This is a genomic window from Sulfitobacter sp. CB2047, from assembly GCF_000735125.2.
GTDB lineage: Bacteria > Pseudomonadota > Alphaproteobacteria > Rhodobacterales > Rhodobacteraceae > Sulfitobacter > Sulfitobacter pontiacus.
Map to the genome: position 1 here is coordinate 57,672 of NZ_CP072616.1, position 57,671 is coordinate 115,342.

Consider the following 57,671-nt stretch of genomic DNA (forward strand, 5'->3'; position numbering starts at 1 on the left):
GGGCATCATATCTGGCATCGGGCATTTGTGGCCGTGTGACATCCAACGTGATCGTCGACAAACCAAGTCGTTCGCAGTGCGTACGTGATCCCTTGTCGATATCGCTCGCAGTCACGCTAAAGCCAGCACGGGTTAGGTCAACTTCGGTCGCACCTGTACCCGCCCCAATCGACAAGATGCATCCACCGGGGCAGGAAATAACCTCTTTTAACAAGTGGCAAATCACCTTGCGATACCAGCGGGATCGCACGGACAGGGGGGCTGGTATTCGCGTCTTTTTTCCGCGCACCCAGTCCAACATCAGGTCTTGATCATAGTATGGATCAGTCATTGCGGACACCAAACACAGCTTGTGGAACGATTTTCTTTGCCAATGCGGTGACCTGGTGTCGCACACTTCGGGCCTTCGGATTTCCTAAGGCCTCTGCAATCAGCGACCCGAGCGTATCGCAATCATGTGGCATCAATCCACATGACACGGCGGCGGTCACACCCAGGCGTTGGCCCCACCCCAATGCGTAGGGTAGCTTCCGGTAATTGGTCTGAATGCGGTTTTGCTCAAGCGCCTTCCATGCCGAAAACGCACCCTCCTGATCGTCATGTTGAATCCAGATGTGCTGGGTTAATGGCCAATCTGATGCGCCAACAGATGCACTCGGCACCACGTTCACGCCGTTCCTTTGCAGCGCACCTTCCAGACTTTCTTTCGTCGAAAGCAAACGTTGGGCGTAGTTTTCGAGCTTGGACCGATCATTCAGGATCAGTCCAACCAGCAAGCTGTTTTCGATGTGAGAACTTGAAACGAATGCGCTCAGTCCCGCCAAGACGTCCTTCCATAAGGCATCGTCATTGCACACCAAGGCTGCCTTCTGTGGCCCAGGAAAACTCTTGTGCAAGGTCAATACCTGAAGATTGAAGCCCCAATCAAACGGGTTCTGATACAGTCCGGCAATGATCTGCGGGACATATTGTGAACTGTCAAAAATCCGGATTGGCACATCCGTTTGGCCAAGCACAGAAAAGTCTTCATAGCGCAAACCTTCACTGCGATCGACAAAGAGAATGTCAGGACGTTCACGGGCTATCAGGTCGAGCGAAGCTGGCATGTCGAGGCATTTGTTGCCGCGGTCAACGGGAAGCGTGACGACGTTCAGGCCAAGTCGCTTCAAGATACCCGGCGTAGCGAAGTGCCCGCCGGCCTCAACTGGCAATAGGGCGACTTTGCCTCCGATTGGGGCCAATCCCATGAACAAGACAATGTGGGCATGCAAACCTGACAAAAGCCGCAACGATGCATGCGGACAATTGAAAGCATCCGCCAAGGCAGCATGCGCACGATTGAGTTCAGTTGTGAGACCTGACCGGCCACCAAATTGAATGACCGCTGATTTTTGATCTGGTTCTGACCGGATCTTATCGGACGCATACAGACCATGAAACTTGCCCACAACGTCTTTGAAATCCGAAAAGTCAGGAAAATTGTCGACAGGCGTCAAGATAATGCTCTGGCTCAACTTCGCGGCCTCTCGCCGCAGCCTCGTAATCGAAACAGTTGTTTGATTTGGAATCGTGTCTTTCATGCTTCTTCTCCCAGCGCATCCTTTGGATGCTGTTAACTACCTGAAAGAAATAGAGATTCTCTTCTTGCAACGCCCTGCTGGTTTCGCTACATGCAGGGCGCTGGCCGCGTCGCGATCGCTTTTTCTTCAGAACTTAGACACTTCCGAGATTAAGCCGCGCATCGCGCACTGATCAAGCGTAGCCAGCAACTAAAATGGAATTTTTCCCCATTAAATCAACATATTGCAGGAACAACGCTTGTTTGCTTTGTGGCTGTTTATTCTCTTGCTGCAATGCAATATGGATAAACTCTTGTTTAAGTTATAGTAGTTGTTTCAATTGCTATTTTGATTAGTCGATGATGGGATCAGTATTTTGAAGGAAAACGAGGGCTTTGCTCCTTATCTATGTGAGAGCTGGAACAGCATCTCATATTTCTGCATTTCATATGCGGCAGTATTGCGGATTGTTGTTGATACTGTCGCTCAGACCCATCCTGACATTTATTGCGCAGCGCGCATTCCCGCGCACCTTGATAGCAAAGAGATGCCACTCGCTTCGGTCCTTCCGGAAGTTGCACAGAATTGCAAAATAATCTCCACCAATCCCACCTTCATCTGGGGTGATGCCCTGGACATCCATTTTGTGCCCCAAGAGGGGTTCACCCAACTTAAGATTAACAACGAAGAAGAGCGCCGGGTCGCAACCTTCTTTAATGCGGTCACACAGGGGTTGGTGGATTATTTGATAGATGTGGTCTTTGCAGGTGATCGTATCAAATTCTCTGAAAGCCCGTTTGAATTCCTTCATGTCTTGGCCAAAAGAATTAAGCCTGCGTCAGAATTGAACAAAAGTCTCCGCACTGTGTCGGTCACGTTGCGCAAACAGACGCTCAATATCTTGAACGAATATGAACCCAAGGTTGGCGCACAGGGAGATCTCAAAACGTTGAGTTTTGAGAAACTCAACTTTCGCCATGGGGCCAAAAACACGCAAGTGGTGCATCGGACATGCAGAAGATTGTTTACGTTGTTCCTAGCTCATGTTGAGGAGTGGTTTAAGAGGACCTATAAAACGGACGGATTTTTTTATCCGTCATTGCCTGGCGTACGAATTTATCAACCCGCACTGCAGATGGGTTTGACCAGCGCATTGGCGTACCTCAAAGACAGCCAGTCCGACCACACAGGGTTTTTTAGTATTGTGAGAGAAGCGCGCGGTTCGGTTACCAACCGTGATCACGATATGAACCTCTTGGTCCGGGATCTTCTTTGGATCCGACCCCGGGAAGTCGACGAAGCGAGTTTCGTATTGGATGAAACGATCCATCAACTGCCTCATCAAGAAAAGAACGGCGCCGAGGATCATGGTTCGCGCATCGGCTACTATTACAGCGCCATTGACGGCTTGGTTTACGAGGTCAAGCGAGTGGTCGTTCGATCAAACATCATGATGATTGACGCTCTGGCGATCCTTGAGAAGGACAAAGTCAGCAACGCTGATCGACCGCCAAAGTCGATGTGTCTTTATCTTCCTTTGATCGATAACGAAGACCTCGACTTCACGATGGGCACTTTGATGGGCGGCACAGCGACCAACACGCGAACGGGTGGATGGTCCGTTGTCGCTATTCGACCACCATTGGAATCGATGGACTACGGCGTTGAGAGTCTGTTGGAAAAGAAATTCTGCATCTATGCCGACTCCTTGGCGCGTACCAAACGCAATAGCTACGATAAACTGATCAAAGTCTTTGCCAAATTCATTGAACAGACAGGATTAGTCGGGATCTTATATGCGCGTTCGTTTGAGCAAAGCGTACAAGATGAAACCCTTAAGAAATCCTCGCGTGAAGCGGCGAGTTCGTTTCGCAGCCTATTTAAGGTCATGCCGGACTACCGTAAGAATTGCCAAAAACTCTTGGACGAAATCGAAGCCCGGGTTTTCGATGGTGGCGAACCCGACCGGGCAATGTTCCGAAGCGTGACCATGGACCTTATCGAACAGCAGAACAGCTATGCGATTGCGCCACTCACAGTCTATAAAAGTGCGCTAGACGACTATGACGAAGAAGGTACGAAGCGAGCCGTCGAGGTGCTCTCAAGACTGGGCGTGACCATCCCAAGTTATCGCGAGTATGAGGATATCGTCGCGGGCTCTTAGCGAAGTACTAGTGATATCAGCAAGAACCGTCATCAACGACCAACATGGATAACTCCTATTTATCGTTGCCCATGTGTCTGCAACGCAGTCGCCGATACCTTAGCGCGCTTCACCAAAGACCGTCGGCTTACTGATCCGCTGTCGATAGACGATATCTCGGCCTAGGCCAGTGTTAAAGCCATTAGGTTTCACCGTAGCAAGTACGATCGTTTGAATATGAAGCGGGTTTTGTGCGCTGTTCACGCTCCAGATGCAGCAAAAGGCTATTCTTGCACGGCCGTTGTGTAGTCGGCAGGCGAGGTGAACCCTAGAAAGCCGGAGCCAGCCAGACCTTTTGACAAGCTTTGTTCCATCTCGCTGAACGGCACAACAAGCACTTGGCTGCCGTAGCTTTCGACTGCCGCAGCAATGACGTCCCTGACAGCCGGAGCGAACGGCGGGATCATGAACTTCGCACCGTTGAAAACATCTGTGTTGAGTGCGTCGACCCCGCCTTCAACAAATGGGATGGAAGCTGCATAGACTGGCACTTGCTTGTCTGGATCAAAAATAACGATAGGGCGCGATACGCCACGCTGAACTTCCTGCCAGTCAATCGCGGCAATGATGACACGATAGGCCTGATCAACAATCTCCTGATCGCGCCCTGCAAAGAGTACAACGCCGATGTACCCGTTTTCCAAAGACACGGTCACCGGAGATACCGCCGTCGCGCTGAGACCGGTATCATCCCTTACGTCGACCGATACAGAGAACGTACCTGGAACTTCAAACCGGCATGTCGCAATTTCCGCGTTGCCAGTTGATTGGCAGAATCCAACTGAGCTTTGATTGGCAGGATGGCCTCCGATACGCCAAGCATATTCTGTGATGCCGGACGCCACGGTAGAGATTGATCCAGCCGCACTGAACTGAATGCTTTCTCCGGCTGCGACAATGGCGACATTCGGAGAGATGGCCGCGACCGGCGGGACTGCCGGAGAGGTCGCTTTACCAAGAATGAAGCCGCCAATGCCAAGAACTGCACCGACAACGACCCCTGCAATAATCTGACCGAGAATGGGATTGTCATCTGGCATGGTAATCGGTCCTTCTGCGCACAACAGGCTGTAAGCCGAGTTAGCTCTGGTGGTTTGATCGTTTTCCGCAATGTCGACTACGGTGATACACCAAACAGCTCACGACGCTTGGCACGGTAATTTTTGGAACGGAAGTGACCTGCAACCCAGCTGTCATCTTCCTTCAAGAAACGGATGTCGGGATCGCTCTGGCCATTGCGAGCTTTACGGTTTGCCACTTGTCTAAAGTAAAAATGGTTCAAGAGCCGGAAGAACTCAGTGGTGTAGACATCCGCGACTTTAGTGTTGCCTCGGATGAGCAGCATGTTTTCATCGTTGCTCGAGAGTGACGCCGGGGAGAAATTGGCGGAGCCCGTGAAAATCTTCGGATCGTCGCTCAACACGTCAATGCCCATATATTTTGTGTGAACGAAGAACACGTGTCCTGACGAACGGTAGTGATGCTCTCGCCACATCCAATTTTCAAGTTTGAATCCGGGGACCTTTCTCCAGTGGCCGAGTGATCCCGTATATCCCAACCCTTGACCAAACACGACTCGGGTATCGCGATCACGTTCGATCATTTCCTGAGCACCCGTTCCACGGCTGCGTTGTTCCATGAGAATGTAGCGCAGATAGTCTTTGTCGTTGTCAAAGTACTTCGCCAAACGTGTGGTCACACCGAAGGCCGAGGTCAGCATGACAGTCTGATCTGCGCCTTCAATTTGGCTCCCATACCAATCTAATTCACTCGATCCTGAGCGCGGAGAGAAAAGCGGGGTAACAGAATTGACGGGTAGCTCTTCTGGTGGCTCGGGAGTGGTGCTTTCGGTAAAGGCCCTCATCTCCTCACGTGGTGCATCACGAGCTAAGAGTTCGAAATAGTTTGCATAGATCTGTGCAAGGGCAGGGTCTCGTACAATATGACCCGTATTGCTTTGCCCGCAAAAACCTGACGACGAGATATTTGTCGAACCGGTCCAAATTTGAGCTGGGTTGCCGTTTTCCTTAAGCAACATGAATTTGTTATGCGTCAGTGAAATGTGGTTGATACGCTCTTTGAAGTGAAGGTTCGCTCGCCCGCTGTAAGGAGCGATTGCGGCACGATTCATCACCCCGTATTTGGTTTCGACCCGTTGGTTTTCGCTGCGTTTGAACCAATCAGCTTCATACGTGACCTCGACAGTCGCTCCGCGCGCTGCCGCGGCAGCAAGTGCTTCTAAGATAGGCTGATATGTGAGCTCGTAAAAGCCGCAATGGAGCGAAAATCTTGCATCTGTTGCTTGAGCAATGAAACCGAGAGCGCCCTCCAATAACCCGCGTGACAACCATTTTGTGCGCTCTGCGTTGGGGTCATTCAACTCCGCCTTCAACGCGTCTTCAGAAAGCGTTTCATGGTTGTCGAACTTTTCTGCATAGGCTTGGCTGACGATTGCGCCACGGTTGAAGAGCACCGAGTGATCGCTGCCAGCTTCGTCCTCCGTCTTGATAGAGACGGTGAGATCAGAGGCTGCACAGAGTTGGGACAAATCTCCGTTTTGAGGCCTAAACATTGGACGTACCGTATAGTGATACTCGGTGTCAGGTTCGGCCCAATAGTGACCCCATCGAAAGTCCTGGACGGGATGTGCAACGGTACTGAAGCGTTGCGCACGCTCAGGATCAGCTTCCAAGGACTTGAAGCACTTGAAACCGTTTAGCCACCGAATAGGGTCAGTCAGGTCTTTCTGAACACCAATACCAAATCCAAGGAAGTCATTGAGGTTTGTTTCATCGGCATTCATCGCGAGCATGACGGCGCGAGTTCCCGAAATAGCACGAACTGAAAAGTCACCAACTCTTGAAATTCGACGCATTTAAATCCCCAAACCAATACAATTAGGTTGAGCTTAGGCTAGGTTGATTGCTCTCGTCAAAGGCGAAGCATAGAACGCTTCGCTATCGTATTTCTATAATCACTACTCGTACCTTGGTCTTGTCACGCTTACGTTCCGGCCTCTCAACTTATTTAGGCAGCCTTTCGTTCGAAGGCCAAGGGGCTTTTGCCACCTAACGACGAATGCCGCCGTCGTGGATTATAGAACCCATTGATATATTGGAATATCGCCCCCTCGGCTTGGCGTCTGGTTTCCCAGCGGTTCCGCCAGATCAGCTCTGCCTTGATGGATTTGAAGAACGTTTCCACCATGGAATTATCGTAGCAATTTCCTTTTCCACTCATCGATACTTTGAATCCATGCTTCGAAAGACGCTTCTGATAGTCATGTGAACAGTATTGCGACCCGCGATCCGTATGATGAATGCAGCCCTTCGGTGGTTGCCGTAGGGCCACTGCCATATCCAGCGCTCGGATCGCCAAGTCGCGTTTCATCCGGTTGCTGACAGCCCAACCAATGACGCGCCGGGAATACAGATCGAAGATGACGGCCAGATACAACCACCCTTCACTGGTCCAGATATAGGATATGTCGCCCGCCCATTTTTGGTTCGGACCATCCACAGAGAAATCCTGATCCAGTAGATTGGGCGCAATGTTGAGTGTGTGGTTGCTGTCAGTCGTGGCCTTGTATTTTTGGGTTCTGATGATCTTGATGTCGTTCTTACGCATCAAACGACCTATGCGTCGGTGTCCGACCTTCAGTCCCAGCTCCTGCAGCTCTTCGGTCATACGAGGCCGACCATAGCTTTGCAGGCTCAAGCGGAGTTGTTCGCGGACATGTACCAAGATCACCATATCATCGCGCTGCCTGCGGCTCATTGGACGGCTTCGCCATGCACGAAACCCCCGCGATGTGACCTGCATGATGCGGCAGAGAAATTCCACAGACCAAACTTCTTTCCAGGCATCTATGAAAGCAAACCTCATCGGCTTTGGCCCGCAAAGAAGATTGCCGCCTTTTTTAGCACTTCCCTCTCCTCGCGCAGCAGCCGGACTTCCTTGCGAAGGCGTTCATTCTCCTTTTCGACGTCCTCGTGCGGACCCGACATCAGATCGTCATACTGATGCTTCTGAACCCACTTGTTCAAAGTCGAAAGACCCACGCCCAAATCTGATGAAACATGCGGTCGTGTTAAGCCGCTTGTAACCGCAATGCGCACTGCATCACGCCGAAACTCGTCTGTGTATCTCGTTGCCATTCTTAATCTCCTTCATAGCAAACATTGCTCGAAAGAGACCGGAACTAAACCGTGACAAGACCACCTAAGGTCCGCCCGAACGCCGAGCGAGCGATCGTCACCGAATGGCGAAGAACGCGCCAGCGTGCTTCGGGAGCGAAAGCGAGTAGAGCGCGGTCGAAACGGCGCGCCCGGATCAGTTGAGACGAGATTGTCAAAATCGCTTGTTTTTAAGACGCAACAGCGGCAAAAATTGACGCAACAACGAGACCTGCTTCTGATTTGTCCAAGTCACGTTTGAAACGAAGATGAATAGAACGGCGAAATACACGTCGTGAAGAATGGAAACAGAATTTCCGACTATCTGTTTTAGAACATACACAATTTAAGATCGACACCTGCAAAAACAATTGAGAACTGGATTGAAGATATGAAACTGATCAGAAATGCGAAAATCTTAATCGTTGGCGCCATGTTAGCGACAGGTCTTTGCATACCGGCAATGGCCCAAGTTGTTGTTGAAGGAACTTTTACGGCCGAAAAAACCTGCGCCGCCAACAAACGACTGACCAGCGATAATCCCGGTGACGTGATGACTGAGATTGGGCGAGAGTATTCAGTTGTCGGTAAAAATAGGGATGACGCATCTCACTACCTCATCGTGGTTCCAGGCGCGCAGCAAACGGAGCGCCGTTGGGTTGATGTGGCTTGTGGCGTCGCCGAGTTAACGGTGGGAGCCACTGATGGAGATACCTCTGGAGCACAGACTGTTGAGCCTGATTCCATCGAGAATGTCTTAGCGGCGAGCTGGCAACCAACCTTTTGTGCCACTGAGCGCGGCCAATCCAAGGCGGAATGCCAAAGCCAGACGCCGGATCGACCCGACGCCAGACAGTTCTCGATCCATGGTCTCTGGCCCGATGATCTCGACGACACAAATATCTTCCCTTGCTACTGCGATGCAGGACCTGCGGTGTCCTGTCGACGTAGGCTGCCGAATGTGTCTGACATGAGTATATCGATGTCGGTCAAAGAGAGGTTGGATGTGTTGATGCCCGGCACACAATCTGGCCTGGACCTTCACGAATGGTCAAAACACGGCACATGCTACGAAGATTTCAACACAGGCGCGGACCAAGGGTCGGACCCGGATGAGTATTTCTTGGATACGATTGTCGTGATCGAACAACTGAATGCCAGCGGCGTGGGTGCGCTCTTTGAGCGTCGCATCGGTCAAGTGATTACATTCGATGAACTCAAAGCCGCATTCGACAGCGCTTTTGGACCTGGTTCAGGAGAGCGTGTAGTAATGAACTGTCAGCGCATCAATGGAGAAAACGCCATATCGGAACTGTGGATTGGCCTTGGTGGCGAGATTAGAGAAGACAGTGATTTGGCGACACTGATACTGGCAGCCCCGACGACTGAGACCTCCAGTACGAGAACATCCTGTCAGAGTGGCGTGGTCCTGGAAGTGCAATGACAATCTACTTTATCGCTGAGCTTTCAGAAGATAACCTGATTGATCCGTTGAGGATCAAAATCGGGCGTTCAATAGATGTGAAACGGCGTATGTCCAACCTTCAAACTGGCAACCCTGATGAATTGGCCTTGATGGGTGTCATCAACACGCACAACATTGCCGAAGACAAAGTCGTCGAGAAGGGCCTCCATGACAAATATGGCTCAAACAGGCTGACGCGAGAATGGTTTTTATTGTCCTCAGGTGATGTGATTAATGCGCTGAAGGCGCATTCATCCAATGCTTTCATTACCGTTGGCTCTGATCCGTTTGAGATTATCTCATATGACCGCGATGCAATCCCTGAATTTACCAGTCCCTGGGCATGGGGCGATATTGAGATATGGGACTTTTGCCCCTGCTGTGGTTGGGCCGGGGGGTGGTCATACAACGAGAATTACGGTGGTGAGCGGTGTTTGAGCTGTTGTGCAAATGAGGTCGATTTCGATCAAAGCCATCTTTACGAAGTACACTGAGAAACACCGCTTATGAACTTGGAGACAAATTGGTCTTTCTAACTCCGTTGGTTCGATAATGGGTCCCATTATCGTTACCGTGACAGGGGGCGGATTTCGACCCATACAAAAGCTGTGATGGACAGCCTGGACACCTCAACAGGAGTCCAACATTTCCCGCTTCGACTACAAAGCCTTCGTCACGCCGCGCAGCGATGAGCACGACCTCAGCCATCACACTCTGCGGGCCAAAGCATTTTTACGTCCAATCCCAAATACGTAAGTTGGCCTACATTAACTGCGCCGGTTTGGGCTGTAGCCAACATAAGGCTCCCAATGATATGCTCCCTAAGAGTCTATCCAGAACTCCTCCGCGGTGACTCCAATTGCATTTTCTGCAAAACACCATAATGGTGCTCTTGAAAAAACACCATAATGGTGCTATGTGAGGTCTCGTGACTGAAAAACGCAAACCGACATATGATCTGGATGCTATCAAATCGACCTTCAGCGCCGCAAAGGGCCTCAATGCAACAGGCTCAGCTATTCGTTCGGCAGCAGCGCTTGGATTTAGCAGTACTGAGATCGTGGATGTCATCCAGGCGATCGAGCGGAGCGATTTTCAGAAATCAATGACGTCCTACGCTGATCATCGTGTCTGGCAGGATGTTTACTATGTGCCCTCTGACGTGGGCGACCTTTATGTGAAGTTCACTGCAGATGTAGTGAGCGAGTTTTTATTGTTGTCCTTCAAGGAGAAAGACAATGGCTGATACAGTTGAAGTTCATCCGGTCTGCCCCGAAACTGGTGCACCCATGCATCGTGACACGAGGCCGATGACGATTGCCTACAAGGGCGAGTCCACCACGTTCGACATGCCGGGCTGGTATTGCAATGAAAGTGACGAAAGTATTCATGACGGATTAGACATGAAAGTGTCTGATCGTGCCCTGACTGAGCTGAAGGCCAAGGTTGAAGGTCGTCTGGCACCCAAGGTGGTCAGACGCATCCGCAAACGCCTAAAGCTGACACAGAAGGATGCTGGGCGGCTCATTGGCGGTGGCCCAAATGCTTTCCAAAAGTATGAAAGCGGCGACATCCTTGTCAGCCATGCGGTTACAAGTGCCTTGCTGTTGTTGGATCGGGACCCAAGTGGGCTTGAAGTGCTCCAACACAAGGACAAGGCGACCCACGCCGCCTGACTGGACAAGATATGACTTCGGACGTTTTTCGAAAACTGATCCAGGATCAGGAACGGCTGCGCAAATTGACTAACCCTTTGGGGGACCTGGACAAGCTCGCCAATCCTATAGGCATCACCTTGGCAAACCTGACTGCCGAGAGAGAAGCCGTCAAAGCAATTCGGCAGCAAACAGAGCAACAGAAAATGCTCGCCGATATCTATGGGTCATCGTCATTCAGCGGAATTTTCGAAGACGCTGAGAAGCATCGCAAAATGCTTGAGGGACCACTCGTCGAGGCGCGCCGGATCGGTCTCCTTGATCCGCAGTCGGACCTCCGAAAGTCGATTGCGGCCGCGACGCAGGCGCAAAGCCTATATGAGAACGCATTTCGATTGCCGGCTAAGACCGAACTTGCCGAACTGATCGAGCAAGCCACTCAGGCCTCGTCAATCGCCGCAACCTTAGACGAGGACCTCAGGGGCACCAACGCGCTACGAGCCGCAATGGAAAGCATGACGCGTCCGTGGCTCCATCTGGAGCACGCCACATCGTCCACGAATGCGTTCGCCGGACTTGTTTCCATCGGTCAGAATATATCCCGGCTGAGGCCATTTGAGCCTTCTTTAGTCGACCAGTTGAGACCAAATCTTGGTGACTGGCGAGATCCGATCACTTTTGCCGAAAAGCCCTTGATCAACCCGCTCTCCCGCTTGGAATTATATCGGGAGCGCGGCGTCGATCCGACTTTAACCGAGTTCACGGTAACGGCCTTCCATGAAGGCGCGTCGATCGCTGGACTTGAGTCAAGGGAAAACAATGAACACACCGACGCGTCGAATGAGACCGTGGATGATGGCGATGAATTCGTCCGAGCAGAGAAAGCTTTCGCACAACTACGCCGATTTGAGGTCGCTGTTCGCAACTTCATCGTCGAGGTAATGGAGGACGCATTTGGAGCGCATTGGATGAAACGGCAACTGCCAAAGGACATGCGCGACAAATGGGCCGACAAACGTCAGGCAGAGATTGATGCAGGTCGAGAACCCCGATCATTGATCGAGTACGCCGATTTCTCTGATTACAGGATGATCATTGAGCGCAGCGACAATTGGAAGACCGCGTTCAAACACGTTTTCCGGCGCCCTGAGGATATCCGGGAGTCCTTTCAGAGATTGAATCCTGTCCGTATTGCGACCATGCACTCTCGCATTGTAACTCTGGACGACGAGTTGCTGCTCATGGTTGAAACCACCCGCGTGCTAAAAGCGATCCGCTCCAGATCAAGTTGAACGGCTTGCCACTTTGCTTTTCGCCGCTTTGATCAGCGTGAGCATTTGACGCTCCGTGCGAGTCGATTCGATACTCCTCCCATTTTCGGTACCGAACCAGGACCTACGTTCGGAAGGACATCCGGCTCGAATTACTAGCCCATATAGTAACCTAAGTTCTGAACACATTGAACCTTATGCGAATTTTATCAAATGGTAAAATTTCAGCTACCCTACTGTAAAGACATGACCAGCAACTGGTGACTCAAATTTTAGCCTCCCCGTCTAGAACACCGGCATCAATCGCTCATCTCTCTTCTCAATGAATCGCCACAAAGGGCCGCGTACGTTTCCGACCCGGCCCTCCTCTGCGGTATCTTTAGGTGCTACTTGCTGCCTCGATCTACGTCTTGCCCAGCATAAGCGTCCAGCATCATCTTGGTGTATTCTAGAGTGCTGAAGGTGTGCTCCCCCAAACCAGGCCATGCAAATGGTAGCTTTCTCCAAGCCATCGACTGTTCCAATTCAATTCCGAGAAGCTCGGCCACAGCCAATGCCTGAATGGGATCTTTAGTTTCTGGCCACAGATCCTCATCAAACGTAATCCACACGTCGTTGTTGTCTTCGTCGACGTCGATATCTGCAAACAATGCACCCAAGCGCTCGCTGGCGTTTGCCGCATCTTCAACCAATGCGCTGCGGATCAGCAAAGTTATATTCTCTTCGTCAAGTCTCAGCTGAAGTCTTGTATCCTGGATATCAATTGTTGGTTCAGTACTTTGCCCGCTGTCCGAGATGCGTGTTGGCATGGGTTGAGCATCTCCGTCACCTAACCAAAAGGCGCTTTCAAAGATATCAAGCGGAGACGCCTTGCAATCTGGGCAATGCCAGAGGCTATCGGCGATCTGGCGACCAGTGATCGCAGAGTTGCAGTGTAAGCAGAACCAACTGTCCGAGTCCGAACCGAACAAGGGGTGTCGCACCCTGCCCTGTGCATCTGGTTTAGTAGAACGCCGCGGCCAGTCTGTTGCTATACCCGCGCGGACTTGTTCGGAGCGTGTCGCCGCAATCTGCAATGCCTTTTTCAGAAATGCCGGATTATGGATTGGGTTTGAATTGTCGCTTTGCTCTGCAATTTTCACCCGAGGTGGCGCGTTGGGAGCTTCCCCGACGTAGATACTCCAGCCGTCCCCCATCAGATAGACATCGCCTAGGGACTCTACGATTCGAAACGTATGATCATCGATTTTCCCTTCTTCAGCAGGTTCATCGCTGGTCAGGCCCAAAACCATGGCTTAACGCTTGGAGTGCTTCACCTCATAGGTGGGAAGCGTCTGACTGAGAAAAGCTTGAACCGTCTCAATGTGTTTAGAAGTCGGTTGCCAGTCCTTTTTGCTGGCACTTACTAGTGCGTTCCAGTGCGGGAATTTCAGTTCAGCTGCAACTAAGTCGAGTGCGCGATGCTGCGGCAACGTCCTTGCACGTGCGTATCGTTTCGCGAGGGCCTTAAGAGTATGAAGTGAATTGGTAGGTTTCATGATCCATGTCCATTTTGGATCCGAGAAGGTGCCCGCTGCTCATCAGACCCTGCCAATGGCATGATGTCCAAAAAGAAAATAATACGGCGTTGCTTGGCTTCGCATGACGGGCACACCGGCCTACGCTTAAGGCCGACCTTATTGTTGACGGTAATCTAAGCTAGGTCAAGCGGCCATTAACGGACGTCGATTTATACAGTTATGCTGCATCGCAGTTCGCTGGAATTTACCGTTGAATAGCCAATAAAAACCCCGAGCAAGTTGGCAATCACTGCAAAAGGTAATTCAGTGCTGATAGAGGTAACAGTGCTGGTCGAACATACGTCGAAAGGTTATTGGGAATAATCTGGTATGTGAATTAAGTGGAGGGATAGATGTCTTTTGTTACGATCGACGGTGACGACATAGGTCGGCGGTTGGCCGCGTGCTATCTTTCGAACGACATCAAAGCCCTAGAAGCTACAAGGGAACTTGTTGATCTCAAGACTCACCAAATTTCGAATTTGCTAACCGACCTTGGTTACCGCGTATTATTTTGCGCAGCAGATGGTGTGACTGCTCATTCAAACGACAATATTGTCGATGACATGCGCCTGTATCAAAGCATCGAAAATATTGCTGGTCTCGAACTTGCATTTTCAGTTGGAGTTGGCGAAACATTGAGAGAAGCATACGTCGCTCTCCTTTTTGCCAAGAGCACAGGAAAAGCACGGCTTTGCAACTTTAGTTCTATGGAAACCGAATGTTTAGAGTAGTCAACTTTACCTACCTGTTGCGCTACGTCGCCATCTTGACGACTTTCCTGAGCATTCTGGCTTATATAGGCGTAGAGCATCTTATGCAAAATGATGTTCCGATTATTCGCCTACTTAGCGTTGCGCCTTGGGTCGTGATGTTAGTAGTCCTCGCTATTACAACTAACACCACATCAAGAGTCATTTGGAAAATTCTTAGGGCCTTCAACTCGTCTCTTTACCCTGACCTGAATGGTGCTTGGGAGGGTGAAATCACTTTGGAAAGTGGAGTGAAAATTCCCGCGAGAGCGGTAATCCGACAAAATCTCATACAGGCTCAAATTGACCTACATACCGAAACATCAAAATCCACTACGCTAGAAACTACGCCTGTAATTGATGCAGGACAGTATAAATTATATTACACGTATCGCTCGACCCCGTCCAATGTTGACTGGTCTCCATATACTGGCTCGACTATCTTGGATGTGCGCAATGCCGTCAAGAATGCTGACTGTGTGCTCGAGCTTTCGGGTTTCTACTATACCGACAGGAAGACCAATGGCAGGATAAGTTTGCGGCAAACGTCACCAAAGGCTGATGTCGACGTTTCTTATTACTAACTGATGCAATACTTGCATTAACGCTTCTTATCGGAACTCAGATCCGTTGAAACGTCAGTCTCTGAAGACAACCGTCCCTTTTCTTCAAGTGCGTAGTCTCTCAACGATTTCTTCGCGTCCTTAGACCTTGCCACTCTGCGCAACTGAAGACGACCGGCCGTATTTAGTCCCGTCACCCAGCTCCGCCTCGTCCAATAGACCCCGCTAAGCTCGTCAGGCGCCTGTGGCTCAAACAATACGTCCGCAGCACCCATATGCCGCTCCTCGTCTGTAACGGAGGGATCTTTGGTTTCTTGTTCGTAGACATACGCCAAATGGATGCGCGGGGTGTGTTGGCATTTCCAAGGCTTCGCGGTGATTGAGTATGAAGTTGCATCCTTCGAGCTCAAGCCTGTTTCAAGGCGAAGGCTGAATAGAGACGCTGTAATCTCCACTGCAATTGCATCATGACGCTCCAGAGTGTCGAAGAGCTCTAGCTTCGCAAGTCCACCTTTTCCTTCGGCGGAACTGACCATTTTTTCAATCGTGGGCCAATTAGAAGCTGTAGTTCCGACCCATACCCCGTTCAAATCGGGAAACGCGGTCTTGTTAAGAAACGGAAGACAGCGCCAAGTCAGTCGCCACGGAGACCACGTTGCCGTGAAACCGAAAAACACACCAAGAACTGTCAGCGCGATAATAGGAAGGGTGCGAATAACCAGTGTGTCAGAAATTGCCACGCCAAACCAATCCCCAAGATCATCAGCATATACGGCCATACAGACCAGCACCACCAGAGCTGTACTCAACGTTTTCCAAGGTAAGAGCGGGTACATGCTTTGTTCTCTTTCTTTAATTGACGATACAGGCCTTGGAACGTGAGGTTACACCCCCTATATAGGGTGTGGTTGAGACTCCCGCAACGCGACATCGTGTTATTTCACTCGGTATGATGGCAGTCTAATTTGTAATTATCCCCTCGGGAAAACGGAGTTAATGCCATGTCAATTAATGCACACAAATCTCTCAATGGATCTCATGAAAATGCTTACATAAAGCAACTCAAACTGCCGCAGCACCGAGAAGATGAATTGCGAGCTGTCCGTGATGAGCTTCGGGACGCGATCCGAACCGGCCTAAAGGACTGGACCGAACGGTTCCCTGTTAACCAGATCATAACCAAGGATGCAGAAATTGCCTTGATGCAGGAAGAAATTAGTGTCGCAGACGCGTTTGGCCGACCAAAGTTTCGCATGCAGGGAAGTTTTTCGTACTCCACTGTGAATGAACCCGCCAAAGGGAAAACGCCGGCACTTCAGATTGATTTGGATGACGGTATGTTCCTTCCAACTCGATATATTAGTCGAGATGGCGCGCTCGCGCCATCGGTGGCTGCTGAGGGTTATTTTCGTGCTGTAGAACAGCTCGTATCAGAAGTCTGCGATAAACATGGGTGGACGTTGAAAACAAAAACGTCATGTGTGCGTGTTGAAATTGACACCGAGGCACACGTAGATATCGCCCTATATGCTGTTCCGCAAAGTGATTTTGTAACTCTTGTGGAAACTGCACATGCGCAAAAGCGGGTGATGATGGACGGCCTCATGGAGCTTCGTGATGAAGAATTCGCAGATGAGATTTATGGAAGCCTGTCGGCCGACGAGATGCGTCTAGCATGTCGCGATGACGATGGACGGGGAAAGTGGATCCCATCAGATCCGCGTAAGCTTGAAGACTGGTTTAGGGACGCGGTACGGGAACATGGCGATCAAGTACGTTTCGTTTCTCGGTATGTTAAAGCATGGCGAGATGAGCAAGACTTGCCAGGGCTCGCCTCGATCGCGTTAATGTGGGCTGTTGTCCAAGTTTTTGATAATCACCAAGGCTACAAGCCATTTACCGGACGTGATGATCTTGCATTGTTGGCTGTTGCTCGCGCCCTACCCGGCCTACTGAGTGAAGCAATCCCAAACCCCGTTGTGGCTGGTGCCCGGCTTGATCAAAATTGGCAGGAATCCGACCGTCGAGCCTACGTTTCTGCAGCTGCTGACTTAGAAACAAAATTGAATGCGGCTCTGATTATGTCAAGCAATCCACAAGTCACGGTTCAACATATGCTAGACGCACTTGGTGAACGCTTTCCTACTGACACGAGCCTTCTGGTCGACGAAACCGTTGTGGCGAACGAAGCAATAGCTGCTCCTGCAACGCTGACTAGCGGCCTCTTGGAGACCAAGGATGACCGTCCTGCGGTCAAGCTTGATGGAGACGAACGCTACGCTTGATATTCCAGTCATGAACGATGCCATCGAGAAGGTAAGGCAGCTCGCTGAGGGCGCTTGGGGCGGCATGCGTTTATCGGGTGATGATCTCAGATCATTGCCTAAGGGGCCGTGGGCTGCAGGATGGCGATTTCGGCTTTCGGTCTTAAACGAACTCAAGGACTTGGATCTTGTTCTAGATGAGACCTTTCCTTGGTCTGCACCAAGACTTTACCTAAAGCGGCCACCAGCGCTTGGAACCTTTCCGCATCTTGAAGGGGATGGCTTTGTTTGCGTATTCCAGAGCCGAACACCAGTCGATCCTTCTGAGCCTGTTGGGATAGTCAGGGCATACTTAAATCAAGTATTATCTCTCGCGCATCAATGGTCAGATTCGGCATGGGTTAACGAAGAAATTGCTGGCGAATACCTATCTTATCTCGAACACGGAATGGCGTCTAAGCCGATACGATCGTTGGTTTCTCCCTTAGATTACCAGTCGTCAGTTGCATATGCTTGCAGAAGAAAATCTTGCACTTTGATGGCGGCAACAGAGTCAGATTTGTCGGCATGGCTGCACAACCTTTCAGGACAACCGCAGAGGCCCGTTAAGCTTGAGGAAGCGGTAATCTTGCGCTTTGCCGATTTACCTAGCCCGCAGTCCATACCTCGAAACGCCAAACAGCTCATAGACCTCGCAGAAGCACTGGGAGAACGGGAATTATTGGAAGAAAGGTTGATGGAAAAGCCTAAGCCAGTTCTAGTTGGTGTCGTACTTCCGACGGAGCCACACCCAACGATGATTGGCTACGACATCCCTGCTCCAAGATTGGAAACGCAGCGAGGCCAAAAACATGTGACGGCAGGTTTCAGGCCGCAGAAGATGTCCGCGGAGGTTCTTATCGCTCGCCGTGCAGGGGCCGGAATTAAGACCTCGCCTTTAGAAGTCGAACGAATTGATGCATCATGGATTCATGGTCGAGATCAAATTCCAGACGTTGATTTTCTTCGGGGAAAAAAGGTCACTATTGTCGGATGTGGATCGCTTGGATCAGGCGTCGCAGTACTTCTTGCGAAGGCAGGTGTTGGCAATCTGAACCTTGTTGATTCCGAGACGCTGCGAAGTGAGAACGTATCACGGCACGAATTGGGGGTCTCAAATATAGGAAAGCGTAAGGCCTCTGCATTGGCCGAACGCATTCGCACAGGTTTCCCCCATATCAGACATGTTGGTGCCTCTGGCAAGCGATGGCAGACAGTGGTCCAAGACCAGCCTGACCTGATCCTCGAAGCAGATCTACTCGTCGTTGCTATCGGCTCATGGAGCGACGAAGGCGAACTCGAAACTTGGCGTGTTGAACAGGATCAGCCGCTCCCTACTATCTTTGGGTGGTTGGAACCTCATGGTGTTGCAGCACATGCGGTATCACTCGCCGACAATGGTCCCTGCCTTGGTTGCGGGTTGACTGAATTTGGTCAGAGTCGCCTCAAAGTTACTGCATGGCTCGACGGATCAACGGTCCGGACACATCCAGCCTGCGGAGGAGCGTTCCAGCCGTACGGGGCAGCTCAACTTGCACATGGTCAAAGCTTGGTTGCCGACCTCAGCCTCGATTTTCTCATGGGCCGATCGGGGCACAGCCATCGAATATGGAGTGCGCCTGAACGCGTTGTTCAAGCCGTTGGAGGTTCTTGGACAAACGAATGGAAAGTCTTTACTGAGCAAACCTTTAAGCATGGTGGAGAGTTCGAACAGCAGTGGATCCGGAGACCAGAATGTCGCATCTGCGGGGGTAAATCTTGACTGTTTGGATTCACCATAGGCTTAGCATTAGTGTTCGCTTGCATTCGGAAGTTACAAGATATCTCAGCGAACAGCGCCAAATTCATCGAAGAGATACGGAAGCGGGCGGACCATTATTCTCAAACGTCCCAGGGCAAGACTTTGAGGTAGACTCATGTGCCGGCCCGTTTTCAAGAGACCGCAGGACGAGGCATGGATACATTCCGCATCGACCATCTGTCCAGGAAGAGATTGAGAGCCGGCATACAATCGGCCAACATTTTATAGGCACATGGCATACGCACCCATCATTACGCGCTACTGCATCTGAACCAGACGTCCGGTCTATCAGAAACCTCTTTGAGAAGTCAGTTCATGACCTCAATCTGTTTGTAATGATCATTGTTGGAACCGACCCGGTTCCATCGTCGTGGGAAGTATCGGCCTTCGGAAATTTCGGGCGCATCGTTCTTACGCCCACGGAGCATTTGACCCAACTCAACGGTGAAAAATGAAAGACGAAAACCGGAGATTTGCTGAAACGATATGGAGTAAACTCAACCGAAGCCAAGTATACTATATCGGCGGCTACTCGACACCCATATCGGTGATGCGGCATACAGCAAGTAGATTGATTGAGATGCTCGGAAGTGGGCCAACAAACGATAAACAGGCTGCTGGTACCAAGCAACGGATGTTTCAGGAATGATAACAAGTACGGAAGTCGAGCAGATCGGACGGGTTGAAGGCCTACTAGCGGCGGCCAAACGAATTGGTTATTCAAATCATGGAGAAACCGAGTTAATCAAGGCCTTGGCTCAGGGGGCTTCCTTACGAAATGAATTGGTTTCGGATGTGGACTTGGCCGAGATCAAAGCTCTTAACGGATCAAATTTCTTTGAGCTCCAAATGGTCTTGTGCGATGTCATCCCCTATTTGTCTGCACCTACTTCTGACGTTATGAATTTAGTTGCGGCTCTTGTCGAAACGGGCGGTGAAGACCTTGCTGCTAACCAGCCAAATGCGGCTTTCCGTCAGTGGTGCGCTAATGATGTGCGTCGTGCCGATGATGTGATTGCTTCTGCAAGAGAAGGTCATGAACTTGCTCTGAACCATCTAGTATTTGCTTTGCAGGCGAAGAATGACTTCGAAGCTGCAATGCAGTCCGCCAGAGCGGGAGGCGATGAACGGACAGCCGGGGTCCTCGCCCTATCCCGCATTAAACTCGGCGAGCAAGAGTCCACTAGTGCTTTGGACGTTGTATTGAATATTTCACAGTCTTTAGTGCCGAAAGATGCGGCGGGCCTATTGAAAGCAGCACTCGACATTGCCTCCAAGCATCCAGCCATAGAACGATCCAAAATCGCGACCGAGCTTAATAGACTCTCAGAAACAACTGATCCGACTGCTGTCCATCTGATGGCATCCGCACTCTATTGGCATGGCGAAGAAATGAGCGATAACGAAATCGCAAGTTGCTTATTGGGCATTCAAAAGGTGAATCCAGAAAACAGCGGAACCGTTCGACAAATTGATGACGCCTTACGAAAAATGTGGCCAAGTCGCAGCTATGAGGTTGGTCAGACTATTTCTGCTTTGATATGTAAATCTAAGGGAAAAGTCGGAAACCACGCACTCTCAGGCATTTTATCCGAGGGTGATGCTGAAGAAGGGCAGTCGTTGACCCAGCTCGCTACAGAATGGCTGCTCAAAGGAAACTATGAACTGTGCGCTTCTCTTGCTTCCCATTTTTCAGAGATCAACAGAACCACTCCTTGTCTTAACGTAACCCCATCCGACCTTCCAACTACGGCGGCTGAACAGGTTTTCGTTTGTCGAAAAGCTGTGGGCCACTTTTTTCTTTCCCCAATGACCGCGGCTGCTTGGATTGTCGCCGTTATTCGTAGTGGTGGACCGGCTGCCAAGGATGCCGTTGAACTGCTATTTGACCCTTTGCTGATGAACTATGGTGGAGCCTTAAAGAATTGGCTCGAAGAGCTACTGACGGACGATTTGCCGGGAAATACCTTGATCGAAGGTACTCTAAAGCGCGCTCAAAAGGTTTGGGACAGCTTTGAGGCTGTTCGCGAGGTTGTCGAACTTCAACCTTCGTCGGCAAAACGAGCCCTTTTACGTTTCCAAGAGGAGGAAGAGGCGGAACAGGTACATAATTCCGCAAGGGAGAAATCCATTTTTGCTGATCTGTTCACGACGCAAACTTTGCTATACGGGGACCGATCAAGCTTCAGTATTGTGGACGGCGAAGGCAATCGACGCCCACAAACGGTGAATATGGCCGCGATGTCTGTTAGCAGCGAGTTACCAAAGGGGATATTCTTTGACCCTACTGGAACAGAGTGGACTCTGGAGGTCTTCAAGCAAGAGCAAAGGCCAAAAGAATGAAGCTACTCGTGCGTCAACATCTTCAAGGGATGAAGGAGCGGGGCGAACTTGATGTTCTGCTGCCTCAGCTGCTTAGCGAACTCGGGTATGAGGTAATCCATCATCCTCGCATAGGAGGGCGTCAAGCTGGCGTAGACGTTGCAGCTGTTGGTCCGGATCCGGACGCCGACGGCCAGAAATCTCTTCTTCTATTCGTAATTAAATCTGGCGATGTAGGCCGGGCGGATTGGAACGGCTCTCTTCAGGCAATTTTGCCATCCCTCGATGAAGTCATTTATGACTATATTCCCAATCGAGTTTCACAACAATACAGTCAGCTACCAATAGCTGTGTGTGTCTGTATGGGAGGAGAAATCCAAGAAGGGATACGCTCTGCTTGGAGAGGCTTTCAAGAGCTTAGAACCACCGAAAAGCTCCAGTTCCGAGAGTGGAATGGCGACAGACTGGCAAACCTAATTCTTTCTGGCATCTTGAAACAGGAATTACTCGACCCAAGCCACAGATTACATTTCCAAAAGGCGATAGCCCTAGTTAGCGAACCTGAAGAAGCATATCTGAACTTCCGAGCGCTTCTCGACGCCCTCACCCATGATCTCGATTCTGGAAAAGCAGGTACAACGCGTTTGCGGCAGGTGCTGATTTGTCTGTGGATACTTGTGGGAAATGGTCTCGACTCCGAGAACCTCGAGGCTCCCTATCGCGCCTGCGAGCTGGCATTGCTTCATGCTTGGGATGCATTTCGGAATTGCCCGGAAAGCCGAAAAAGGCGCCGCGCAGAGCGAAGCGAAATTTTAGATCAAATCCTCTCGCTCCACCTCACAGTCAGCCAGAAGTTTTTCGTTGAAAAGGTCGGCCCACATGCTTCCAGCATGTACGCTCTGTCTGCTGCCGTTAGGTCGCGATCAGCGCTAGACATCAATCTTTCGGTATTTGATATGCTTGGGCGCATTGTCTTGCTTGGCCATTGGCACCATGCAATTGGGTGCCGTTCTGATGGCGACGAACAGACGGCCCATCTGGCAAAGCGTGATGAGGCGCTCAATCTCGCTATCTCTACGATCAACAATAACCCAACTCTTCTGTCGCCAACTCGCGATGATCATCATATTGAAATCGGTATGCTCATGCTTCTAGCGCAAGCGTGCGGAAGGTTAGAGAGCGTCGACGGCTACTTGCGGGAGGTTGCTACGCGTATGGCTTATCGATACGTGCGCCGGTCTCATTGGGTGACTTGCTTGCAGGACTATCGACGATTAGCCTGTCATCCACTGGATCGCAGCGACGCGTACTTCCAGCGTTCAACTATAGGGAGCGTCCTTGTGCCCTTTGTTCTTGTTGGCCTTGAGCGGCTGGGAGCGGAAGAAGATTTGGCGGAATTCCAAAGTGTTGTCGATGCAGAATTGGATCATACGACGCAGCAAGTTTGGGTTCCGCATGAAAACTCAGAGGACGCTCTCTGGCGGCAAGGACTGAGCATTGGCACCGGAGTCCCGGTGCCGGCACTAGGCAATACAGAGAAAAGCATATCCTTGTCGGTGGAGGTTCAAGAAATCGCTGACGAACACGAAGCGTTATTGAACTTCGATGCAATTAAACTTGGAATGCTACCGCTGTTTCTCTTGGCGTGTAGACATCACCGCATTCCGCTGCCACCGCACCTGTGGTTTGGCTCGGCCGACAGAGAAAGTTGAAATGATGGTCAAGATTAATTGAAAGCGGTGTGAATGCATGCTTTCCGTCCATTTCTTTACTCGCCGCCAGTCAGCTTCCGTCACCGTAGTCTTGAAATCGTGGTATGAGCCACACCCAAGTCCCGCGCTATGGCGCGGCAAGTATCACCATCTGCCATGCGATCACGGGCAAGTTGACGCTGATGGTTTGTGAGCTTCGGCTTGCGTCCAAACTTGGTTCCGTTTGCGATTGCGATCTGGCGGCCTTCATTGGCGCGTCGGGTGATACGTTCTCGCTCGTCCTCAGCCAAAGCTGAAAGAAAGGCCAGAATACCCTTGCCCATCGGGGTCGTTAGGTCGAGCCACGGTTTGTCCAAGACCTTGACGGTAGCTGATCTGTCCGCGACGCGCTGGATGATATTAATCCCATCCATCATCGATCTGGTCGCCCTGTCCCATTCAGCGATGACTAGAACATCCCCTGCCCCCAAAGCATCGATGGCACGTTCCAATTGAGGTCGGCCTTTGACTGTCCGGCCAGATGCTATTTCGCGAAAGATCTTATCCGCTTTGACCGTGTTCAAGGCGCCGATCTGGCGATCAAGGGATTGTCCCTGACTGGACACTCTGGCGTAACCGAAAAGCATAAAGATACCTTAGCTCATGCGGACCCATTGCGCACCTGATTTATGCACCAACCCTCAAGCCTAGTTTTCATGGCCGACCCAAGTTGGTGCAAATATCATGATTTTCGCGACAGCTCACTCGTTCGATCTGCGCCTATAGCAAGCGAGCCCCAAGTTCTGGGAATTGGAGGTTTGGACCGACTACTTTGCCCTTGTTATCCTATCGCTGCTGTTTCTTGATCCTTAAGCGTATCTGCCAGAAACTTTGCGAATGGCACGATATCTTCTCGGACGCTCGCGGCTTCCAGCGCAGTCATGTAGGCGGCGCGGTTTTCGACTTTTATCACCGTCCATGGTTGTCCTGCTGCAGCCAACATCACATTCATCAAGAACCGAGCCGTACGGCCGTTCCCATCTAAGAACGGATGTATGAATACAAAGATAAAATGACAGAGCACTACACGAACCGCAGGATTGGTTTCCGCCTGCAGAAGTTCGAAGAACACTGGCATACATTCGCGGACGGCCTCGACGCACATTGGCACATGCTGAGAACCCCGAATATAGACTGGCGCGTTTCGATAGCCCGCAAGCTGCGCCGCCTTCAATATGCCCGCCCCCACAGATGGCGTGAACAGCGCCCGGTACCATGCTGTCAGCTCACGCTCTGCGACGTCCCCAACATCTTCACCTTCAAGAACGGCGCGCACGCTTTCACGTACGCTTTGGAACGCCTCCCAATAGCCGCGTGCCGCAAGTGCATCTTTCATCGCAAGATCTTCTTTGTCACCGTCCGGGTTCCAACCTCCTGAGCGCACTTTCTCGATCAGTTCGGGTGAGACCCGATAGCCCTCGATGGACAGCGAATGATAGGCATCGGTCACATAGATTTCATCCATCGCGGTCAGATAGGCTTCGGCATCATTTGTGATCGGCTGAGCGGCAGGAAAATGCGCGATCACTGCTTCGCGCATGGCTTCCCACTTTAACCGGATGCGGTGCACATGCGGTGACGTTTCCCGCCCGGCATTGAGGACAGTCACGCTTTCCGCAAACGGATCGCTCATCCGCACATCATGTGACGCCGCTTTCATAGTTGAGACGATTTCGTCGGCAATTCTTGTCTTGCCAATACTTCGAAACGCCCCCGCCAATCGCCCTGCTGCACTGGTGTGCCCACCGTCCAAAAGTCGAGCCAAGAGGGCAGAAGCATCTGGTATAATCGCTAGGATCGTCCGCGCATCTGTCGCGTTCTGTTTGAAGAAATTTTCAGGTACGAGGATCAATGCCTCTTCTATTGAGAACAGGCGTAACCCATCTTTAACGACAAGCGCGTCTCCCCGCGCAAACGTCGCACGGGTCTCGAAGATGGAGGTCTTGTGTGGGAAGTCAGTTTTCATATTGCCCGCCTTCGGGGCTCGGACGAGCAGCTGCACCGGGACTGCCGTATCGCCTGCATGCAACTTCAGGGACTGCTCGGGTGACAACGACCAATCCTCACCAAATCGATCCGAGAGGTATTGGGCACAGAACCCCCAGAAGGAGGTGTACCAAGCGGTGCTTTCACCGACGCGTTCGTCAGGCCGGGACATGATGTACCAGCCTTTGATCACTTCTTTTATAAATCCAGCTTTCAGCAATCGTTCCCGATGGGTTCTGGTCAAATTGGTAGACCTAATAGCGATGACACCCTTTGACTGAAGGTCGCTGATAACCTCCAAGGACTCCGCCAATTTCTCCGCTGCACTTGCCATCTCACAAACCCTCCACCTGTTCGGTCGTTAGGGTTTGAAGCTGTAGTATGTTTAGGGTTTCATGTCGATCACTTTTTAGGTTTTTGAGTTGTGCAATCTTTAGGATATTAAACCCTATCAAGAAAAAAACGGCACCGTACATGTCATCATTGATGTACAGACCTACGTTTTCTGCGCTGTGCAAACACACGTAATCTCTGTCGATCATTACCGCGCTTACCCTGCTTCACCAAAGATACTATCAGATCGCATGCCTTGTGACCCAGCAGGCATTATTCATCAATGACGCCCACCCCGGCATCGTCCAACTGCTCCCGATCTGGCAGATCGCGCAGGCTTTGCAAATCAAACGCCACGAGGAACTTCTCCGTTGTCACGAAGGTGTAAGGCGCACCTCTGCGGGGACTGCGCGGCCCGGTAGCAATGAGATCCCGCGCATGCAGCCGCCCAATCAAATCACGGCTGATCTCTTTACCAAAAATGTCCTTCAGCCCATCGCGGGTAATCGGCTGATTGTAGGCCACAGCGGCCAAAACAGCGACGTCAAATTCGCGCAAATCCAAATCCTGTCCGCCCACATCCGCCGCGGCGCAGATCACATCGGCATAAGTCGCGCGCGTCCGCAGCATCCAGCCGCCCGACGCCTTCGCCACTTCATAGGGTCGGTCAGCCACATCCACGATGAGATCTTCAATCAACAGATCAACTGAAACCCCCTGCCCCACAACGCGCGCCAAGTCTTCGCGCGGTACCGGCGACGCACTCGCAAACATCACCGCCTCGATCCGGCGCATCCATTCGCGCCACCGCAGTTCAGGCGGCAGGTCATCTAACACGCGGTCGATATCTGCGTCAGGCCGATCCTTTGCCATCTCAGACCCCGTAAAGCCGGAACGTGTCGCGCCCGGTCAATTCCCGCACCACACCCAGATCCACCAACCGATCACACAACCGCCGCGCCGCGCGGTCGCTCATCAGATCAGCCAAAGCCACGGAAGCCGACAGGGCATCTTTCGAAAGGAATAGCGCAACTGCGTCCCCTGCCCCCTTCGCTCGCAGCTTTGGGATGACGGCGCGCAGGTGAGCTGCGCGACGGGTCAGATCCGCCGCGAGCGGAAGTGTTGCACCGATCGAAGAAACCAACGCATTATGACAGGCCAATTGCAGGTCCCTACCCTGTTTGCGCAGATCGCGCGATTTCAACCCGACCGCCAGAAGCGGCAGCACGTGCGTCCATCCCAAAGACTGGGCCAAGACGGCATCGGCAAGGATCAAAGCCGTGACCTCCTGACGCGGATGCGCCGATAAAACCGTTTCCAGAATAGTCCCGGCGCGCATGACCGGCCCACCCGACCCTGTATCCAGCCACATGGCAATCTGTTCAGCGGTTACGGAAGGCAAAGCGCGCTGCAGCGCCTTCACCGAGATGGGTCGCGCGGACGCTCGCTGCCATTGCTGATAGATTGCCCCCGCTGGACCTGGCTGATCGCCCGGCCTCAGTAGATGAACCTCATCGCGCAGATCCCCTGCCCTTTCGGGTCGGCCTAACAGACGCATGCACGCCTCTGACGCAGTCAGGCTCAACCTATCGCACAACAAGGCGCGGGGGACGTCGTCATACCCCACCACAAAATGCAGCGTGGCCAGCGCCGCCCCTGACAAAAACGTCACATCTTCAAGGGTTTCCGCACGCGCTGAGGTGACCCACGACGGTATCCGGGGTAGTGTATCGAGGGCGTTAGCAAGGTCTGGTTGGGCAAACTTCATGTCGCAAGCCTATCGCAGCGCGGCGTTTTAATCCAGATAATAGCGCTCAAACCGCCCCACCTTACAGCTCTTCCTTACGTCCAATAAGTTTGCATTATCGGACGTAAAAAGATATGCTGAGCGATATGTTTAAAAACACCGAAAAATCAAGCTCAGAGCCAGCAAACGCATCCTCGCCCAACGAAGACGACGCCAGGGAGCCGCACGGCGGGCGCGGCCCTGAGTCTCTCACCCTTCCTGACCTTGTGGCTGGTTCCGGCACGCTTGATCGGCTGGTCGAGACTGCGCGCGATTACGCAAAACAAGCAGCCTCGGAGAACACGCTGAAGGCCTATGCGAAAGACTGGGCGCATTTTACGCGCTGGTGCCGGATGAAAGGTGCGGAGCCGATGCCACCGTCCCCAGAGATGATCGGCCTTTATCTGGTAGACCTCGCCGCTCCAACCAATGGCTCCCCTGCCCTTTCAGTTTCGACGATCGACCGCAAACTATCTGGCCTTGCTTGGAACTATGCGCAACGCGGTTTCACCCTCGATCGCAAGAACCGACACATCGCCACGGTACTGGCCGGAATAAAACGGAAGCATGCGCGCCCCCCGGTGCAGAAAGAGGCGATCCTACCGGAAGACATCCTGGCCATGGTGGCCACCCTACCTTTTGATCTGCGGGGGTTGCGCGACCGGGCGATCCTACTTCTGGGGTACGCGGGTGGTCTGCGCCGCTCCGAAATCGTCAGTCTTGACGTTGGTAAGGACGATACACCCGACAGTGGTGGCTGGATCGAGATCCTCGAGGATGGCGCCTTGCTCACGCTGAACGCCAAAACCGGCTGGCGTGAGGTCGAGATCGGCCGCGGATCGTCTAGCCAGACTTGCCCGGTGCACGCACTCGAACAATGGCTACACTTCGCCAAGATCGATTTCGGGCCAGTGTTTGTCCGCACGTCACGTGATGGGAAAAAAGCGCTAGATGCACGGTTGAACGACAAACACGTGGCCCGCCTGATTAAGCAAACCGTACAAGACGCGGGAATTCGAAGTGAGCTGCCAGAAAAAGAACGCCTTGCCCTGTTCTCTGGCCATTCATTGCGAGCAGGCCTTGCCAGCAGCGCTGACGTCGACGAGCGCTACGTTCAGAAACAGCTTGGTCACGCCTCTGCTGAAATGACACGGCGGTATCAGCGTCGTCGCGATCGGTTTCGTGTTAACCTGACAAAAGCCGCAGGGCTTTAGCTCTTAATTTCTGTTGTCTGTAAAAGCCGGGAATCCGCGCTCAGGGCCTCCAAGATGGAATTGAACGCATGCAGCACTTAGGAGACTTTCTCAGGAGACCCCAATTCCCACCTTTCTTTCTCATGTACTAAGACGCGAGCACCCCACCCATTTTTTGCTATGACCACCCAAACCGCACGAATGATTTAGCCCCAACTTCGTATTCTGAGCACTACCACGACTCTAAACAATGTCGAAGCAGCGCGCGGAAAAGTGGAGAAATCAGCCAAACACGCACGAAGTTTACAGCTGTAAACTCATCCACTACGCTGCACCATGTTGCGGGTGGAAGCGCATTAGACACTAAATAGGCAAAAAAGCATTGACTTAAGCTCGTGAATCGCAGCTTTTATCCCCAAGTGGCGCGAAAAAAGCCATATTGAGCAATTTGGGGCAACCACATGATTCCTGTGACACCGATCGTTACCAACCGACCCTCGGAACTGGCAACTGATATTTCAGAGCGCCTCACTACGGCGATCCGCGAACATCTATTGTCGGCCTTCGCACCTGACAACACGAAATCCTTACGCCTGTTCAACGCTCCCGAGGCCGCTGAACTCTTGGGTGTATCGGGTCAATTCATGCGCAAAGTGCACGGTGAAGGCACCCTACCCGAACCTCAAGAGATCCGCGCTGGACGTCGCTACTATACCGCGCGCGACATTTGGAACGCCCGCCAAATCCTCGAACAAACCTCCCGCAAAAAGGGCCGGTATCTTCCCGGCCGGAGGGATGGAGATAAGCTTCAAATCTGGCAGTTGATGAACTTCAAGGGCGGCTCGAGTAAGAGTACCACGACGATCCACTTGGCCCATTTCCTCGCACTGCAAGGCTACAAGGTGTTGGCTGTCGATCTAGACCCCCAAGGCTCACTGACATCCATGTGCGGCATCAGCCCAGAGATCGAATTTGACGGACTAACTGTCTATGATGCCATTAGGTACGACGATCCCGTGCCCTTTGCCGACACAATCGTCGAAACCTATTTTCCGGGGCTGTCTCTCGCCCCTTCCCGCCTCCTCCTGTCAGAGTTTGAGACGGAATCAGCAGTAAACTCGAGCCCTGATCAGCCGTTTTTCACACGAATAAGAAGTGCGCTCTCTCAAGTCGAAGACCAGTATGATGTCGTCTTAATGGACAGCCCGCCTCAGCTTGGTTTCCTGACGATTTCTGGCATGGCGGCAGCGACCTCTTTGATTGTACCCCTCACGCCATCCATGCTCGACGTCTCCTCAACCGCACAGTTCTTAGAACTGGCGGGTGCTTATATGGGCGTCATCGAAGAAGCAGGCGCGGAATTGCAATACGATCACTTTAAGTTCCTGATCACACGCGATGAGCCAACAGACGTCCCATCACAACAGCTCACGTCCTTTATGCGCGCGCTCTTTCAAGATCGCGTCATGGGCGCGACCGCCCTCAAAAGCACTGCGATCAGCGACGCGACCATGCTCAAACAATCGATCTACGAGGTCGTAAAATCAGAGATGACCCGCGCAACCTATGATCGCGCGAAAAACTCAATGGATGCGATCGGCAAAGAGGTTGAAGCAATGATCCACCAATCATGGGGGCGTAGCTAATGGCCCGTAAATCCCTTCAAGGTCTCTCCGGCATCGCCAAGACGATTGCAGATTCCGGTCCACGCACCTCTGAGCGCAAACCAAATACCAGCGCTCCCGCACTTGGTGCTCTACAAGGCTCTCTATCCGCCATCCGCGAGATTGATCCAAAGCTGATTGATGAATGGGGTCCGAAAGACCGTCTTGACGGGTTTACAGCTGTAAACTCGGATGAAGAGGGGGACGGGTTCGAAGCCCTCAAGTCCAGCATCGAAGAGGGAGGCCAACAGGTCCCCATCCTTGTGCGCCGCTCGAGTAGCGACGGGCGATACGAGGTCATTTATGGCCGCCGCCGCCTCAAGGTTTGTCGTGAGTTGGGACTGAAGGTTCGCGCCAATGTCGAAGACCTTGATGACGCTTCAGCCTTACTTGCCAAAGGCCTCGAGAATGCTGCACGCCGCAATCTGTCGTTTTATGAAAAAGCGCGCTTCGCAGCCGTTATTCAGGCTGCAGGGCACAACACAAAGACAGTGCGGCAAGTCTTGAGCTTGTCAGCGCCCGGATTGTCCCACCTCACCAAAGTCACTGAGAATGTTCCAGAGGATGTCGGCGACGCCATCGGCGCTGCCCAAAAGTCAGGCCGTCCGAAGTGGACGGCGCTTGCAGACGCCTTCATCGCGAAGAAGGTTACCGCAAGCGCCGCATTTGCAATTCTCTCGAAACTGGATCCTGATCACTCATCAGATGATCGCTTGGAGCGGCTCTTAGCGGAGATCTCCCGACGGGGTGCACGCCCAAAAGAGGGCGGGGCGGTCACGCCCGCACCAGGCGTTACGATCAAATCTAGCAATTCTTCCGTCACCCTTGCCGTTAAAAAGACTGGCAAGGATGCCGCCTTCGGGGCATGGCTCGACCGCCATCTCGAAGAGATCATCACCAAATCCTATAAGGAGTTTACAGCTGTAAACTCGCAGGATGACACCCGAGGCCAAAGCAGAAAGGAGGACGGCGAATAGAAAACCCCCGAAGCCGGAGCTTCGAGGGCTGCAGCGCGTAAGCGCCGTTAGACTAGACACCTAAACGGTAGCAGTCCCCGAATCATCGAACAAGAAAAAACGCTTCCGAGCGCATGGGAATTTTTTGTCTGCCGACAAAATCATGAAAACAATGACAGGACTGGCTCCAAATGGAGCCCACTCGCCAAGTTATTCGGCGGGGCAGCAAGATATTGCCCCCTCCAAGTGGTCACTCTTGCAGGTAATCGAAGACATCCGAGAACCTTTGGGGCTCAAAGGCACCTCAATTTCCCTCCTGCGTGCGATGATCTCCTTCATCAAGGGCGATCATATTTCTGCCGCACAAGATGACGGGCATATCTGCTTTGCATCCAACGTTGCCTTGGCAAAGCGGACCCATGTTAGTGTTCAAACCGTAGAACGGCACATCACCAAACTCGTCACTCTCGGCCTCCTGTCGCGCCGCTCCAGCGCCAACGGCAAAAGATGGGCTCGACGGGACACAAGTGGCCGTATAGTGCTCGCCACAGGACTTTCTTTGATGCCGCTATCAACGCGATTTTCTGAATTTATTCAAATAAATCAAACGCATAAAGAACGCGTAGCTAATCTATCGATCTTACGAGACAAGTGTGCAATCGCGCTGGCAAGCCTTAAAAGGTATCTCCCGGCCCGCCCAGATCTTGAAGCCTTCTTCAACACTGCTCGAAACCTCCTGCGCAGGCGTGCGACCGAGGAAGCGCTCACGACCTTGTTGAAGGATATTACGTCCGAAATTCAAGAAGTTACTCCCGATCAGACGGATAATTTGAGGGACACACACCCCAAAAATGAGGGGCACAAAGAACCTCATTTGAATCAGTCAGTTAAAGAAGAAGATTCATTTAGGACTGAAGTTGGGCCAGATCAAATGGAGCGCGCATATCCGCGACTTTGCGCAGAACTAAGAACAGCACATAATCAAGCCGACTGTGAACGTAGAATGAGCGATATCGCAAATAATCTCGATTTGGGTGACCTTTGGTTCGATATTAAGAAACTCGGTCCAGCAAAGACGTTTATGGCACTGGGGTACATTTTAGAACGCATAGAAAGCATAGAGAAACCTCGGGGGTATGCTTTCCATCTGCTGCAAGGACTTACCAACGGTTCTATTGCATGGGAGACATTGCTAAAAATCCAAAAGAGGAAGGCAGTGCCTATAGGGGTAATCAGGTACTGATTTTCATGGTGATGCTGCCGGAAAGTGAAAGTTTCCTTCTTGTTTTGGGACTGTCTGAAGGAACCCTTGTGGGGTGTTCCTGACGGGTCTGGACCGGATTCCGGTCTGTCTGTCCTGACAAGGAACCTCCCATGCAAACAGAAGTATTGCGCGTCCTGCGCGCAGAGGCACGGTCGTGGTGGCGACACCGAGAGCTAAGAAGAACTGGAGACCTTGATGCGGCGCATCGGCTGGAACGCCAAACAATCAGCCGCGACATCGGATATCTCCGTGCGGCCCTCAACAACCCCAATGCCTATGTCAGCTGCGGCGGGGGAGGGACCATCCTTCACCTCGGCCTGACAACAGTCTCGCTCTATGCCCCCGTTGAACGCTTCCCGATCGCCAGCTTGGCTGTCCGGCTTGGAACGCCTCTGATCGACTGCCGCCCTGTCCGCAACATGATCGCCTTCGCAAACCTGCCGAAGGTCACAATGAACGGCCATATCGATCCAGAACCTTGGACGGCCTCAAGCCGTATTTCGCTCCTGACATATATCGACGCTGCCGAACGCCTTAGCGCTCGTATTGTCAACGATCCGCGCATCAATTCCGCGACCTAACCCAACCTTCCAAATCAACCCCAACTGAAAGGAGGCCAGCCATGGCCCGTTCCCGCACGTCCAAATTCGACGCATCAGACGCCATCACCAATGAATTGATCCGCATTATCGAACGTGGTGTTCTCCCCTGGCGCAAACCGTGGACCGCTGGTGGCAGCGCACGTCCCTTGCGCCACAACAGTGAGCCCTATCAAGGCGTGAACAACTTTCTGCTCACTATGCGCACGGTGATGGCAGGGTATACCTCTCCGTTCTGGATGACCGTGCCGCAGGCAAACACTCTTGGAGCAAAGATCCGAAAGGGCGAACGCTCATCTGTTGTTGTATACTATGGCCAAAGTCGAACGCAGTCGGATGATGATCAAGACACCAATGATGGAGACACCGAAGAAGCGCGCGTGTTTCGGTTCCAAAAATCATACCGCGTGTTCAATGCAGATCAAATTGAGGGCTTGCCGGATGCTTTCCACTCGGATGCCTGTCCGGTCCCCAATCATACGCCGTCCGCGCCAATCGAGCATATGCAGACGTTCTTTGATGCCATCGATATTACGACGGTCTTTGGTGGAATCGAGGCACGCTATAATCCGCCCGTCGACAAGGTGTTCATGCCAAGCATCGAGCGCTTCAAGGACCCCCTGAACTTTTACGGGGTCTGGGCGCATGAGCTTGCCCATGCCACCAAGGCGCCCCATCGCCTGCACCGAGACTACGGTCTCAGCCGGTTTGGCAACACAGCCTATTCCCGCGAAGAGATCGTGGCTGAACTGACGTCCTGCTTTTTGGGGCAGGAGCTTGGGTTCACCGCGCATACGCTAGAGCTGAACGCGTCGTATTTGTACCACTGGTTGCGTGTCCTGCGCTCGGACAAAACCGCGATCTTCAAACATGCGGCGGACGCGCAGAAGGCCTGTGATTATCTGATCGCGCGGTCGGAGGCGGGCAGGGCAGGGGCCGCCGATCAGGCAGCTTGAGAGGTCTGGTGCTGCCGCTGCCTGCGGGTCTCAAAGAGTGAAAGCAAGCTTTTGGTTTTGTGTTTTCAATTTCCTAGAAAGGACAAGCCCATGACCACCTCCGCACGCCCTCAAACCGAAGGCCCCGACATCACAGCAATCGCGGCGCAGAATGATGCCTTCCGCAAACTCGCCTGCCTTGGCATCGCACCGGATCAACCTATTGCTGGCCGCATGCATGTGACCCGATCACTTGCTGAGGCCGAGGATGGCTTCATGGCTGAGGCGATCAAAGCAACAGGTGAGTTCGACGTCTTTGAACCCGAGAATGATCCAGACGGATGCCACGACTTTGGTGCCGTGGATATTCGGGGGCAAAAGGTCTTCTGGAAGATCGATCTTTATGAGGCGGATAGCGATTTCCGCTACGGCGCTGAGACCCCTGACAATCCCGCAACCACCGTGCGCGTACTCACCATCATGATGTCATCCGACTGGTAGATACCGTAATGGGGCTGGCTCCGATCTCCACGGTTTCGCTTGTCGTGACCGCAGAGGTGAGGTGTCTTTGCCCTGGACACACGGATTTTGCATACGAAGTATTGCGACGAAGCGTGCCCAAATCTGAGAATATTTAGAAGGGACAAGGAAATGGAGTTATTTATTGGTTTGGACGTATCTCTAGCAAATACGGCGGTCTGCGTTCTGAATTCACACGGAATAGAAGTTAATGAGGTGACGGTTGCGAGCGAGCCTGAGGCGCTGGTCGAGTTTATGCGCGGCCTTTCTGGCAGAGTGGCTGCTGTGGGTTTGGAGGCTGGGCCACTTTCGCAATGGCTACATGGGCATTTGACAGAGGCGGGTTTCGAGACCGTGCTGATGGAGACGCGCCAAGTCAAAGGTGCCCTGAAAGCCATGCCGATCAAGACCGATCGCCGGGATGCAGCCGGTATTGCGAGGCTTCTCCAGATGGGGTGGTTTCGACCGGTACATTGTAAGTCTGTATCCGCGCAGGAAATGCGAGCAGTATTGACGGCGCGTAAATCGATCCAGCAGGCCTGCGTCAATCTCGAGTTGTCCATACGCGGGATCCTGCGTAATTTTGGCCTGAAGATTGGCAAGGTTTCCAGAGGGAACTTTGAATTTCGTGTTGGCGAATTGGTTGAAGGTAATTCAATGCTGAAAGCCGCCGCAGATCCGATACTCAGAGTTCGCGCAGTATTGCGAAGCGAGTTGGCAGCCCTCGATAAACTGACCCGCGACCGTGCCAAGGCCGACTCAGTCTGCCAATTGATGATGACTATGCCGGGCGTCGGAGCAGTAGTAGCGCTCACGGTCAAAGCAGCCATCGACGATCCAGAGCGCTTTCGTTCGTCTAAGGACGTGGTACCGTGGGTTGGTTTGACGCCCCGACGCACGCAGTCGGGCGAGCGCGACATTATTGGACAAATCACCCGGGCAGGAGATACCAGCCTTCGCACAGCTCTCGTTCAGGCCGCGACGATCATGTTAAATCGTGGACGACCCAATTGGCTGACTGCGTGGGCAGTTCGCGTGGCGCAGCGTCGGGGCAAAAGGCGCGCGACGGTTGGGTTGGCGCGTCGCATAGGCGTGGTCCTTCACAGGATGTGGTTGGACAGTACGGAGTTTCGTTTCGCTCGCAAACCGAACATGTCCCCTGGTGTCGCATAGGCGTAAATATCCAATTGGTTTTGCAGCCTAAAAACAGGAGTTAGCCGCGCTTGATAGTTCGGCTTACCGAGGTCCCTCGCAGGGACGCTGTTCCCGATGATGCCGACCCCTGCCCAGTACCGAAAACATGTTTCGAGTACGTCTGGTAGATGGGCACGCGGGAATTGCAATTGGACAAGTATAGTGTGGCGGCCCTTGCGCCGACTACGGACAGAAGCATTATCCCTGCGACGGAACCCATTTCGGCAAGCCACAAACCCAAGCTGCAACTGATTTTTGGTCGCCACGGTTGAGCCCTAAGGGCTAGTGACCGTTGGATTTCATATGCCGATATGTACCGATTTCTTCCGTCTAACCATCGAGCGCAGTGGTTGGTGTTGTATTCGTTTGCCTTTTCGAGACTTGACTCGATGCCCCATTACAGAAGGGCAGGGGGCCTAACCTCGCAAATGAAGCACAATCTGAAGGCCCGCTGACCCCTCCAAAGGGAAAGCGGGCCTTTTTTCTGTGTGATCCTCAAATTCGGGGATTGGTCAGGCCGTTCCGAATGTTCGGTGCGGCGCAAACATCTCAACAAGGACATCACATGACACATGCTCTCAAATCTATCTCGGTCGCCATCGGTGATCTCACATCTCATCCAGCCAACGTTCGCAGCAATTCACCCGAAACCTACGAGTCCGAGGCGATCGCTTACCTCACCGCCAGCATCGGCGTTCTGGGCATCATCCAACCGCTGCTGGTTCAAAAGATTGATGGCAAGTACGGTGTATTGGCCGGCGGTCGGCGCCGGGCAGCCCTGAATGAGCTGGTCGCTGACAAAACGGCCAAGGGCTTCACCAACAAAACCAAGGTCGAATGCCGCTTGGTGCCGGATGACTGCGATGTGACCACGGCCCTATCGCTGGCAGAGAACATCACCCAAGCCCCGATGAACGCCATCGACGAGTTCGAGGCGTTTGCCCGCATGATGGAGGTCGATGGGCAGTCACCTGAGACAATTGCCAAGACGTTCGGCACCACAGTCGCCGCCGTAAAAGGTCGCCTGCGCTATGGCCTCATCCATCCCGACATCCGCGCAGCCGCGCGCGCCAAGACGATCACCCTCGATACCATGAAGGCCTTTGCGGACCACCCGAGCCAGGCCGTGCAGCTTGAGGTGTACGAGGCTCTAACAAGCGATGACAGCTATGTGCAGGCCTACACGGTGCGTCAGGCGCTCAAGACCCGCGGTGTGCAGGTCAGTGACGATATCGGGGCGTTCGTGCGCGAGGACTATGAGGCCCGGGGTGGTCCCATCGCTGCTGATCTCCTCGAGGAGCATTCGGTGCTGGAAGACATCGCACTGGTCGAAACCATCATGGTCGAAAAACTCACCGCCGCCGCCGAAGAGGCACGGGCTGATCTGGGGTTTGCGTGGGCCGAGGCATTGGTGCGCTACGACTATGCGACGATGGCAGAATACGGTCGCGTCTATCCCGGCCCGATCGAGCCTGATGCTGCAGGCCAAAAGCGTGTCGATGCGATCACCGAGGAGCTCGAGAAACTGCAGATTGAGATGGAGGATGAGAGCCTAGAGACGGATGCCTACAATGCCCTCTACGACCGCGTGGATGCGCTCGAGGAAGAGGCGCGGGATCTGCAGGAGGCCTACAGTGCCGAAGATCTTGAGCAGGGTGGTGTCATCGCATCCTGGTCAAACAGCAAGATCACGCTGCATGTCGGTCTGGTACGGCCAGAGGACAAGCCTGAGGCGCCGGCGCAGACGACCAGCGCCGGCGGCACGTCCGGCGGCACAGAAGGGCAGGGCGCAGACGCAATCGTCTACCCAGCCTCGCTGACCCAAGACCTCAAGACCGAACGGGCAATGGCGCTCGGCGCTGCCATGACCCTGCATCCGGAGGCCACGCTTGATCTCACATTGTTCAAGCTGGTCACGGACGTGCTTGGCACCATGAGCGCAACTCACGGCATCAAGGTCGAGGCCCGCAAGGAATACCGTAGCCACGCCAAGATGGACGAGATCGATAGCACATCGCTGGAACAGGTGGCCGAGGCGCATGACGCGCTCGATCTGTCCTGGGCGGATGAGGCGAAGTCTCCGGCAGATCAGTTTGCGTCGTTCCGTGCCCTTGAGGCGGGCGAGAAGGCCAAACTGGTTGCCTATGCCACGGCCAGCACGACGCAATCCTGCTTTGCCCGCAGCGTTCAGAGAGACAGCCTGATGCATGACTTCGAGATCGAGGTCATGCCTGACATTCGCGCGCATTGGACGCCGAACGCGGCGCTGTTCAACCGGTTCAAGAAGGCGTGGCTGCTCAAAATCCTTGGTGAAGAGCTCGGCCTTGCTCAGGAGGCGGTGACACTGGCCTCCATGAGCAAGAAGGAGATCGTCGCCTTTTGTGACAAGCTCTTCGCCGAGCCCTTTGCGACCCTGACAGAGGCGCAGCAGCGGGCGGTTGCGGCGTGGTGCCCGCCGATGATGCAAACGACCGGGGGCGCCAGCTTGGTTGTCGATGCGCAGGAAGACGCCGCTCAAACCGAGACCGTTCAAGCGAAAGCTGCCTGATCCATTGAGGCGACCCGCGCTTGGAAACACCAGGCGCGGGTCAGATCCTGACATTCCCTTGCAACACCAAGAAAGACATCCCCATGGCTATTCTCAAGTTCTCCGCGTCCGCTGTCGCGGCGCAAATCGCGCACGCGCGCTCTTGTTCAACCTTCCTGCCCAATTGGAACGGGCCAGTCGACAGGCCCGCCCTGATCCTCATCGTTGGGAACGGGGTGCATCTGCGCTCCAACGGTATTGACGGCTCTACCACCCGTATTGTCACCACCGAGCAGTCCGATCCCAGCTTTGCCTTTGCGAACGGCATCAATCCGTTTCGGGACAGCGATTGGATGGCACAGCGTCAAATGGCGTTCCGCGATTTGACCGGACAGTTCTACACCGACATTTTGGACGATGTGCAAACACTCATTGATCGCGGGCAGGGGGCCATTCGGTTGGCAACCGACGGACATTCCATCCGCGTCTTCGTGCGTCGCGCCTCAGACTTCCTGATTGGTGGCACCTATGAGGTTCCGTCGGGCTTGGGTGGCACATTCCGAGTTGTCCTGAAGGACGCCTGCGACACCTTCGCAATCGTTCAGAACTGCGGCAACTGTGAGGACTTCGACGCCATGCAACCCTACCGCGTACCGCTCGATGCACTCATGGAGCTCGAAGACCGGAGGGCAGCATAGTGGGCTGGCTGTTTTACACCGACCGGCGGGTTCAGACCTACGCCGATGAGAAAGCAGAGATCACGCGTCTCTGCACCTTCGAGACAGATACGCGCCGCACGACACTGGTCAAAGCCAGTAAGGTTGGCTCGACGTGGTATGCGGCAGCAAAAGTTGAGAGCCTTTATGCGGCGCCTTTGGAGGATCGAACATATGTGATCGACAAAGATGGGTCGTTCACCTTTGGTGCAGTGTTCCTGACGCGCATTGACGACGGGTGTTGGGGCTACAAGGACATGGAGGAAAGCGCTGGCCCCTGTGAATCCCGCGCGCCGCTGAGCATTCTCAATCTGTTGTCCGAGTTGAAAGACCCCGACAGCTATGCCCACGCCTGGCGGCAGCGGTGTCGGGACTGGGCCGCGATCCCTGACTACGCAGAGGGCGACAAGATCAAGCTCGCATCCCCTGTGACCCTCAGCGATGGCAGTACCTGTCAGAGCGTCACAGCAACCCATTACAGGCGTGGCCGTCAAAAACGGCGCTGCTACCGCATCGAGGAAACCGGCAGCCTAGTGCGGCTTTCAAAGGCGTCTCTGGCGGGATCGACCCTTATCAGTCGCGAAATCGCTGAGGGCAGTGCGGTGTTGGCGGAGTTTTTTGCGGGGCGAAGCTCTTAGAGTGGAACTTTCCACTATCTTGATTGCGTATCTCATTTGAGATACAACAGCAACCAAAGGAGATTCATATGCCCGCTCAAACATCTATGATCCATGTCCGTGTTGATGATCAGCTTAAAGCGCAGGCCTTGGATGCGCTCTCGGGCGTCGGCCTGACGCTCTCGGATGCCGTACGCATCCTTTTGACGCGCGTGGCCGCAGAGGGCGGGTTGCCAGCGGGACTGACCGCAGATCCAGACGCCTATGACGCATGGTTCCGTTCCAAAGTGCAGGAAGCATTGGACGACTCAAAGCCGACAACTCCGCAGGCTCAGGCAATGCAAGACGCTCAGGCGCTGATTGATAAGAAGCGTCGTGCCTGATCTCGAATGGAAGGCCACGGCAATCGCAGATCTACTTGCGATTATCGACTACATCTCTGACGACAATCCAGATGCGGCCCAAGCTCTCAAGGACGAAATCGAGGTTAAGACATCACGATTGCCAGAGCACCCCCAGATGTACCGCGTGGGACGTGTTGACGGCACCCGTGAAATGGTTGTGCGTCCAAATTACATCGTGATTTATGCTGACGACCCAAGTTCCATAGTGATCTTGCGAGTGCTGCACGCAGCTCAGCAGTGGCCATAGGTAGGCCTGTTTCAAAGCCATTCAGATAATAAAAGCCCTCTCGGCACTCATAAAGTGCAAAGGGGGCTTTTTGTCCTGTGAACCTCAAACCGGATCACAAAGGACAGAAATCATGGCCCATCCCAACCAGAAGTACCCCACCCAAACTCCATCCATTGCGCAACTCAAAATAACCCTGTCGCTGATCGCCGCCGAGATCGCGCGCGGTCCTCTGCGCAGCTCCTCTCTCTCAAAGATCATTCGCGACACCTTTGGCGGTAGCGATGCCAGCGGTGCATGGAACTGGCGTATGGCCTACGACATGATGCAGGCTGCTGCTGTTCAAACACTTTTCTTGGACGCGAGCGGGTCAGACCTCCTTGGTGCTGCCAAGAACCTCGCGATGCAGCTCTTGACAGAAACACGGCGTTCCGAGCAACAGATCCGCCTGCAGCAGTTCTCGACCCCGCTTCCCTACGCGGCTCTCGCCGTGCGCGCGGCGGCGATCCGTAACGGTGAGACTGTGCTGGAACCATCTGCGGGAACAGGCTCGCTGGCGGGCTTTGCCAAGCGGGCAGGGGCCAAGCTCATTCTCAACGATATCGATCCGTTTCGCCAGCGGCTGCTTGATGTGATGTTTGACGCGCAGGCGAGCGGACATAATGCCGAGCACATCGATGATCTGCTGACATCAACAACAGCACCCAGCGTTATCGTGATGAACCCGCCGTTTGCATCCTCGGTCGATCGCTCCCGCGATAAGCATATCGCTGCCAAGCATCTCATCGGGGCCGCGAAACGATTGGCCTCTGGCGGGCGTCTTGTTGCGATCATGCCGATGGGCTTCACCCCCGAGCGGGATGCTGCACATTGGACCCGCGCGACGAGCATTCTCTCGCCGCGGCTGGCCCTGACCATCCCCGGCCATGTCTATCGCAAGCTCGGCACCAGCGTGGATACCCAACTAATGGTCTTTGACAAGGTCGATGAGGCCAGCGAGATGATCCGAACCTCCGTCGATGATCTCGATGCAGCGGTCAGTATCGTTGACCGGATCGCCAAGGCGCGTCCGATTGTGGCGTCTGTGACGGCGGCACGCTCATTGAATGTCGGGCGCCCTCTGATGGAACCCGCAGCTCACAAGGCGCGCAAGCTTGATGCGTCAAACGCATCTGCTGCCAAAACGCCAAAACACGCAGCAACACCGCTGTCGTTCACCACGCTCGAGACGCCGCGCGAAAACACCCCCATTTCCGAGATATACGCCCGCTATCGTCCGCAGCGGATCGAGATCGCTGGTGCACAGGAACACCCGACGCCGCTGGTTGAAAGCATTGCCATGGCGTCGGTCGCACCCCCCGTGCCGTCCTTGCAGGCCGCCGAGGGTCTGCGCCTGCCGAACCGCTTGATTACAGAGGGTCATCTCTCGGAAGCCCAGCTTGAAATCATCATCATGGCCAACGATGCCCACGCACGCGACTTGCCCGGCAAGTTCACCATCGATGATGACCAGACCAAGATGCTGCGCAGTGATGAGGAGGCGGCGGCCTGTGCATACCGCTTGGGATACTTTCTCGGGGATGGCACCGGCTGCGGTAAGGGCCGTGAGTGCGCAGGCCTTATTCTGGTCAATTGGCTGTCCGGGCGGCGCAAAGCCGTCTGGGTATCAAAATCCGCAACCCTGATTGAGGATGCAGTGCGCGACTGGACCGACCTCGGGGGCTCGCCTGCAGACATCCAGCCGCTCTCGAAATGGAAGCCCGACCAGCGTGTCACCATGGGCGATGGCATCCTGTTCGTGACCTACGCTACGCTGCGCTCCGCCGGTAAATGCGGCACCACGCGGCTGAACCAACTACTCGCGTGGATGGGTGACGACTTTGACGGTGTGCTCGCTTTTGACGAGGCCCATGCGATGCAAAATGCGGCTGGATCGGAACAGGGCAGGGGGGCAAAACCGTCCCAGCAGGGCCTTGCGGGTCTGCGCCTGCAATTGGCCGCTCCGCGCGCTCGTGTCTTCTATGTCTCGGCGACAGGGGCAACATCTGTCCACAACCTCGCCTATGCCTCCCGGCTCGGGCTCTGGGGCCAAGGGTTTGAGTATCCGTTCCCGAGCCGCGAGAGCTTTGTTTCAGCGATGGAAGCGGGAGGTGTGGCAGCGATGGAAGTTGTGGCCCGCGATCTCAAAACACTCGGGTTCTACACGGCGCGGGCGCTGAGCTTTGACGGGGTCGAATACGATGTGCTGGAACATGCACTGACGCCTGCCCAAACAGAAATCTATGACGCCTATGCGGGGGCGTTCCGAACGATCCACCACAACCTCGAGGTGGCGCTGACCGCGACAGGCGTCAATGATGCCTCGGGAGAGACAAATGCCTCGGCTGCAAAAGCCTCCGCCAAGTCGCGGTTCGAGAGTACAAAGCAGCGCTTCTTCAATCATCTGTTGATGGGCATGAAAGCCCCATCAATTGTCAGCGCCATTCAGCAGGATCTCTCCGACGGCTATGCCTGCGTTGTTCAAGTGGTCTCGACGGGCGAAAGCCTGTTAAAGCGCCGGTTGGAGGTGATGGATCCGGATGATGAGCTGGTCGAAGGCGCGCTGACGCCGCGCGACTACGTGCTCGGCTATCTCGAACAGGCCTTCCCTATCCACACCCAGAAGCTTGTGGAAATTGACGGTAATGTCGTCGCAGAACCGCTGCGGGATGAAACAGGGGCTTTGGTTGTTTCGCGCGAGGCATTGGCCTTACGTGATGAGGCGATGATGGACCTGATGGCGCTGGCCCCGATCCCCGCGGCACTGGATCAAATCCTCTGGGCGTTCGGGGATGAGGCCGTGGCAGAAGTCACGGGCCGGTCCATTCGCCCACTCAAATCCAGCGATGGCGCGCTCTTTATTGAAAAGCGCGCTGCGAGCAGCAATTCGTCCGAGACGCAGGCCTTTATGGATGGCGAGAAAAACATCCTGATCTTCTCGGATGCGGGTGGCACAGGACGATCCTATCATGCGGCACAAACGGCCAAAAACCAGAAGCGGCGTCGCCATTACTTGCTGGAACCCGGCTGGCGCGCGGATGCAGCTATTCAGGGACTTGGGCGCACGCATCGCTCTGCGCAGGTCAGCGCGCCGTTCTTCCGGGTCTGCACCTCGGATGTGCACGGTGAAAAACGCTTCACCTCAACAATCAGCAAACGTCTCGATCAGCTTGGTGCGCTCACCAAAGGCCAACGCGAGACTGGCTCGCAAGGCATGTTTCGCGAGGAGGACAATCTCGAAAGCCCCATCGCGCGCTCCGCGCTGCGGGGATATTACGCCGACCTTGCCGCGGGGCGAGCGGAGGCGATGGGTTATGAGGTCTTCACCGATTGGACGGCCTTGCGCCTGATCGACAAGGACGGCGTGTTGCTGGAAGAATTGCCGCCGATCCAACGGTTCCTCAATCGGGTGTTGGCGTTGCCGATCCATATGCAAAACGCGCTCTTTGCGGAGTTCATGCAGCGCATTGCTGATCAGACAGAGCGTGCACGGGATGCAGGTACGCTCGATCTTGGGGTGGAGACGCTGCGGGGCGAGACTATTAGGCAGGTTTCGGCGGAGGATCTCTGGACCTGCCCGCAATCCGGGGCTGTGACACGTATCATTGGATTGGAGGTGACGGATCCTGTTCACATTGCGCGCGCCGATGATGCCCTTCGCAATAACTTCGACAAAATCCCTATGGTCAATCGCGCATCGGGGCGGGTTGGGTTGATCTCAAAACGACCCATGCAGATGTATGACGAAGACATTGTCACCCTGATGCGCAAGGTTGTCCGGCCTACTGGAAAATCTTACCTCGAGGAAGGCAAGTTCGAAGCCTCGGCTTGGGAGGCTGTCGAGCAATCAGAGTTCATCCGGCTTTGGGACGAGGAGGCTGACAGCTTGCCCAAAACCACTACGACAAAGCTCTACCTGCTCACGGGTCTGTTGCTGCCGATCTGGAAGACCATCCCGACAAGCAACGAGCGTATCTATCGCGTCACGCCCGAAGGCCGTGCCAGCATGATAGGCCGCACGCTTAGCGAGGACGGGGCCGCAGCCCTTCGGGCGCGGTTTATGACAGGTACCCCTGAAACACCTCGTGAAATTCTGACAGCTGCCCTTGGCACGACAGCACCAGTCGATTTGGGGCGTGGCCTGACGCTCACGCGCCGCCGCGTTGCGGGCGATGTGCGCTTGGAGATTGGTGGAACGGATAAGGGTACGATTGAGGGTCTCAAGGCCCTCGGGTGTTTTACTGAAATCATCGCCTTCCAGCTGCGGGTGTTCGTGCCGCACGGTGAGGGTGTGGATACCGTGGCCATTCTGTCCCGCATTACGGGTGATAACGGCAGTACGCGCAACGCGGCCTGACCAGCGGGGCAAGTGCTCTGCATACCATGCAAAACCTCGGAAGCCAAAGCCCGCGCCAACGCGCGGTGCATTGGCTTCCTGCCCGAACAAAAAACATACTGGAGACCGATATGAACATAGAAGCTATCAAAGCCGCAGTGGATGCGGGTCAGGCCGTCCACTGGGCGAACACGGGCTACATTGTGCACAAAGACGCCCTCGGCCAATACCTGATTACTTATCGCCATGGGGGCAGCACCATCGGTCTGACGGATCAGTCGGGAACCCGCTTGAACGGGGATGAAGCGGAATTTTACGTTGTAGGTGCAAACAATGACCAGTCATAAAAACTGGATGTGCCAGTCGAAATTTTAGGAAGGACGGGGGAGCGCGTTCGGCGACGCAGGCTCTTCACAATGTAGCACAGCGGATTTGGAGACCGAGGGAGAAAGTTGAAAGCAGGCTTTCTGTTCTGTGATCCCATGAGGGGTCAACAAAGCAATCTCGGATGGTCTGGCAAGATGTCAGGTCCCGATAACCCAAGAAGGATAAGACCCATGTTCGCAGGAACCCTCACGAAAACCGCCGACACCGCAGCAGCTGTCTTCACCGGCACAATCCACAACACCAAGTTCGACATCGCAATCCAGCTGGAGACGCGCCCGAAGATGTCCGAGCGCAGCCCCGACTTCGACGTTACCGCCGTCAATAAATCCGGTCGCAAGGTGCGTATCGGCACGGCTTGGAACGAGACCGGAAATACCAGTGGTAATCCTTACATTTCGATGCAGATCGATGTTGGACTTGGCCCGTTCCGCGTTAATGCGGTGCAAACGCAGGAAGGGCGTAAAGCCAAGAGCGGTGAATTCGAGATCATCCCGTTGGTCTCAAACGGTACGATGAAATCCGGCTCAATCTCGGGCGAGCTGACGGCTATGGATGCTGACAACGCATTTGCGGGTTACATCGCCAACATGATGTTCGATTTGGACTTCATGCTCATCGAGAACGATTACAAGACCGAGGAAACCCATCCCGACTACCGGATCGAGGTCAGCTCGCCAAAAGGCAAAGCGATCCGTGTGGGTTCCGCCTGGATGGCGAAGAGCAACCGCACCGGCAACGACTACCTGTCGCTGCTGATCAACACGCCCGATGGCGATTTGCGGGTGAACGCTGTGCAGAACGAGGAACAACGTGGTGGCGACACTTTCTCGATCATTCCGTTTGTGGAGGCTGGTGATCGTGAGCAAGAAGCAGTTACCAGTCTGTCGCTCGTCGCCTGATCCATTGACTGAGAATTGTCATTCAGAGCAGGAAAATAAAGGCTGATATACAGCCACGTTAGGGGAACCGCGGCGACGCGGTTCCCCTAATGCTATGTAGTTCCATCAAAAGGCCCCTCTGGACACAGCGATTTGAACAAAGGGATGTTTGTTGCTGAAGGGCCAGGGCTAAAATGTGCTGCAGTTGCCAAGAGTCACGGTAGATTTTGGACTCCACCGCGCCTATCTTTGACCTATGCCCGAACCAACTGCTTCCAAACACGCTGCGATCGAACACATCTCACTTGAAGAATGCCGCACGATCTTAAGGTCGGCACATCGGAGCGGTGGCATCGGAATCGAGGAAGTTGTTCGGGTCATGGATTGTACTGCTCAACGAGCGGACCAGTTGCTCAGATCAATGGCCCTAGCTGGTTATCTAGAGCCTGCCGATGTGTGGAACCAAGTTTTCTTTTGGACGCTCACACCGAATGGCAATCGCCTGGCAATGGAAAGGAAACAAAAGAGGTTCGGGTCAGACAAACTTCAGGCCGCCATTCGAAAACTCGTTGCACGCGCAAAAAACATAAATTCTGATCCGGATCGACTGCAGCGCGTGACTCTAAAGCTGTTTGGGAGCGCACTCGCAGAGCGTGATGACTATGGCGATGTCGATGTATCGATTGCGTATCACAGACGTGATCTTGGTGAAGAAGAACGAGCAAGAATTGAAGAGCTGCTGGTTTCGAGACAAAGCGAACATGAACGTCAAACGATCCTAGGACAGATCATGGGTGCCGAAAAACAAGACATTCGCGAGATTAGGGGCATTCTCAAAAAGGGTTTGCCGCATGTTTCACTCATGAAGGACGACCCTATGGAGCTCGGCACACCGTTTCGGTGGCTTGTGGATCACGATATGGAAACCGACACATCTAGAAGTGTCAGTGAAGGCGTAGTGCGCCCCAACAAAGCTTCATTTTTCGAACGGGGCGAACCTGTTGTGTTGCCTGAAGCAACCATGGTTCAGGCACGCCATCGCGCAATATCTCCAGGCACAAAAGTCTCGACAAACGGTATCCTTCTTGGAGTTCAGGATGTTGCAAAGATCGAAGAGGCCATGTGGTCACCTTGGGTCAATCGAGACAGATCTTTTACACCCAATGACGTTCGTAGTGATCCAAAGGTCAAATTCGCCGGTTTTCAACATCTTTGCCCGGTGTGGAAAGAACCGGTCGGTGGGATCTTGATGCTAAAAAAAGCGCTTGAATGGTGTGATGCTAACAAGGTCTGGTTACGCGAACTGTTCCCTGTTGTGTCAATCCACCGTGGTGACCGAAGTAATATCATCCGCCTGGGCCGTGTGGGAGAGTTGATCTACTTTAAGGTTGGTCCGACGACTCAAGATGGCAGCCTTATGCCCATCAATCGCAGTCGCGTTTCGAAGATTGATCTGGCCGGGTCCTACGCCGTCGCCCGAGCATTGATAAAAATGTACACCGAAGCTCGATGCTTGAAGGCTCCATCATTTTCAGCAGAACTTTTTATTCCGCAACTGGACGTCGATTCACTCCCAGAATTCCCGAAGTTGATTAAGTCGGGCGGATTTCGAGTAGGTGCATTCAATGGTTTGATATCAGCCGAAAGGCATTGGGATTAAAAGGCTCCCGCTAGATATTTGTGTGCGGCCTAAAGCTACCGTTGGAGCGACAGTCAGGATGCCGCAAGTGCAGCCCGAATTGTAGACATTCGTTGCGAACACGAAACTGCGGGGCAGATCGACGTAGGCGGCATGGAAACAGTGAGTCTGATATGCTCCGCAAATCTCTCAATCTTTCCTTTTCACCTTCCCATACTTTGGATCGGTAGAGTTGGGTCGTTACGGTCTGACCGGCTCCAGTAGAGCCGGCAGGTTGCATCGCCTTTGGGGGTGAGGACCAAATGGTTTTCATCACCGTCTTTCGGTGTAAGAAGCTCCATACGTAGGAGTGGACCGATCCCTTTGGTGGCAAAACTGTGTTCATCCCCTTTTGCATTGCCGCCTTGATCTACCCATGCCCATCTTTGCCGTCCTGTCGCGGGGTCTGAATACCCCCGAAGTTCACTCGGAATGAAAGTAGCTTTTGCACCTCGATTACTGTAGCTGAATGTCAGATAACTCAGAATAGTTCTGGATGTTGGTGGGACTAGTTCCCAAGCGGCAGAGGCGTCATTTCTCGGCAGTTCAGGTTTCGGCGCGTCTGGGCTTTCTCCGTGTTCAAGCCCAAGTTTGTAAGCTGTGACTAGTGCGCCGGTTATGTCACCCGGTAGGTTGTTTGAGGCCCCGTATTTCCGGGCGCTGCGATCTTTAGAGACGATCCTGCGAGCCTCTTCCCGGAACATGGCTTTTATTTGTTTGTCCATTTCATCTCCTAAATACAGAATTTATGGTGTCGAACTAACGCCATATTCGGCAAGATCAGCGTTCCCGCGGCCAAGAATATTTTCAAAGGGAGTTCCAGATGTTGCATTGACATAGCTTCAAACATTCCTGCGCCCGACTAAGGTGCTGCGCTGGTCTAAAAACTAAGTATGTACTTCAGAGAAGTCCCTGCCCACCATCATAATGAATTTGCTTTATGGTTGAGGCGAGATCATTCGGTGGGTCGTTATTTTCTACCACAATAAACTGTCCGATTTCTCGAAGTTCGTTGAGGTGGGCATAGAACCGATCAGCGATTCCAGCCTTCACCAGCTCAGCGTCACCTTCGCGGTCCTCGGGTGTATCTGATTTTTCAGGTTCACGATACGCTCGTAGTGGCGTATCCAGCAGGAGGAATCCGGGGTGAGGTCTCCTCTGTTCATGACAGTAGATAAGAATCGCTACTTTGAACGCAGAATGCAAAATCGCCCGTACCCCCTTGCCATTTTGTTTCCGCTCTTTCCCATCAATAATCAGGTCATGGGCTTTGAGGTCAAAAATGACCGTATCGACACCGGGATAGCCCCAAGCGACTAATACCCGTTTGACAACCTTGGCAATTTCATGGGCTTCGGTGGTGGATAGACTAGGGTCCGCGTCTTCTGCTTTGGGCCGACCTGGAACCTTTGTCTCGTTGAGCTTCTCGATCCGACCTTCTAACCGGTCGGCTTGCACGCGACGATCAAATTCTCGCTGGAGTGAAAGAAGTGTTTCGGTTGCTTCGACGAAACGCGCCCGAACACCACGATCATCACCTTGTAATTCGCGGAATGTCGCACGCTTTGTCTCTACGGTAGGCCGCAACATCGCGACTTCATTCTCGTATTCAGAAATCTCCATGTTCGCGCGAGCAATCGCCGCATCCAACTCACTTAATTCGGCAGTGATTTTTTTGATCTCTACCTCTGCAGCTGATTGTTGGGCCTCGAGCATTCCAAGTTCGTGATCATGGTGATGATATTCTGGATCAGCGCCGCACAAAGGACAATTCATTACAGAGAATTTTCTAAGCAAGAAGCCGCCTTCTTCAAGCCCTGCAAGCCGAGCAGTGTCAGAAACGAGCGTGCTACGCAACTCGTTGAACCGAACGACCATCGCACGAAGGTCCGCCGCATTCGCCTCAGTTTCGCGGACTTGGTTGCTTGAGGACACAAGGCTAGCGCGAGCGGCGTCAATTGCCTCCTGATGCTCGCGAACAAGCGCCACAGCGCCGTCCCGTTCCGCTTCGGCGGCGTCCATTTCTTTTTCAAGCTCTTCATCGGTCCAAGAACCGTCGATGCGAGATTGCGTTTCGGAAAGTAATTCTTGAAGCACCTCAAGCTTAGCACTCTTTGCGGCCTTGAGTTCACCACCTGTTGGAACCTCGGCAACTGCGGACCCATCCACACCAGTAACCAGAAATTTTAAGAGGCTTTTATCTTCGGCCGTTGGCTGTCGTCCTTCACTGATAGCGACACTGGCTTTGCTGAAAATTTGATCTTCGTTAATGTATGTATAGCGAAACAGCAGTCGCAGCGAAAAGCTCGACTTGTTTGCTCTTTCATTTTTGAGCAGTTTGGCGCGCCGAAAGCCAAAGCGATCCAATAGAAAAGTCGAGAAATTAGCTTTTCTCTCATCGTGTTTTGCATTCAGTTTCTGGTATTCGTTCGCGCCCGAGACAATCTCGTCCAAATGGCCAATAGCTGTCTCAATTGCACCACCAGGGACAGCGCGTTGCAATGTTAGTTTTGAGCCATCGGAAAATGTGAGCCACAACATGCACTGATCTAGGCCGCTGCCTTCGCCGAGCATATCAAGGGGGTCGCGCTTGCCCAGCATGAAGTCGATTGTCTGAAGCATGAAAGACTTGCCGTGGTTCGAAGCTCCCCAAACGATGTTTAAGCCGTCGCCGAACTCGACAATCACAGGTTTGCGCTCAGGACCTCTATAGGTCAAACGGTTGATGCGCATTCTGGCTGGTGCTGTACTCATGATGGAACCTCACCAGCTATTTCGTGAGACCAGCGACCGACTCCACTCTCAAGGCGACCGAAAAAAGCGTCATGGCCTTCCTTTTCGGCACATTGGGCGATCCAATACGATGCTTCCCGCAAGCGCAGATTGTAGGGGCTTTCCATCAAGTCAACCATTGCGGCGGCCACATCTCTTGCACGAAACGTCAATCCATTTTCATCTGCGACTTTGTCGAGAAGGAATGCGCGCTCCATTAGCGCAAGCCCTTCTTCAACTAGACGTCTTCGGACAAAAAATTCGCCTTTTCTAGCTTCAACAGGCGGATGTAGGCTTTCAGGTCCTTGTGTGTCTGCTTCAATATCGCCGACATGGACTACATAGAAGTCGAGCAGCGACAAATTCTTGAGATCGAAAGCGTGCGGAGCAAACGCGTCCAGGACGATGACTGCACGCATCCCCGCTTCAAGTGGCGTGTTAAATAACTCGGGCTGAATGTCCAAGGTCATCGATCCCATCGCATGAGCTGTTTTCCATCGGAAGCAAAGTGGTGGCAAGTACCCTGCTTTACGCTGGGTGTTACTCGACGATGCTTTCCTAGTGGGCCGGTTACTTCAACCGATGCAGCCTTTTCCATCACGCCGAGAAGACGCCTAAAAAGCTCTCCTTCGTCATGCGAGCAATAGTGATCGTAGACCCCATCAAATACGTCAGTATCTACTTGGTCGAGAAGAGCTACATCAATGTTGTCTCGGAAATGCAACCGAAACGCCTTGCGTTCGAGGAATTGGCGGCGGGCACGGGTGATTTTCGGTCCATAGTCAGGATCGGCTATAACAGCGTTGTGGTCGGCGAAATCGATGCCGCGATGAGATGCAAAAACACCAACTAACTGATTAAGGTATGCAATCTCATCATCCCCCGGCGTCGACGGTATATCGCTTTCCCGCACTGTGGGAGCGGCTCCGGGATCAAGATCGAGAAGCTCGACCATCAGACCGCGCATTTGCGGCTGTTCCATAATTGTGCTGCATTTCCATAGTTCGACGTTATCAAAATTAAAGCCGTCAATCAGTTCGCGAATTTTGGAAGTAAGCGGCGCACCTGACTTTGTAATCTTTTTCTTACAATGAGCGTCCCAGTTTTCTAATAAAGCGGCAGCGATAGTTGAGGGCCTGTCAATTAAACTGAGGACAGGCCCTTCGGCCGAATTTGGCGCCACAAAAATATACCGTCGAGGCAGAGTGTAGCGTTCTTCTGACGCGTAATAGAATACCTTTCCAAGCTCCGAAAAGAACTCCCCCAGTGAAAGCGGTTTCTTGAGTTGCTTGGCTTGATAATTATCCCATGCGCCATCATATCGGGATTCCGTAAGGAAACCGACAGAATCCCTGCCTTGGTCAGCGGACGCTGTGGGCCGATCGAACCCAACATATTCGTCCCCATTTTCAATGAGTCGAACGATCCACTTCTTTATCAGTTCCTCAAGATGGTCGTATTCGAGAGCTAATATCTGGCGGGTCTCATTTAGTGGCAATGTAGCCTCTCAGGAAAAAGAACTTATTTCAAATGGCAAAAATACTGTTAATTGGTGCAGTTGACTGAACTCTACCTGCGCGAGCATCTCGGCGCCAGCTATTTTAGAGGCGGCGAATGAGTGCGTCCTGAAGACGTGCCGAACTCTTTGGAACAGCAGCCGGTTTCTAAAAATGGGCTAGGATTTGTTGTTGCGGCTTTGAAGTAGGAAGTTGAGTGAGGTGTTTTGGATGTCGGTTCCAGCCCCAGCAACATCTGTAGCTCGCAACTGTAGCGAATGGCTCCTTCCCGCCCCGTTCTACAAGAATTTGCGTGTATTGCCTCCGCCCCGCTGACTTATTTAGCGCCGCTAGAGAAAGCACTTGATCATCGACGCGGGCCCAAGCCTAACGGCCTCTCCTGCTCGGCTTCGCGTGTCGCAGGTGAGAACGGCCCTGCGGTCCGTCGCGCATGCGGCCATGCGGCCTTACCGCGATGTCGCACTGTGGGTCCCGGTTTGCCCGTCTCGCGAGCACGGCGGGTCTCGGCCACGCCTGCGGTCTTCGCTTTGGTCTGTTTTGCGGTGCAAAACGATCCCGTCACTGCACCCGCCAGCGTGTCCGGCCCCACCGCTTGCCTGCTCGCGTCGGGCAAACCTGGCGTCAAAACACACACACATGAGTATGGAAGCATATCCTCCGGATGGCCCCCAAATCAGCCCGCCTCAAGGATCGCAAAACTTTTCGGCGAGAGTTGGCTGTGTGGGGGGGTCAGTCGCGCGCATGAGGTTGCGCCTTTTGTCGGTGTCGCGCTTGGAAAACTTTTGCGCCCAGCAAGCTGGCGGCTGCGCCGTCCCTGACCCGGACAGATTCGGTGAACCAGAAATCGGCCATGCCCCCACACGCATGTGGTGGTCATCAAACTCAAACATTGGAGATGAACACATGGCCTACGAACAAGCGACAACATACGAGACAATCGAACTCTTCGGCCTGACGGAAAAAGATGCACACCTACCAATCCCGCAGGACGATATCCTGAAAGACGGCATCATCCGCGAAGCATTTGAGACCCTTCTCGGGCAGCTACGCTACACCGGACTTGAGGGAGAGATCGAGCCTCTCGCACACGGGTTGGCGACAATCCTGCAGCGCCGCAAGGTTGCCCTCGGTAAGGAAGTTGATCGCACAGCCGATAAGATCGGCGCACTGGCAAAATGCCACGATGGATCAGAGATCGCAGAGACGGCATTGGAAGAGGCACAGGCGCGCTTCGTGCACTTGCGGGAGATCGTGGATGCCATCGAGACGATGGGGGAGGCCGCTGCAGAGTGCTACGAGACTGAGACTGGCAATGCCTTCATCCCGGCATCGGGATCGCGGGCCAGCGTTCGAGCGCAAGAGACGGGAGCCATCTTCGAGGCCAAGCAGCTTCTGGAGCAGCATGATCGTGAGACCGCCGCCAAGTCAAAAGTGGAAGGTGTGCCGCTCATCGTGTCGGGGTCAACCGACTGGTCCGACATCGACGTCATCTTCCGGACCCTCGACAAGGTGCGGGATCGCATCAAGCAAAACCGCAATCAGGATATCTTCATCTGCCACAAAGGCGGCAAGCATGGGGCGGAAATGATCGCAGCCCGGTGGGCACGTGCGCGGGGCATCAATCAAGCGCGCTTTGATCCGCGCTGGTCCGCACACGGACGTGCCGCTCCGTTCAAATGCAACGATGAGATGTTAGACGATAAGTTCGCCGCGACGGGAGTTGTCCTCTTCGGCGGCAACGGGGTGGCGCTGAACCTCGGCCAGAAGGCCGAAGCGAAAGGACTGACGGTGATGCGGGTCGCGGATCCAGCGAAGACATCGGGCGAGGCATAAGTCAGAGAGGGTCACCTTCGGGTGGCCCTTTCTTCGTTCTTAAGAGCATGGGTCCAAGTTCAGATTCACGTTGATGGTCTGCAGCAAGGGTTCATTTAGGTCATGACGGTGGCCATCCGAATTTCCCGTTTCCCGAATGGCAGAGCGGTATCTCAATGTAATCCCTGTCTATTGTGTCCGCGCCGCAAATGACTTTTGTTGGGCAGCATATCACGCGCGCAGGTTTTTCAGTCGATGCCCTTTTCCCCAGACCGCACCAAAGAGATTCAATCGCGTATTGATGCGCGTTTGCAATCTGGTCAGGCAAACGATTGGGAGGTGTCGTTTCTTACAAACATGGCCGCACGGTTTCAGAAGTATGGAGGCGACACACGTCTGAGTAAGGCCCAATATGCCAGTCTGCACAAAGTCCTGAAGCTGGAACGTGAGCCATCATCACAGCCCAAATCACAGGCTAACGATAGCGCACCGCGTCCAACTCGGAAGCGCCGCACCGAGTCTTACCAACCAAAGTCCCGACCGATGTCTGTAACCCGTGCAATCACTGCACCTCGGCGGGCGGTCCGTAGGGCTCAGCGACAGATCATGGTGCCGCTCGTTATTGCGGTGGCGTTCTTCGCGCTAATTGGATCATTCTTCGATTCAACATCATCGCAATCCACATCTTACGGCTCGCCAGCGACGTCCGCACCACAAACAACGAGCACTGCTTACGTCTATGTGACGGGGACACGAGTCAATCAACGGGACGGGCCGTCTACGTCTGATCGGGTCATGGGCGTTTTGGTTGAAGGCACCCGTGTCCAGCTGCTTCGTGACCAAGGACAATGGGCGCAAATTAGGTCTGACTTGGGAATCGGCTGGATGTCCTCTAGCTTCCTGTCTCTCAATAGGCCGACCACGGCGCATCCCACAACACAGGATCGGGGCCTTCGTGCCAGCGATGTCAGGATCATTGATGGAGATACGATAGACGTGCGTGGTATTACTCCCAACGTTCGCCTTGTCGGTTTCAATGCTCCCGAGACATGGCGGCCGTCCTGCACTGCGGAGTGCCAGGTCGGAGAACGTGCTACGGCACGTTTGAGTCAGCTGGTGCGGAATGCGGTATCGATAGAATTTGAACGCGTGGCATGTTCGTGCAGGCCCGGAACCGAAGGTACTGACCGTTGTAACTTTGGACGCCTATGTGGATCGCTGTTCGTAGACGGTCAGGATGTTGGACGCACTCTAGTTGGGGAAGGACTGGCCGTGCCATACCGGTGCGGCCGGACCAGCTGTCCTCCGCGTCCTCAAGCTTGGTGCGGATAACATCACAACCATCTCAACACCGAGAAATTGATCTTCGCCCGAGGCTGAACAACCGCCCTGCCTTTCGATGCGCGCGACAGACCAAACCTCAACACGTTGCATCAGAGCGAACCCGACCTTCACCTCTATCGAGATCAACGAGAACCGTGGCGACTGCGATGTGGGGGCATACATTTGGGTCTCTTCTTTTTGCTCATTGATGTGGATCGCACGGGGTCGGCCCGGCCGTGCCCTGCGCTGCGCTCCGGCAAGCACAAATACGGCTTCCGCGCCTGTGGCGTGGACCCTCCGCATTTGCGCTTGCGACCGGTCCTGATGCCCCCGTGCTGGGAGATCCTCATCGCAAAAAGGAGAGACCCAAATGACCAACCACTACGTCGCAACAGTTCCCGTCAAATACACCGATGGCGAAGGCGTCGAGCGCACCCGTTTCCAACGCGTCGGAGCCATGTTCCGCAACACCCGCAACGGGGATGGCTCGGAGTTCTTCAGCCTCAAGCTCGACTTTCCCGTCGGCGTCCAAGAGCTGGTGATGTTCCCACCAAGCTCAAAGGAACCCCAAGAGTAAATCCTCCCCGAGGATGGGCCGCCGTTAGGCGGCCCTATCTCTGTCCCAGAGATCGCTGTGCGGTCCGTTGAGACCCCTGCCTTCGGCAGCGGTCACGGTTGCCGATGACAGAACTGCAAAGCAGTCCTGATGGTTCTTGTTGTGGTTGAACCAGCGCGATGACAGAGCCGCCAACCAGCCTCAAGGGGGCCATCCCCAAAAACCTTTCGGCAAGAGCCTTCACGGTTTTTGCGGCAGAGAATTGGCACGCCAATTCTGGCCTCCCTTGACCCTGTCTGTCAGCCCCGTCGCTGGGGGTTTGTCCCGCCCCTTCGTTTCCGTCCGAACATTACATGTTCAGACAGACATCAGGCGCGGACACTGTTGAGAGCGGCCCATGTTAGAGCCTGTGGCTGGTGTTGGTTGGCGCCCTCTCGGGCGCGGCCTCGCACCTGCGGTGCTCGGCGTTAAACGGAATACAAGGCTGCCTGCGCCCTTAATCACCGTAAGTATATTATTGACAGATTAGTATAGTTTCATATGGTGAGTGCAGCCTTGTATGAAGGTGGCAGGAAATAGGGGGTCTTTCTTCGCATGTCTCGCTCAAAACGTCTCACGGATGCGCAACGCATGGAGATCGTGCGCGAAGCCGCCGATGGAGTGCCCACGTCCGTGCTTGCACAGCGGTTCGGAGTGACACCGCGGGCAGTGCAATACACGGTGAAGAGTGACGCAGAGCGCCAGCGCGATACGGCGGTTCCGGTCTTGGCGGTGAGTGTGAAAGTGACCTCCGAGGAGATGGCAGCGTTCGATACGGTGCTGGCGTCAGCCGAGATCGAGACACGCTCGGAAGGGCTGCGCCGATTGATGCAAGCGGCAGGTGGCACCTTCGTTGCGGACGCCCAACTGGCGGCAGAGATGGCGCGCTATCGCGCCTCTTTGAATGAGGTTGGAAACGGTGTCGCCCAGATTGCCAAGCAGATGCAAAAGGCCAATCGGGCAGGGCAGGGATCTGGCCCCGAGTTCTCCGAGTTGCGGCTTGCGCAGATGCGCGGGTTAGCGCGGTTCATCCTGGATTCAGCAGACGAGATTGACCTGCTGGTGCGCCGCCGTCGCGATGCGATGCAGCTGGACGCGACAGCCGCTTTGAGGGAGTTTGCGCATGCGGCTGAATGATGCGACACGGGCCGCCGCTGCGGTTGATGCTGTTACAGGCGAGGTGTTTCGGGACGGGTGGAGCCGGATCCGAGGCTCGATGCAGGGTCTGTATGCCTCCAAGCAAAAGCAGATGGTGCGCGCTGCGGCGGGACATCGGGCCGCTGTGTTCAAAGCGATCCGGAGTGGTGGGACACACAACAAATCCCAGCTCGCAAATCAGCTTGAATACCTCACGACGAAGTCTACCCATATCGTCGACAGCAGCGGGTTTCTGGATGGCAAATCCAAGCTTGATCGCGGCGAGATCAAAGACCTCACCGAGCGCTTTGCCAAGCGGTGGGACGGCGGGTTCAAACCCAAACTTGGGCAGACCACACATCTGCTGATGTCCTTCCCGATTGGCACGCGCGGAGAGGATGTGCGCGACATCGCGACCGATGTGGCCGAGCGGTTTTTCCAAACCGATGAGGGGCACTTCGATTACATCATTGCGGTGCATGAGGACCGCGACCACCCGCATGCGCACCTCGTTTTGAACCGCCGCTCGCAAGAGGGCGAGTTCTTCTACTTGGCGCGCAACCACCGGTTCAACTACGACGACTTTCGCTTGGCGATGGTCGAGGAAGCGGAAAAGTATGGCGTGCGGCTGGAAGCCACGCGGCGGGTTGATCGCGGCGAGGTACATTACCCTCCCCGCACCCGCGAGGTTTATGCCGCCAAGGAAGAAGGCAGGACGCCAATGGAGCGCGAACGGGTGGGTAAAGACGTGACCCGCACGCTTGCTGAGATCGCAAACACCAAAATCATGTTCCACTCGCTGGCTGCCGAGGCGTCCTCTGAAAACCGCGAGGATATTGCCGAAGTGCTGTTCCGTGCGGGCGAGGTTTTGGCGAAGGGTGGGCACGTTGAAACCGCAG

49 protein-coding genes (2 of these 49 cut by a window edge) are annotated in these 57,671 nt (G+C 53.8%); 33 read left to right on the forward strand and 16 right to left on the reverse strand.

What is annotated here, in order from left to right; all coding sequences use genetic code 11:
* Together IV89_RS17985 and IV89_RS17990 are read right to left on the reverse strand one after the other, a co-directional pair.
* Positions 1 to 331: the beginning of a class I SAM-dependent methyltransferase gene (locus IV89_RS17985; RefSeq protein ID WP_107277719.1), read on the reverse strand. The gene continues 341 nt to the left of window position 1, outside the view; 331 of the gene's 672 nt are visible here — the first part of the coding sequence; it begins with the start codon at positions 329 to 331; the stop codon falls past the left edge of the window.
* On the reverse strand, positions 324 to 1,580 hold the full coding sequence (locus IV89_RS17990; protein WP_037945197.1) for a hypothetical protein: 1,257 nt from the start codon (positions 1,578 to 1,580) through the stop codon (positions 324 to 326). Before IV89_RS17990 ends, IV89_RS17985 begins: the two co-directional genes overlap by 8 nt.
* A 355-nt stretch (positions 1,581 to 1,935) precedes the next feature.
* On the opposite strand from IV89_RS17990, the gene IV89_RS17995 reads away from it, so the two are divergent.
* Positions 1,936 to 3,723: a hypothetical protein gene (locus tag IV89_RS17995; RefSeq protein ID WP_146152954.1), complete on the forward strand. Its 1,788-nt coding sequence runs from the start codon at positions 1,936 to 1,938 to the stop codon at positions 3,721 to 3,723.
* Between the two features lie 263 nt (positions 3,724 to 3,986).
* Here the strand turns inward: IV89_RS17995 and IV89_RS18000 are convergent, their stop codons facing one another.
* The 3 genes from IV89_RS18000 to IV89_RS18010 form a co-directional block, all read right to left on the reverse strand.
* Positions 3,987 to 4,802, reverse strand: coding sequence for a PKD domain-containing protein (locus IV89_RS18000; protein WP_037945193.1), 816 nt, complete (start codon positions 4,800 to 4,802; stop codon positions 3,987 to 3,989).
* 77 nt (positions 4,803 to 4,879) lie between these two features.
* Positions 4,880 to 6,637, reverse strand: a complete 1,758-nt coding sequence (locus tag IV89_RS18005; RefSeq protein ID WP_081858811.1) for a phospholipase D-like domain-containing protein — start codon at positions 6,635 to 6,637, stop codon at positions 4,880 to 4,882.
* 152 nt (positions 6,638 to 6,789) lie between these two features.
* A protein-coding gene (locus IV89_RS18010) for an IS3 family transposase (protein WP_107277717.1) occupies positions 6,790 to 7,919 on the reverse strand; the annotation gives its coding sequence in 2 pieces (ribosomal slippage) (positions 6,790 to 7,685 and positions 7,685 to 7,919; 1,131 coding nt in all).
* 409 nt (positions 7,920 to 8,328) lie between these two features.
* On the opposite strand from IV89_RS18010, the gene IV89_RS18015 reads away from it, so the two are divergent.
* The 5 genes from IV89_RS18015 (at position 8,329) to IV89_RS18035 (ending at position 12,349) form a co-directional block, all read left to right on the forward strand.
* Positions 8,329 to 9,381, forward strand: a complete 1,053-nt coding sequence (locus IV89_RS18015; protein WP_037945186.1) for a hypothetical protein — start codon at positions 8,329 to 8,331, stop codon at positions 9,379 to 9,381.
* Positions 9,378 to 9,896: a GIY-YIG nuclease family protein gene (locus IV89_RS18020; protein WP_037945184.1), complete on the forward strand. Its 519-nt coding sequence runs from the start codon at positions 9,378 to 9,380 to the stop codon at positions 9,894 to 9,896. The genes IV89_RS18015 and IV89_RS18020 overlap by 4 nt, the downstream gene beginning before the upstream one ends.
* Before the next feature lie 434 nt (positions 9,897 to 10,330).
* Positions 10,331 to 10,648 (forward strand): type II toxin-antitoxin system MqsR family toxin, encoded by a 318-nt coding sequence (locus tag IV89_RS18025; RefSeq protein WP_037945182.1) that lies wholly within the window; start codon positions 10,331 to 10,333, stop codon positions 10,646 to 10,648.
* The gene (locus IV89_RS18030) at positions 10,641 to 11,078 is read left to right on the forward strand and encodes a type II toxin-antitoxin system MqsA family antitoxin (RefSeq protein ID WP_037945180.1); all 438 of its coding nucleotides are present in this window, start codon (positions 10,641 to 10,643) and stop codon (positions 11,076 to 11,078) included. Before IV89_RS18025 ends, IV89_RS18030 begins: the two co-directional genes overlap by 8 nt.
* A gap of 11 nt (positions 11,079 to 11,089) precedes the next feature.
* Positions 11,090 to 12,349, forward strand: a complete 1,260-nt coding sequence (locus IV89_RS18035; RefSeq protein WP_037945178.1) for a Swt1 family HEPN domain-containing protein — start codon at positions 11,090 to 11,092, stop codon at positions 12,347 to 12,349.
* A 365-nt stretch (positions 12,350 to 12,714) separates the two neighbouring features.
* Here the strand turns inward: IV89_RS18035 and IV89_RS18040 are convergent, their stop codons facing one another.
* Together IV89_RS18040 and IV89_RS18045 are read right to left on the reverse strand one after the other, a co-directional pair.
* The gene (locus IV89_RS18040) at positions 12,715 to 13,620 is read right to left on the reverse strand and encodes a hypothetical protein (RefSeq protein WP_235183820.1); all 906 of its coding nucleotides are present in this window, start codon (positions 13,618 to 13,620) and stop codon (positions 12,715 to 12,717) included.
* Between the two features lie 3 nt (positions 13,621 to 13,623).
* Positions 13,624 to 13,866 carry a hypothetical protein gene (locus tag IV89_RS18045; protein ID WP_146152953.1) on the reverse strand — a complete coding sequence of 81 codons (243 nt, stop codon included), beginning with the start codon at positions 13,864 to 13,866 and terminating at the stop codon, positions 13,624 to 13,626.
* A 374-nt stretch (positions 13,867 to 14,240) separates the two neighbouring features.
* On the opposite strand from IV89_RS18045, the gene IV89_RS18050 reads away from it, so the two are divergent.
* Positions 14,241 to 14,621 carry a mCpol domain-containing protein gene (locus IV89_RS18050; protein ID WP_081858810.1) on the forward strand — a complete coding sequence of 127 codons (381 nt, stop codon included), beginning with the start codon at positions 14,241 to 14,243 and terminating at the stop codon, positions 14,619 to 14,621.
* The gene (locus IV89_RS18055) at positions 14,609 to 15,223 is read left to right on the forward strand and encodes a hypothetical protein (protein WP_037945177.1); all 615 of its coding nucleotides are present in this window, start codon (positions 14,609 to 14,611) and stop codon (positions 15,221 to 15,223) included. The genes IV89_RS18050 and IV89_RS18055 overlap by 13 nt, the downstream gene beginning before the upstream one ends.
* A gap of 17 nt (positions 15,224 to 15,240) precedes the next feature.
* Here the strand turns inward: IV89_RS18055 and IV89_RS18060 are convergent, their stop codons facing one another.
* Entirely contained in the window at positions 15,241 to 16,038 is a 798-nt protein-coding gene (locus IV89_RS18060) for a hypothetical protein (RefSeq protein WP_037945176.1), read from the reverse strand.
* A gap of 165 nt (positions 16,039 to 16,203) precedes the next feature.
* On the opposite strand from IV89_RS18060, the gene IV89_RS18065 reads away from it, so the two are divergent.
* The 4 genes from IV89_RS18065 (at position 16,204) to IV89_RS18080 (ending at position 23,340) form a co-directional block, all read left to right on the forward strand.
* Complete coding sequence (locus IV89_RS18065; RefSeq protein ID WP_037945175.1) at positions 16,204 to 17,487, forward strand: cyclic GMP-AMP synthase DncV-like nucleotidyltransferase; 1,284 nt, start codon at positions 16,204 to 16,206, stop codon at positions 17,485 to 17,487.
* On the forward strand, positions 17,441 to 19,267 hold the full coding sequence (locus tag IV89_RS18070; RefSeq protein WP_081858809.1) for a ThiF family adenylyltransferase: 1,827 nt from the start codon (positions 17,441 to 17,443) through the stop codon (positions 19,265 to 19,267). The genes IV89_RS18065 and IV89_RS18070 overlap by 47 nt, the downstream gene beginning before the upstream one ends.
* Before the next feature lie 684 nt (positions 19,268 to 19,951).
* Complete coding sequence (locus IV89_RS18075) at positions 19,952 to 21,649, forward strand: hypothetical protein (protein WP_037945173.1); 1,698 nt, start codon at positions 19,952 to 19,954, stop codon at positions 21,647 to 21,649.
* Entirely contained in the window at positions 21,646 to 23,340 is a 1,695-nt protein-coding gene (locus tag IV89_RS18080; RefSeq protein ID WP_037945171.1) for a hypothetical protein, read from the forward strand. The genes IV89_RS18075 and IV89_RS18080 overlap by 4 nt, the downstream gene beginning before the upstream one ends.
* An 80-nt stretch (positions 23,341 to 23,420) precedes the next feature.
* Here IV89_RS18080 and IV89_RS18085 read toward each other — a convergent pair whose 3' ends face one another.
* The 4 genes from IV89_RS18085 to IV89_RS18100 all read right to left on the reverse strand — a co-directional run bounded on the left by IV89_RS18085 (position 23,421) and on the right by IV89_RS18100 (position 27,466).
* Positions 23,421 to 23,966 (reverse strand): recombinase family protein, encoded by a 546-nt coding sequence (locus IV89_RS18085; RefSeq protein ID WP_037945170.1) that lies wholly within the window; start codon positions 23,964 to 23,966, stop codon positions 23,421 to 23,423.
* A gap of 194 nt (positions 23,967 to 24,160) precedes the next feature.
* Positions 24,161 to 25,699, reverse strand: coding sequence for a Fic family protein (locus IV89_RS18090; protein WP_037945168.1), 1,539 nt, complete (start codon positions 25,697 to 25,699; stop codon positions 24,161 to 24,163).
* A 272-nt stretch (positions 25,700 to 25,971) separates the two neighbouring features.
* Complete coding sequence (locus tag IV89_RS18095) at positions 25,972 to 26,571, reverse strand: SMC-Scp complex subunit ScpB (RefSeq protein WP_037945164.1); 600 nt, start codon at positions 26,569 to 26,571, stop codon at positions 25,972 to 25,974.
* A 1-nt stretch (position 26,572) separates the two neighbouring features.
* Positions 26,573 to 27,466: a DUF1403 family protein gene (locus IV89_RS18100; protein WP_037945163.1), complete on the reverse strand. Its 894-nt coding sequence runs from the start codon at positions 27,464 to 27,466 to the stop codon at positions 26,573 to 26,575.
* Positions 27,467 to 27,579: 113 nt separating this feature from the next.
* Between IV89_RS18100 and IV89_RS18105 the strand changes: the two genes are divergently transcribed.
* From IV89_RS18105 to IV89_RS18185, 17 genes are all read left to right on the forward strand, one after another.
* Positions 27,580 to 28,698 carry a tyrosine-type recombinase/integrase gene (locus IV89_RS18105; RefSeq protein WP_235183819.1) on the forward strand — a complete coding sequence of 373 codons (1,119 nt, stop codon included), beginning with the start codon at positions 27,580 to 27,582 and terminating at the stop codon, positions 28,696 to 28,698.
* A 440-nt stretch (positions 28,699 to 29,138) separates the two neighbouring features.
* Positions 29,139 to 30,323 carry a plasmid partitioning protein RepA gene (gene repA / locus IV89_RS18110; protein WP_037945162.1) on the forward strand — a complete coding sequence of 395 codons (1,185 nt, stop codon included), beginning with the start codon at positions 29,139 to 29,141 and terminating at the stop codon, positions 30,321 to 30,323.
* Positions 30,323 to 31,318 (forward strand): plasmid partitioning protein RepB, encoded by a 996-nt coding sequence (repB, locus tag IV89_RS18115; RefSeq protein ID WP_037945161.1) that lies wholly within the window; start codon positions 30,323 to 30,325, stop codon positions 31,316 to 31,318. Before repA ends, repB begins: the two co-directional genes overlap by 1 nt.
* Positions 31,319 to 31,442: 124 nt before the next feature.
* On the forward strand, positions 31,443 to 32,540 hold the full coding sequence (locus tag IV89_RS18120) for a helix-turn-helix domain-containing protein (protein ID WP_235183818.1): 1,098 nt from the start codon (positions 31,443 to 31,445) through the stop codon (positions 32,538 to 32,540).
* 131 nt (positions 32,541 to 32,671) lie between these two features.
* Entirely contained in the window at positions 32,672 to 33,142 is a 471-nt protein-coding gene (locus IV89_RS18125; RefSeq protein ID WP_037945160.1) for a hypothetical protein, read from the forward strand.
* Positions 33,143 to 33,183: 41 nt separating this feature from the next.
* The gene (locus IV89_RS18130; protein WP_037945158.1) at positions 33,184 to 34,116 is read left to right on the forward strand and encodes a zincin-like metallopeptidase domain-containing protein; all 933 of its coding nucleotides are present in this window, start codon (positions 33,184 to 33,186) and stop codon (positions 34,114 to 34,116) included.
* A gap of 90 nt (positions 34,117 to 34,206) precedes the next feature.
* Positions 34,207 to 34,596, forward strand: a complete 390-nt coding sequence (locus tag IV89_RS18135) for a DUF3768 domain-containing protein (RefSeq protein WP_037945157.1) — start codon at positions 34,207 to 34,209, stop codon at positions 34,594 to 34,596.
* Positions 34,597 to 34,746: 150 nt separating this feature from the next.
* Positions 34,747 to 35,787 carry an IS110 family transposase gene (locus IV89_RS18140; protein WP_037945156.1) on the forward strand — a complete coding sequence of 347 codons (1,041 nt, stop codon included), beginning with the start codon at positions 34,747 to 34,749 and terminating at the stop codon, positions 35,785 to 35,787.
* A gap of 586 nt (positions 35,788 to 36,373) precedes the next feature.
* Complete coding sequence (locus IV89_RS18145) at positions 36,374 to 38,356, forward strand: ParB/RepB/Spo0J family partition protein (protein WP_037945155.1); 1,983 nt, start codon at positions 36,374 to 36,376, stop codon at positions 38,354 to 38,356.
* An 83-nt stretch (positions 38,357 to 38,439) separates the two neighbouring features.
* Positions 38,440 to 39,033 carry a hypothetical protein gene (locus tag IV89_RS18150; protein ID WP_037945154.1) on the forward strand — a complete coding sequence of 198 codons (594 nt, stop codon included), beginning with the start codon at positions 38,440 to 38,442 and terminating at the stop codon, positions 39,031 to 39,033.
* Entirely contained in the window at positions 39,033 to 39,689 is a 657-nt protein-coding gene (locus tag IV89_RS18155) for a hypothetical protein (RefSeq protein WP_037945153.1), read from the forward strand. Before IV89_RS18150 ends, IV89_RS18155 begins: the two co-directional genes overlap by 1 nt.
* A 68-nt stretch (positions 39,690 to 39,757) precedes the next feature.
* Positions 39,758 to 40,051: a type II toxin-antitoxin system RelB/DinJ family antitoxin gene (locus tag IV89_RS18160; protein ID WP_037945151.1), complete on the forward strand. Its 294-nt coding sequence runs from the start codon at positions 39,758 to 39,760 to the stop codon at positions 40,049 to 40,051.
* Positions 40,044 to 40,319 (forward strand): type II toxin-antitoxin system RelE/ParE family toxin, encoded by a 276-nt coding sequence (locus IV89_RS18165; protein ID WP_037945150.1) that lies wholly within the window; start codon positions 40,044 to 40,046, stop codon positions 40,317 to 40,319. The genes IV89_RS18160 and IV89_RS18165 overlap by 8 nt, the downstream gene beginning before the upstream one ends.
* A 112-nt stretch (positions 40,320 to 40,431) precedes the next feature.
* On the forward strand, positions 40,432 to 44,694 hold the full coding sequence (locus IV89_RS18170) for a strawberry notch-like NTP hydrolase domain-containing protein (protein ID WP_037945149.1): 4,263 nt from the start codon (positions 40,432 to 40,434) through the stop codon (positions 44,692 to 44,694).
* A gap of 110 nt (positions 44,695 to 44,804) precedes the next feature.
* On the forward strand, positions 44,805 to 45,020 hold the full coding sequence (locus tag IV89_RS18175; RefSeq protein ID WP_037945148.1) for a hypothetical protein: 216 nt from the start codon (positions 44,805 to 44,807) through the stop codon (positions 45,018 to 45,020).
* Positions 45,021 to 45,230: 210 nt separating this feature from the next.
* Complete coding sequence (locus IV89_RS18180) at positions 45,231 to 45,959, forward strand: DUF736 family protein (RefSeq protein WP_037945147.1); 729 nt, start codon at positions 45,231 to 45,233, stop codon at positions 45,957 to 45,959.
* Between the two features lie 358 nt (positions 45,960 to 46,317).
* Entirely contained in the window at positions 46,318 to 47,598 is a 1,281-nt protein-coding gene (locus IV89_RS18185; RefSeq protein ID WP_037945146.1) for a hypothetical protein, read from the forward strand.
* Positions 47,599 to 47,780: 182 nt separating this feature from the next.
* On the opposite strand, the gene IV89_RS18190 is transcribed toward IV89_RS18185, so the two are convergent.
* The 4 genes from IV89_RS18190 to IV89_RS18205 all read right to left on the reverse strand — a co-directional run bounded on the left by IV89_RS18190 (position 47,781) and on the right by IV89_RS18205 (position 51,886).
* On the reverse strand, positions 47,781 to 48,341 hold the full coding sequence (locus IV89_RS18190; protein WP_146152952.1) for a hypothetical protein: 561 nt from the start codon (positions 48,339 to 48,341) through the stop codon (positions 47,781 to 47,783).
* 175 nt (positions 48,342 to 48,516) lie between these two features.
* Positions 48,517 to 50,370, reverse strand: coding sequence for a hypothetical protein (locus IV89_RS18195; protein ID WP_146152951.1), 1,854 nt, complete (start codon positions 50,368 to 50,370; stop codon positions 48,517 to 48,519).
* Positions 50,367 to 50,867, reverse strand: a complete 501-nt coding sequence (locus IV89_RS18200) for an ABC-three component system middle component 2 (RefSeq protein WP_051844012.1) — start codon at positions 50,865 to 50,867, stop codon at positions 50,367 to 50,369. The genes IV89_RS18195 and IV89_RS18200 overlap by 4 nt, the downstream gene beginning before the upstream one ends.
* Positions 50,855 to 51,886 (reverse strand): ABC-three component system protein, encoded by a 1,032-nt coding sequence (locus IV89_RS18205; protein ID WP_037945143.1) that lies wholly within the window; start codon positions 51,884 to 51,886, stop codon positions 50,855 to 50,857. The genes IV89_RS18200 and IV89_RS18205 overlap by 13 nt, the downstream gene beginning before the upstream one ends.
* A 922-nt stretch (positions 51,887 to 52,808) precedes the next feature.
* Between IV89_RS18205 and IV89_RS18210 the strand changes: the two genes are divergently transcribed.
* The 4 genes from IV89_RS18210 to IV89_RS18225 form a co-directional block, all read left to right on the forward strand.
* Positions 52,809 to 53,738, forward strand: coding sequence for a DUF2493 domain-containing protein (locus IV89_RS18210; RefSeq protein WP_037945142.1), 930 nt, complete (start codon positions 52,809 to 52,811; stop codon positions 53,736 to 53,738).
* A gap of 1,672 nt (positions 53,739 to 55,410) precedes the next feature.
* Positions 55,411 to 55,617: a hypothetical protein gene (locus tag IV89_RS18215; protein WP_037945139.1), complete on the forward strand. Its 207-nt coding sequence runs from the start codon at positions 55,411 to 55,413 to the stop codon at positions 55,615 to 55,617.
* A 573-nt stretch (positions 55,618 to 56,190) separates the two neighbouring features.
* Positions 56,191 to 56,772: a helix-turn-helix domain-containing protein gene (locus tag IV89_RS18220; RefSeq protein WP_037945138.1), complete on the forward strand. Its 582-nt coding sequence runs from the start codon at positions 56,191 to 56,193 to the stop codon at positions 56,770 to 56,772.
* A protein-coding gene (locus IV89_RS18225; RefSeq protein ID WP_037945137.1) for a relaxase/mobilization nuclease domain-containing protein crosses the window boundary here: on the forward strand, positions 56,759 to 57,671 show its start. The gene runs 1,337 nt beyond the window's last position; 913 of the gene's 2,250 nt are visible here — the first part of the coding sequence; the start codon lies at positions 56,759 to 56,761; its stop codon lies off the right edge, out of view. Before IV89_RS18220 ends, IV89_RS18225 begins: the two co-directional genes overlap by 14 nt.

Coding starts and splice junctions, on each gene's coding strand:
- IV89_RS17990 (WP_037945197.1), bottom strand. CDS start 1,580: ATGAAAGACACGATTCCAAATCAAACAACTGTTTCGATTACGAGGCTG.
- IV89_RS18000 (WP_037945193.1), bottom strand. CDS start 4,802: ATGCCAGATGACAATCCCATTCTCGGTCAGATTATTGCAGGGGTCGTT.
- IV89_RS18005 (WP_081858811.1), bottom strand. CDS start 6,637: ATGCGTCGAATTTCAAGAGTTGGTGACTTTTCAGTTCGTGCTATTTCG.
- IV89_RS18015 (WP_037945186.1), top strand. CDS start 8,329: ATGAAACTGATCAGAAATGCGAAAATCTTAATCGTTGGCGCCATGTTA.
- IV89_RS18020 (WP_037945184.1), top strand. CDS start 9,378: ATGACAATCTACTTTATCGCTGAGCTTTCAGAAGATAACCTGATTGAT.
- IV89_RS18030 (WP_037945180.1), top strand. CDS start 10,641: ATGGCTGATACAGTTGAAGTTCATCCGGTCTGCCCCGAAACTGGTGCA.
- IV89_RS18035 (WP_037945178.1), top strand. CDS start 11,090: ATGACTTCGGACGTTTTTCGAAAACTGATCCAGGATCAGGAACGGCTG.
- IV89_RS18040 (WP_235183820.1), bottom strand. CDS start 13,620: ATGGTTTTGGGCCTGACCAGCGATGAACCTGCTGAAGAAGGGAAAATC.
- IV89_RS18045 (WP_146152953.1), bottom strand. CDS start 13,866: ATGAAACCTACCAATTCACTTCATACTCTTAAGGCCCTCGCGAAACGA.
- IV89_RS18050 (WP_081858810.1), top strand. CDS start 14,241: ATGTCTTTTGTTACGATCGACGGTGACGACATAGGTCGGCGGTTGGCC.
- IV89_RS18055 (WP_037945177.1), top strand. CDS start 14,609: ATGTTTAGAGTAGTCAACTTTACCTACCTGTTGCGCTACGTCGCCATC.
- IV89_RS18060 (WP_037945176.1), bottom strand. CDS start 16,038: ATGTACCCGCTCTTACCTTGGAAAACGTTGAGTACAGCTCTGGTGGTG.
- IV89_RS18065 (WP_037945175.1), top strand. CDS start 16,204: ATGTCAATTAATGCACACAAATCTCTCAATGGATCTCATGAAAATGCT.
- IV89_RS18070 (WP_081858809.1), top strand. CDS start 17,441: ATGACCGTCCTGCGGTCAAGCTTGATGGAGACGAACGCTACGCTTGAT.
- IV89_RS18075 (WP_037945173.1), top strand. CDS start 19,952: ATGATAACAAGTACGGAAGTCGAGCAGATCGGACGGGTTGAAGGCCTA.
- IV89_RS18080 (WP_037945171.1), top strand. CDS start 21,646: ATGAAGCTACTCGTGCGTCAACATCTTCAAGGGATGAAGGAGCGGGGC.
- IV89_RS18085 (WP_037945170.1), bottom strand. CDS start 23,966: ATGCTTTTCGGTTACGCCAGAGTGTCCAGTCAGGGACAATCCCTTGAT.
- IV89_RS18090 (WP_037945168.1), bottom strand. CDS start 25,699: ATGGCAAGTGCAGCGGAGAAATTGGCGGAGTCCTTGGAGGTTATCAGC.
- IV89_RS18095 (WP_037945164.1), bottom strand. CDS start 26,571: ATGGCAAAGGATCGGCCTGACGCAGATATCGACCGCGTGTTAGATGAC.
- IV89_RS18100 (WP_037945163.1), bottom strand. CDS start 27,466: ATGAAGTTTGCCCAACCAGACCTTGCTAACGCCCTCGATACACTACCC.
- IV89_RS18105 (WP_235183819.1), top strand. CDS start 27,580: ATGCTGAGCGATATGTTTAAAAACACCGAAAAATCAAGCTCAGAGCCA.
- repA (WP_037945162.1), top strand. CDS start 29,139: ATGATTCCTGTGACACCGATCGTTACCAACCGACCCTCGGAACTGGCA.
- repB (WP_037945161.1), top strand. CDS start 30,323: ATGGCCCGTAAATCCCTTCAAGGTCTCTCCGGCATCGCCAAGACGATT.
- IV89_RS18125 (WP_037945160.1), top strand. CDS start 32,672: ATGCAAACAGAAGTATTGCGCGTCCTGCGCGCAGAGGCACGGTCGTGG.
- IV89_RS18130 (WP_037945158.1), top strand. CDS start 33,184: ATGGCCCGTTCCCGCACGTCCAAATTCGACGCATCAGACGCCATCACC.
- IV89_RS18135 (WP_037945157.1), top strand. CDS start 34,207: ATGACCACCTCCGCACGCCCTCAAACCGAAGGCCCCGACATCACAGCA.
- IV89_RS18140 (WP_037945156.1), top strand. CDS start 34,747: ATGGAGTTATTTATTGGTTTGGACGTATCTCTAGCAAATACGGCGGTC.
- IV89_RS18145 (WP_037945155.1), top strand. CDS start 36,374: ATGACACATGCTCTCAAATCTATCTCGGTCGCCATCGGTGATCTCACA.
- IV89_RS18150 (WP_037945154.1), top strand. CDS start 38,440: ATGGCTATTCTCAAGTTCTCCGCGTCCGCTGTCGCGGCGCAAATCGCG.
- IV89_RS18160 (WP_037945151.1), top strand. CDS start 39,758: ATGCCCGCTCAAACATCTATGATCCATGTCCGTGTTGATGATCAGCTT.
- IV89_RS18170 (WP_037945149.1), top strand. CDS start 40,432: ATGGCCCATCCCAACCAGAAGTACCCCACCCAAACTCCATCCATTGCG.
- IV89_RS18175 (WP_037945148.1), top strand. CDS start 44,805: ATGAACATAGAAGCTATCAAAGCCGCAGTGGATGCGGGTCAGGCCGTC.
- IV89_RS18180 (WP_037945147.1), top strand. CDS start 45,231: ATGTTCGCAGGAACCCTCACGAAAACCGCCGACACCGCAGCAGCTGTC.
- IV89_RS18185 (WP_037945146.1), top strand. CDS start 46,318: ATGGATTGTACTGCTCAACGAGCGGACCAGTTGCTCAGATCAATGGCC.
- IV89_RS18190 (WP_146152952.1), bottom strand. CDS start 48,341: ATGGACAAACAAATAAAAGCCATGTTCCGGGAAGAGGCTCGCAGGATC.
- IV89_RS18195 (WP_146152951.1), bottom strand. CDS start 50,370: ATGAGTACAGCACCAGCCAGAATGCGCATCAACCGTTTGACCTATAGA.
- IV89_RS18200 (WP_051844012.1), bottom strand. CDS start 50,867: ATGGGATCGATGACCTTGGACATTCAGCCCGAGTTATTTAACACGCCA.
- IV89_RS18210 (WP_037945142.1), top strand. CDS start 52,809: ATGGCCTACGAACAAGCGACAACATACGAGACAATCGAACTCTTCGGC.
- IV89_RS18215 (WP_037945139.1), top strand. CDS start 55,411: ATGACCAACCACTACGTCGCAACAGTTCCCGTCAAATACACCGATGGC.
- IV89_RS18220 (WP_037945138.1), top strand. CDS start 56,191: ATGTCTCGCTCAAAACGTCTCACGGATGCGCAACGCATGGAGATCGTG.